Raw genomic sequence first — 57,171 nt, 5'->3', positions numbered from 1 at the left:
ACGAGGGCGGTTGCCTCATCCTGCGTGGTGCGCCCGATGGCGCCGAAGTTCATCGCGCCGAGCGCGAGCGAGCTCACCTGCACGCCGGTGCGGCCCATGGTGCGGTACTGCATGACTGTGTCCCTCCGTCGCAGGTGTCCTGCGGGCGGCGCACGGCGACGGCCACAGGGCTCGCTCCGATGTCGGCGACAGGACGTCGACGACAAACGGAACGTTGCTCCGCCAACGATACGGAGCAACGTTCCGCTTATCAAGCCCAGAGGGAGGAGGAGCACGCGAGCTGTGGCGGCCTGCGCAAAAAGCCGTCGCGACGGGAGCGGGCCGTCCGTAGGCTCAGGCCATGACTCTCGTCGCGATCCTCAGCGGCGCCGGCATCTCCACGGACTCCGGCATCCCCGACTACCGTGGGCCGCAAGGACTTTGGCGGAAGGACCCGGAGGCGGAGAAACTCGTCACGTACGACTCCTACATGTCCGATCCGGAGATCCGGCGCCGCTCCTGGCAGATGCGCCGCACCAGCACGGCGTGGGGCGCGGAGCCCAACACCGCTCATCGCGCGGTGGCCGCACTGGAGAAGTCCGGCACTCCGGTACGCGTGATCACCCAGAACGTCGACGGGCTGCACCAGCTCGCCGGCCTGTCCCCCCGCAAGGTCGTCGAACTCCACGGCACGGCACACGGGGTCGTCTGCACCCGGTGCCATGCCCGGTCGGGCATGGCGGAGGCGCTGGCCCGTGTCGAAGCCGGTGAGGCGGACCCGCCGTGCGCGGTCTGCGGCGGGATCCTGAAGGCGGCGACGGTGATGTTCGGTGAACGCCTGGATCCGCAGGTGCTGGCCGAGGCGATGGCGATCACCAAGGCGAGTCAGGTGTTCATCGCCGTGGGTACGACGCTGCAGGTGCAGCCCGCCGCCTCGCTGGCCGGTATCGCCGTGGAGCACGGGGCCCGGCTCGTCGTGGTCAACGCCGAGCCGACCCCGTACGACGCGCTGGCCGCGGAGACCGTCCGCGAACCCATCGGGACGGCGCTGCCCGCCCTGCTGGAGAGGCTGGCAGCAGACCCGGCCTGAGTGTTCCTCTCGCGGACCGTTACGCGCGGCCCTTGCCGTAGAAGCGCACGTAGTCGACCGTCATCGTCGCGGGGGACGGCGTCGAGCTGTCGGGAGGGCCGGGCCAGTCGCCGCCGACGGCAACGTTGAGCAGCAGGTGCATGTCCTGTTCGAAGACCCAGTCCCGTGGCGCGGGCAGCTTCGACGGGGTCAACGTGAAGTACGGCTCGCCGTCGACGGACCAGGTGATGCGGCGCGGTTGCTTGTCGACGGCGTAGGTGTGGAACGCCTGCGACGCGTCGGCCGCGAGGGTGGTGGAGCCGTCGATTCCGTCCTCGTTGAAGTAGGTCGGCCCGTGCGCGGTGCCGTACACCGTGCGGGGCTCTCCGCCGACCACCTCACAGATGTCGATCTCACCCTGTCCGGGCCATTCGACCCCGTTGTCGCCCAGCATCCAGATCGCCGGCAGCAGTCCCGTGCCGGTGGGCATCTTCGCGCGGATCTCCACGCGTCCATGGGTGAGCGCGACCTTTCCCGCAGTGGTCAGACGGGCCGACGTCCAGGTGCAGAACTCCTGCGTGTAGCAGGGCAGCTCGGACGCGGCGGGGGCCGGCCGCGCCGAGATCGCGAGATGACCCCCGCCGTCGAGAGCGGAGTTGGCCGCGTCGTCCGTGTAGTACTGCAGCTCGTCGTTGCCCCACCCCTCGGCGTCCCGGTTCCCGGTTTCGGTGGTCCAGAACCTCTCCGGCGGGCGACTGCCCGCCTTTCCGTCGAACTCGGCGTGCCAGAAGGGCCGCTCGTCGCTCCGGGGAGATTGCGCGGGTGCCGGGACGGGCCCGCATCCGCTCAGCAGCCCGCCCAGCGCCAGCACCAGGGCCAGGCGGGTGCACCGGTCCCCCACGCTGTTCCTGCCGTGCGTCCGGAGCCTCACGATCCCTCGCCGTCCAGTCCCGCGCGGATCCGGCGGGAAGGGCTGAACGCGTACAGGTCCAGGATCTCCGGCGGGTCCACGAGGCCGGGCCCGCCCTCCGCCGCCCAGGCGGCGATGTCGGCGACGGCGTGCGGATCGTTGACCAGCCCGAGCCAGACGGGACGGCCGCCCGCGCGCCGGCCCTCGGCCGAGGGCTGTACGACGATGACGTTGCCGTGCTCGCACGCGTCCAGGCACTGCACCGCGCGCACGGTCGCTGCCCCGTCGAGGGACTGCCGCAACTGCGCGAGCTGGCCGGCGTGGTCCACGCCGGGGATCTTGGGGGTGCCGCAGCAGCACCCCCGGCAGACGCTCACCGTGGGCCGGGAAGGACCGGTCCCGGCGGCCTTACGCGGTCGGCGGCTCATGCGGGGACGCTCCCGGCGGCGGCGTGGTTGATCACCGTAGGACTGTACCGAGCCGCTTCCCCGCAGGTCCGGTGGGGTATCGTGGACGGCTGCGAAGGGGAGTAGCCCCGCAAACCGGTCGTCGACACACTGGAGCCCTCGGGTTCCCGGTGGCCGGGCTCGTAGATGCTTACGGGTGGGCGAGACCTTCGGTCAGGTATGACACACCCGCGCCCAGCGGGTGCTGCGGTCATGCCGGGCCGAGTGGTCCTCCCGAAAGAGCCCGAGTGGTACTTCGCGGAAGGCCCGGGGCCCGGCTCTCACAGAAAGCCACCCGGAATGCATCTCGACCCCCTGGCGATCCTCACCGCCTTCGGGCTGATCTTCCTCGCGGAGCTCCCCGACAAGACGATGTTCGCCTCGCTGGCCATGGGCACACGCATGCGCCCGCTGTACGTCTGGTTCGGTACGTCGTCCGCGTTCATCGTGCACGTCGCCATCGCGGTCGGAGCGGGCGGGCTGATCGGTCTGCTTCCCGACTGGACCGTCAAGCTGGTCTCGGCCGCCCTCTTCGCCTTCGGCGCGTTCATGCTGCTGCGCAGCGGTGGTGACGACGACGACGAGGACGCGGAGATCAAGACCGTCACAGGATTCTGGCCGGTCTACTCGACCGCCTTCATGGCGGTGTTCATCAGCGAGTGGGGCGATCTGACCCAGATCACCACCGCGAACCTCGCCGCGAGCAACGGCGCCTGGTCCACCGCCATCGGGGCCGCCGCCGCCCTCATGTCGGTGTCCGCGCTGGCGCTGCTGGCGGGCAGGTTCATCGCCAAGCGGGTGCCGCTGAAGACGGTGCAGCGCATCGGCGGTCTGTGCATGCTCGCGCTCGCGATCTGGTCGGTCGTCGAGATCTTCACCGGCTGAGCGGGCGCGGCCGGGGGCCGGGGCCGGACGCCCCGGCACCTCCGCCCGGGCTCAGAACAGGGCCGGGACCTCACCCTCCGCTCCCCGCTCGAAGGCGAGCAGCCGCTGCTTGCGATCCAGCCCGCCGCCGTATCCCGTTAGGCTCCCCGAGGCTCCGATGACACGGTGGCAGGGCACGATGATCCCGACCGGATTCCTGCCGTTGGCTAGGCCCACCGCACGGGAGGCGCCAGGCTTGCCGAGGCGGCCGGCCAGCTCTCCGTAGGAGCGGGTCTCGCCGTACGGGATACGTACGAGCTCGGCCCAGACCTCGCGCTGGAAGGCCGTGCCGTGCAGACGGAGCGGGAGGTCGAATGCCGTCAGCGCGCCCGCGAAGTAGGCGTCCAGCTGGCGGACCGTCTCGCCGAAGGGCCGCGGGTCGGGTACGCCGAAGGTCTCCTCGGGCGGCCGGTGCCGCTGTCCGGTCATGTACAGACCGGACAGCACACCGTCGGTCGCGACCAGGGTGAGCGCCCCGTACGGGCTGTCGACGACCGTGTGCTGCCTGGTCGTCGTGGGCGTGGTGGTCATGGTCCGTCCTTTCACCTTCAGGCGGGCAGATGGTTGATGGGGTGGTTGTCGACCGTCCACAGATACTGCACGGCATAAGCCCGCCAGGGGCGCCACTCGGATGCGCGTGCGGTGAGGGCGGCGGGGGTCGCCGGGAGGCCGAGGTGTCCGGCCGCCCTGCGGATGCCGAGGTCGGTGGGGAGGAACGCGTCCGGGTCGCCGAGGGCCCGCATGGCGATGACCTCGATCGTCCAGGGGCCGAAGCCCGGCAGTGCGGCCAGTTCCGCGCGGGTCTTGTCCCAGTCGCTGCCCTCGCCCAGGTCCAGGGACCCGTCGGCGAGCGCGGCCACGAGAGTGGTGAGCGTGGTGCGGCGGCTGCGCGGCAGGGCGAGCGCCTCGGGGTCGAGGCCGGCCAGTGCGTCCGGGGCGGGGAAGAGGTGGGTCAGCCCGCCTTCCGGGTCCTCCACGGGAGTGCCGTGGGCGCCGACCAGCCGGGCCGCGTGGGTGCGGGCGGCGGCGGTGGAGACCTGCTGGCCGAGCACCGCGCGTACGGCGAACTCGGCGGCGTCGACCGTACGCGGAACCCGGCGCCCCGGAGCCACGTCGACCAGCGGGGCGAGCAGCGGATCCGCGCGCAGTCGGTCGTCCACGGCGACCGGGTCGGCGTCCAGGTCGAGGAGTCTGCGGCAGCGGCTGATGGCCTGGGTGAGGTCGCGGGGGTCGGTGAGAAGAAGCCGGCAGTCGATGTGGCCGGGCCGCGGGGACAGCGACACGATGCCGTGCCCGTGCGGGAGGGTGAGTGTGCGGCGGTAGGCGCCGTCGCGCCATTCCTCGACGCCGGGGACAGCGGTGACGGCGAGGTGCCCGAAGAGGTTGCTCGGGTCGAGCGGGGCGCGGTACGGGAGCCGGAGAGTTATGACCCCCGGGGCCACGGGCTCACGGGCTCCGCGTTCCGCCCGGGTGCGCAGTTCGCCCGGGGCGAGCGCGAAGACCTCCCGCACGGTGTCGTTGAACGTACGGATCGATGCGAACCCGGCCGCGAACGCCACCTCGGCCATGGGCAGTCCGGTCGTCTCGATCAGTACCCGGGCGGTCTGGGCCCGCTGCGACCTGGCCAGCGCGAGCGGGCCCGCGCCGAGCTCCGCGAGGAGCTGGCGCTCGACCTGCCGGGCGGAGTAGCCGAGCCGGGCGGCGAGCCCCTGTACGCCTTCCCGGTCGACGACGCCGTCCTGGATGAGCCGCATGGCCCGGGCGACGGAGTCGGCGCGGGCGTTCCACTCCGGGGAGCCGGGGCTGGTGTCGGGCCGGCATCTCTTGCAGGCGCGGAACCCGGCCTGCTGGCACGCGGCGGCGCTGGGATAGAAGGTCATGTTCCGGGCCTTCGGTGCCACCACCGGGCAGCTGGGCCGGCAGTAGATCCGGGTGGTCAGGACCGCCGTGAAGAACCAGCCGTCGAAGCGGGCGTCCTTCGACTGGACGGCCCTCACGCAGCGCTCGGTGTCGGTGTGCATGGTCCAAGCATCGGGCACGGAGTGGCCGGGCGGCTGGCGGAAATCCGACATGGACCTCGCGAGGAGACCCGACACGGACCACACGGCGGGACCATCCGTTGCGTTCATGTCGGTGAACCGCAATCACGTACAGATGTATTGACGCGCTCACGACACGGGCCTACGGTCCGTAGAAAGCGCTTGCCCCCCACCCGGTGTGGCCCGGTGGCCCGGCCGTTCGGAGGAACGAACCGGCAGGGCCGCCGCACCGACCCGACCTGGAGACGAACGATGCAGAAGAAGCCCCTCATCGCGTGTGTCGGCCTGCTGGCCGGCTCCGCCCTCGCGTTGTCCGGCACCGTGGCGCAGGCCACGGCCACCCCCGGTGGTTCCCCCCTCGGGTCCGGCGCGGTCGGTGCCCCGGCCGCCGTGGCCGCCGACGCCCTGTACGTGGCGCCCGACGGCAAGGACGACGCGGCCGGCACCGAGTCGGACCCGACGACGCTCCCCTCGGCCATCAGCCGCGTCACCTCCGGCGGGACGGTCTACCTGCGCGGCGGGACGTACGAGTACTCCGAGACGGTCACCATCCCGCCGGGCGAGGACGGCACCTCGAGTGCCCGCACCACGCTCGCCGCCTACCCGGACGAGAAGCCGGTCCTGAACTTCTCGGCCATGCCGGAGGACCCGGCCAACCGCGGACTCGCCGTGAACGGTGCGTACTGGCACATCGACGGCATCGTCGTCGAGCACGCCGGTGACAACGGCATCTTCGTCGGCGGCAGCAACAACGTCATCGAACACGTCGTGACGCGCTTCAACCACGACTCGGGCCTGCAGATCTCCCGGATCGCCTCCGACACCCCGGACGACGAGTGGCCCGCGAACAACCTCATCCTGAGCTCGGAGTCGCACGACAACGCCGACTCCGACGGGGAGGACGCCGACGGGTTCGCCTCCAAGCTCACCTCGGGCCCCGGAAACGTCTTCCGCCACACCGTGGCGCACCACAACATCGACGACGGCTGGGACCTCTACACCAAGTCGGAGACGGGCCCCATCGGCCCGGTGACCATCGAGGACTCCCTCGCCTACGACAACGGCACCCTGTCCGACGGGACCGTGAACTCCGACGGCGACCGCAACGGCTACAAGCTCGGCGGCGACGACATCGAGGTCGACCACATCGTCCGGCGCAACATCGCCTACGACAACGGCCACCACGGATTCACCTACAACAGCAACCCCGGCTCGATGACGGTGTCGGGCAACGTCAGCATCGACAACGCCGAACGCAACTTCTCCTTCGACAGGGGTACTTCGGTGTTCCGCGACAACGTCTCCTGCCGCAGCGACGACGGCTCCAACGACAAGACGGTGGGCGACGCGGACAGCTCCAACCAGTTCTGGACCGGCTCGAACGGCTCGTCCTGCTCGGCCTACGCCGGTGCGATGGACTGGTCGTTCGCCTCGGACGGCTCCCTGGCCGTGACCTTCGGAGGCGACAAGGTGACGCCGCAGCCGTAGCCACCGACTCCTCCGCGGCGAGCGTGCGTGCCAGACGTCGCCAGCCAGGCGGGACTTTCGAAACACGCCCTAGTACCGTCCCGGCCATGAACGACTGCCATGGCCGGGACGGTCGATGACGTGAACGCCGGAAGCCTGCTGCGGGGCTGGCGCAAGCTGCGAGGCATCACCCAGCTCGAACTGGCCCTCAGAGCCGACAGTTCCGCACGCCACATCAGCTTCATCGAGACCGGCCGGTCCACGCCGAGCCGGTCCATGGTGTTGCATCTCGCCGAGCACCTCGACGTGCCCGTACGGGACCGCAACGCGCTGCTCGTGGCGGCGGGTTACGCCCCCTCGTATCCGGAGACAGCGCTGACCGCACCGGCGATGACGACACTGCGGACCGGGCTGGACCAGCTGCTGACCGCCTACGAGCCCTTTCCCGCCCTGGTGATGGACGGGATGTACGACGTGGTGGCCGCGAACAAGGGCGTGCGACTGCTGCTCGACGGGGTGGCCGGTCACCTGCTGCGGCCGCCCATGAACGCCATGCGTCTGACGCTGCATCCGCAGGGCCTGGCCCCGCGGATCCGCAACCTGGGCGAATGGCGTGGCCACCTCCTGGAACGGATGGAGCGGCAGGCCGCACTGCGTTCCTCCGACGCCCTGCGCGGCCTTTACGAGGAGGTGGCCGCCTATCAGGCCCCCGCGGGCGACACGGCTACCGGTCCGGGCGAGCGTACGGACGGGCGGGCCCCGGCGGCCCACCCGTACGCACTGCCGCTCCGGATCGAGGCGGGCGGCCGGGTGCTGTCCTTCATCTCGACGGCGACGACGTTCAACACACCGATGGATGTGACCGTTGCCGAGTTGGCGGTCGAGACGTTCCTGCCCGCGGACACGGAGACCGCCGCTGCCCTTCAGCAGGCCGGCTGAGGGAGAGGTCACGCCCCCGGCAGGCGGTCCAGGAAGCCGGCGACGCTGCTGATGCGGCCGTCGTCGGCGAGCCTGATCACGTCGAAGCCGGCGGCGGGAGCGGACCCGTCGGCGGTGGAGACCAGGTCCCATGTGAAGCGCACCAGGTCGTGATGGGCGTCGGGCGTACCGGTGGGCTCGAACGCGAAGCCGGGGAACTGCTGGTGGGCGCCCGTGATCGCCGCAGCGATCCCCTCGTGCCCCTTCGCCTCACCCAACGGGTCGGTGTAGGTGCCGTCCTCGGTGAACGCGGCAGCGACTGCCTTCGCCAGATCCTCGGAGGTGGCAGCGTTCCAAGCGGTGAAGTAGCGCGCGACGGCGTCCTCGTGCATGGTCACAACGGTGTCCTTTCGTCTCTGCGGGTGCGCCGGACGGCGCGCCTGCGGCAAGCGCCGTGCTTCCCGCCTCACCGGCGGGCAGCCTGGCCGGGCGGCGGCTCACCGGCTGTGTGCCGCCCCTTGCCTTGCGCTCCGCAGCCTGCCGCAACCGTCGCAGAGGGTCGATTACCGCTGAGGTAATCTCCGGGACAGGGCCCGTCAGGCGTTCGCGTCGAGGTCCAGGGCGTACAGACGCGGCAGGTTGACCACGATCGCCTCCTGGGTGCTGCGGGCGATGACGACCACGGCCTCCTCGGTGGGGTCCGGGTTCTCCTCGCGGTGCGGCACGAACGGCGGGACGAAGATGTAGTCGCCCGGTGAGGTGCGCAGCCGCACCTCCTCCGGCTCGTCCCCCGAGTCGTCCAGGAAGACGAACTCCGGGTGTCCGCCGACCACGTGGATGGCGGTCTCGGACTCGCCGTGATGGTGGTCGGAGGACGCGGTCGCGGGGGCGACGTGGGTCTGGCCCATCCACAGCTTCTCGGAACCCACGGTCCTGCCGCTGACGGCACTGAATCTCCGCATGCCTCCGGTCTGTGCCGTGTCTCCGTCCAGCGCGTCCGCGCGGATGTGGTGCAGACGGGCGCGCAGGGGTGCCGCCGCGCGGCCCGGGGTCTCGTGGAGGTGAGGGTGGAACCCTTCTCCGGGGGTCGTCAACGGCTCGCTCATGGCAGGGACGTTAGGTCGGCGGCAAAAAGGATGTCAAGAGGTGTCCTTTCCCCTTCACCTGCGGCAATGTTCCCGCAATGTACGGCGCGACGCAGTCGGGGGACGGCCGGAAGTGCCCGGCCGCGGCGCACGGCCGGGGCATGATGTGCGCATGCATATCTCCGCGAAGGCGGACTACGCCACGCGCGCCCTCCTGGAGCTCGCGAGTGATCCCCGCCGTCCGCTCTCCTGCGAAGCCATCGCCTCCTCGCAGGAGATCCCGTTCAGGTTCTTGAAGTCCGTGGTGGGCGAGCTGCGCAGGGCAGGTCTGGTGCGCAGCCAGCGCGGCTGCGAGGGCGGTTACTGGCTCGGCAGACCTGCCGGGGAGATCACCCTCCTCGATGTCGTGCGCGCCGTCGACGGTGAGCTGATCACGCTCCGGGGCGAGTCGCTGAGGGGGCTCGACTACCCGGGCCCCGCAGTGGGTCTGCCCGGGGTGTGGAGGCGGGTCGAGGCGGATGCCGCAGCGGTCCTCGGAGGACTGACCCTGGCCTCGCTGCTGCCCGCCGAGGCGCGCGAACAGCCCTCCGCGATCGGTGCCGCGTGACCGGCGGACCGGACGCGCCGCCGGTGGAGGTGGTGGAATACACCGACCCCATGTGCCCCTGGGCCTGGGGGTCGGAGCCCGCCTTCCGCAGACTGCGGACCGCGCTGGCCGGCCGGGTCCACTGGCGGCGGGCGTACGCGATCCTTTTCGACGACGAGGACGACCCGGCGCCCGATCCGGCGGCCGAAACCGCGTACTACGCCGACTACGTCGAGAGGATCAGCGTGCACACCCGAGCCCCGCGGGCGGCCCGGCTGAGCCGCGTCGCGGCGAGCTCCTGGCCGTCGTCGCTCGTGGCCGGGGCCGCCGAGCTCCAGGGGGCCGATGTGGCCGACCGGGTCCTGCGACGGCTGCGGGAGACCGTCTTCGTCCTGGGCGAGCCGGCGGACACCATGGAGGGCGCGATGGCCGCCACGCTCAGCGTCCCGGGCCTGGACCCGGACCGGCTGAGGACCGACGCGGCCTCGTCCGGCGTGCTGGAGCGGGTGCACGCCGACCGTGCGGAGGCGCGGCGCCCGGTCCCCGAAGTCCTGTCCGTACAGAGCGGGTCACCGCACCCCGGCACCGCCAAGGAGACCCCCGACGGCGGGTACCGCTACGCGCTGCCGACGCTCCTGCTGCGCGCCCCGGCGGGGTATCGCGCGGTCCCCGGCTGGCGGTCGTACGGGGCGTACGCGGCTGCCGTCGGCGAGCTCTGCCCGGGGCTTCTCGACCTCTCCGCGCCGCTCTCCCCCGCCGAGGCACTGGAGCGGCACCGGAGCCTCACCGGACCGGACCGAGGCCTGCTGGCGGAGGGCGCGTGGCCTCCGCCGGGAGCGGTCCCCCTGGAGACGGCGAACGGCCTCCTCTGGCTGCACCCCGACGAGGCGTCAGCCCACCCTGCTTTCGGTTGAGTTGGTCGCCGCACCTCCCTGAGCTGCGGTTGAGTCCCGTCCCGCTGAATGAGACACCAATGGGTGTCCATTGACAGCGCAGGAAGGCTGCCGCCAGGATGAGCCCATGCTCACGACGCACCCCGGTGTGGTGTGCCGCTACGTGGACCTGCGGCGCACCTCCAGCGCACTCTGTCGCTGACCGCCCACCGCCCACGCTCCACAGGCACTGCCTGAGCTCTGTCGGCAGCACCGGCTGTCCGCCGACCCGCGCCTGTGCCCCGCGTCGGCTCCCCGCCTTCCGTCGTACCCTTCCGTCGCATCCCCGATCGGGGCCTTGAGTTCCTCGACGCCCTTGCCCGGGCCCGCACCTGCCCAGCCGTGCGCGACGCCCTCGACGACGCGTGCCCGCATACGCGACGACGGTTTTGTGCGAGTGCCGCGCCTCCCTCCGCGCCCCCCGCCTCCTCCTGCCCTGCTCCGGGCCGGGACTCATCAGAGAGAACGAGATGCCCGCACGAGTCACGATCCGACACCGACCGGACGCCCGGTCGGCCCGAAGGGCGGGCGGCCTGAGGGTCGCCGCCCTCGGAACCGCCTTCATCGCCCTGTTCGTGCCGGCTCTGAGCGCCTGCGGCGGCAGCGCCTCGTCGTCGGCCAGTGGCGCCACCCTCAAATGGGCCTCCTCCTACTTCCCGGGCCACTGGGACCCGGTGGTGGGGGGAAGCGGCGCACAGTTCCGCCAACTCGCGCTCATCTACGCCTCGTTGACGCGCACCGACGAGGAGGGCAAGGCGGTCCCGGACCTTGCCGAGAGCTGGGAGTACAACGAGAAGGGCGACCGGATCACCTTCCACGTGCGCCCCGGGCTGAAGTTCAGCGACGGTCAGCCGGTCGACGGCGCGGCCGTGAAGGCCGCGATCGAGCGGGCGCAGAAGCAGAAGAACTCCGCGTTGTTCGGCGACCTGACGTCCATCGGTTCCGTGAAGGCCGACGGGCTGGACGCCACGCTCGACCTCACCCAGGTCGACTACCAGATACCGCAGTTGCTCGGGGAGCGCGTCCTGCAGATTGCCAGCCCGAAGGCGGCCGAGAACCCCGCGAAGCTGGACCAGGCCCCTGTCGGAGCCGGGCCGTTCGTCATCGACCAGCTGATCCCGGGCACCAAGGCAATCCTGCGGAAGAACCCCGACTACTGGGACGCGAAGAACATCCACATCGACCACGTCGAGCTGGTATCCGCACCCGATGCCTCCACCGTGGTCTCGGGTCTCCAGACCGGTGTCTACAACTTCGCCGACCTCGACCCGAGCCAGGCCGCCGCCGCCGAGAAGGCGGGCCTGGACGTGTTCTCCCAGCCCGGCTTCAATGCCTCCAACATCAGCCTGAACGTCAACAAGGCGCCGTTCAACGACGACAGGGTCGTCGACGCGCTCCGCTACGCGGTCAACCGCGAGGAGTTCGTCGACAAGCTGACGTTCGGTCATGGCGAGACCACCGACCAGCCCTTCCCCAAGGGGTACGAGGCCTACGACTCCGAGTCGGAGAACGCCTACCCGTACGACCCGGCGAAGTCGAAGAAGCTCCTGGCCGAGGCGGGCCACGAGCCCGGTGACATCAAGCTGAACCTGGTCATCCCGGCGGAGGATCCGCAGGCCGAGATCGTCCAGTCGCAGCTGGCGGCCGTGGGCATCAAGGTCACCATCAAGATCGACAAGAACTGGGCCACCCCGTTCTTCGCCAAGGACCTGGCCTTCTCCCTGTACTCGACGACGGGCCGCGACTCCGCGGTGCAGACCCTCACCGCCCACTTCGGTCCGAACGGCCCGCTGAATCTGAGCACTCCGTACGAGCCGGAGGGCTTCGAGGAGGCCGTCGCCAAGGTCCGTCAGACACCTCTGGACGCACCCGACTACCGGCGGGTGCTCCAGGCGGCGACGCGTGCGGGCCTGGAGAGCAGGGCCCTGATCTTCACCTTCTCGTCGCCCAACCTCTTCGCCAAGAGCAAGGCGCTCTCCGATCTGCCGAAGAACCCCGCCCACATCGACTGGACCGGCGTGAAGATCGCCGGCGGCTCCTGACCGTCCCGTCCACCACTGCAGAAAGGGGGAGGAAGCCCCATGACGACGACCACACCGGAGCTCACGCCGGAGCGCGTCACTCCTGAGCGCGGCCGGGTCCCCACGACCAGGGCGCGGCATGCGGCGGGGCGGATGGCTGCGGCCCTCGGCCGGTCGGTCGCGATCTTCGTGCCGGTGTTCCTGGTGGCGACCTTCGTGACGTTCGCGCTGCGGTCCATGAGCGGGCTCAGTCCGGCGCGCATCCAGCTGGGCGAGGAGGCGACCCCCGAGGCGATCCGGCGCGTCGAGGCCGAGTGGGGGCTCGACAAGTCCTTTCTTACCCAGTACTGGGACTGGTTCAGTGGGGTCCTGCACGGACAGCTCGGCACCAGCTGGGTCAACGGGGCCGACATCTCGACACTGATCGGCCTCGGCCTGGGGGTGAGCCTCTCGGTCGCGACCTTCGCGCTGGTGATCGGTGTGGCCGTGGGCTTCCTCCTCGGCACGGTGGCGGCGCTCCGGCGCACCACCGTCGTGGACCGGGCCATCACCGGATTCGTCACCGTGATCTCGGTGATGCCTGCCTTCGTCGTGGGCATCGTGCTCGTTGCGGCCCTCGCGGTGGGACTCGGTCTGTTCCCCTCGGCCGGTTACATCCCGGCCGAACAGGGTGTCGGTCCCTGGCTCGCCCACATCACGCTCCCGGCGCTCGCGCTGAGCTTCGATGTCATCGCCGACGTGGCCCGCCAGTTGCGGTCCAGCCTCATCGCGGCCTACGGCGAGAACTACGTGACGGGCGCGGTGGTCCGAGGCCTGAGCCCACGGCGGATCTTCTTCGCCCACGTCCTGCGCAACGGCCTCGGGCCGGCCCTCGCGACGGTCGGACAGAAGTTCCCGGCGCTGGTGGGTGCCTCCGTGGTCACGGAGTGGATCTTCGGCCTCCAGGGCTTCGGCCGGTTCGCCAACGACTCGGCCCAGGCCGGTGACGTGCCGGCGGTGCAGGGCGTGCTCGTGGTGTCGATCGTGCTGGTCGTCTCCTTCAACCTGATCATCAACCTGGTGCTGGCGCGTGTGATGCCGGCATCCCAGCGGGGGGTTTGACGATGATGCGCCGCATCCTCTCACTCACATCCGGCCGGATCGCCGTGGTGATCCTCGTACTGGTCGCCCTGCTCGCCGTCTGCGGCCCGTGGCTCGCCCCGCAGGATCCCCTGGCCACCAGCGACAACACGCTCGCGTCGGCCTCGGGCGCGCATTGGCTGGGGACGGACTACCTGGGCCGCGACGTGTTCAGCCGCCTCCTGGACGGGTCGCGGATCAGCGTGCTCGGGTCCCTGGAGGTCGCGCTGACGGCCCTCGTCGTCGGCGCCGTCCCCGGCATCCTGTCGGTCTACTCGGGCCGGGTCTTCGAATGGCTGACCCTCCGTCTGGCCGACACCCTGGTCGCCCTGCCGTTCATGCTGTTCGCCATCGCCGTGATCGCGCTGCTCGGCAACGGAATCACGCAGGCCATGCTCGTCACGGGCGCACTGGTCTCACCGCTCTTCTACCGGGTGTCGCGCGCCGCGACGCTGGCCGTGGCCCGCTCGCCGTACGTGGAGGCCGCGATCGTCTCCGGCGCCTCGATCGGCTGGGTCGTACGCCGTCATGTATGGGTCAAGGTGCTCCCGCCGATCGCGGTGGCGCTCGCCCAGACCATCGGCGTGGGCTTCGTCATCGTCTCCAGCCTGACCTTCCTCGGCATCGGAGTGCAGCCCCCGGCTCCCACCTGGGGCGGTCTGCTCGCCTCCGACCTCGGCTACCTCAGCCACCAGCCCTGGGCGCCGGTGGCGCCCGCCCTGCTGATCATGGTCACCGTCTGGGCGTGCAACCTGCTCGCCGACGCCATCCGCGACGTCTCCGGTGAGGCGGGCCGGGCCCTGGCCGACCGGCGCAAGGCCCGGGCCCGCACCGGCACATCCGCCCCCGTCCCCGTGGGAGGCTCCCGATGAGGACCCTGTCCCAGAACACCGTCCCCGACCGCACCGAGGAGTCGGCGCCCGCCGGGACCGCTAATCCAGCCGCACCGACCGCTCCCCCGGTGGTCGCGGTCCGCGACGTGCACATCACCGACCGGGTCACCGACCGTGAGATCGTCCACGGCGTCGGTTTCGAACTCACCCCCGGCAAGGCGGTCGGCATCGTCGGCGAGTCCGGCAGCGGCAAGACCCTGACCTGCCGGGCCGTCCTCGGCATCCTGCCCCCGCACTTCGAGGTCTCCGGCGGTTCGGTCGAGATCGACGGCACCGACATCGCGACCCTGACGCCCCGGCAGTGGACCGCCCTGCGCGGCACCACGATCGGTGCCGTCTTCCAGGACCCGGCGTCGTATCTCAACCCGTCGATCCGCGTGGGTGCTCAGATAGCCGAGGTCATCCGGGTCAAGAAGGGCGTGAAGCGGCGCGAGGCGCGCCGGCAGGCCCTCGGTCTCCTCAGGGCGGTACGGCTGCGGGACCCGGAGCTGGTCTACGGCCAGTACACCTACGAGCTGTCGGGGGGCATGCTCCAGCGCGTCCTGATCGCGGCCGCCATCGCCGTCGAGCCGCGGGCCCTCATCGCCGACGAGGCCACGACGGCCCTCGACGTCACGGTCCAGGCCGAGATCCTCGACCTGCTGGCCGAACTGCGCGAGCGCACCGGCCTGGCGCTCGTCGTCGTCTCCCACGACCTGGCCGTGGTCGCCCAGTTGTGTGACGAGGTCCTGGTCATGCGGCAGGGCGAGGTGGTGGAGCAGGGTCCGACGCGGTCGGTGCTGCACGATCCGCAGCACGCGTACACCCGGTTCCTGATGGCCGAGCACGAGCAGTACGGCCTGGACACGTTCCTGAACCCGAAGGGCCGCGAAGACCCCGAGGAGGCGTCATGACCACCGCGTCGCCGGAAGCGAGGACCGCCGGTCCGGAGGAGGCACCCTCCCCCGTCCTGGCCGTCGAGGATCTCGAAGTCCGCTACGGCCGGGGACGCCGCGGCCGGAGCGCCCTGCGAGGGGTCACGCTGAGCGTCGCGCCCGGGGAGACCGTCGGCGTCATCGGCGAGACGGGCTCCGGAAAGTCCACTCTGGCCCGCGCCGTGCTCGGCCTCGTGCGCACCTCGGCCGGCTCGATCCGGGTCGGCGGCGAGGAGGTGACCGGCTACGGCAACCGCCGCTGGCGCGCCCTGCGCCGCAGGGGCATCGTCCAGTACGTCTTCCAGGACCCGCTGCGGAGCCTCGACCCGGACCTCACCGTCGAGGACTCCCTGACCGAACCGCTGCTCATCCAGGAGGTGCCGCGTAAGGAGGCGGCGGAACGGGCCCGCGCGTTCCTCGACCGGGTCCACCTGTCCGCGGATCTGCTCGGGCGGATGCCCGGCGAGCTCTCCGGCGGCCAGCGCCAGCGTGTCGCCGTGGCCCGCGCCCTGGTCACGGAGCCCTCCCTGGTCATCCTCGACGAGCCGGTCAGTGCCCTGGACTCCGCCAACCGCGTACAGGTCCTGGAGATACTCAAGGAGCTCCGCGCCGCCGGGACGTCCCTCGTCTTCATCTCCCACGACCTCGGTTCCATCGCCGGGACCGCAGACCGCGTCGCCGTGCTCTACAGGGGGGAGCTCGTCGAGGTGGGCTCCGCCCGTGACGTCATCAACCACCCGCGGCACGTGTACACGCGGCTGCTCGTCGGCTCCGCGCCGACGCTGCACTCGCGGACCGCCGACCGCTCCGAGCGAGAGGCCCTGCGCGCACAGCTGACCGGCTGACCGGCTGACCGCAGAGCGCCTCCGCACATCCAAGCACCACCGAGAGGAACACCCATGTCCCGCAGGATCCATCTCGCACTGCACCCGTACGGCGTCGGGGGGCCCGGCCAGCACGGCCTGTGGAAGGACCCGCTCGTCGCGAAGAACGCCAGCATCGACATCAACTACTACATCCAGCAGGCCCAGGCGGCCGAACACGCCCTCTTCGACGCGCTGTTCGTCGTCGACAGCCAGTTCATCAACTCCACCTACCCGTCGCACTACCTGAACCGGCTGGAACCGCTCACCCTGCTCTCCGCCGTCGCCACCCACACCAAGCACCTCGGCCTGGTCGGCACGGCGAGCTCGACGTACAACTCCCCGTTCAACCTGGCCCGCCGGTTCGCCTCCCTGGACCACATCAGCGGCGGACGCGCCGGCTGGAACGTGGTGACCAGCTTCGACACCGGGACGTCGAAGAACTACGGGCTCGACGAACACCTCGACTACGCCACCCGGTACGGCCGCGCCCTGGAGTTCGTCCAGGTCGCCCGCGGACTCTGGGACTCCTACGAGGACGACGCCTTCCCCGCCGACGTGGAGCGCGACGTCTTCCTGGACCCGTCCAGGCTGCACGCGCTGAATCACGTCGGGGAGCACTTCCAGGTCGCCGGTCCGCTCAACATCTCCCGCTCGGCGCAGGGACAGCCGGTCATCTTCCAGGCCGGGGTCTCCGCCGAGGGCCGCGACCTCGCCGCGCGCGTCGCCGAGGGCATCTACGCACCGGGCGGCACGCTTGAGTCGGCGCAGGAGTACTACGCCGACATCAAGAAGCGCACCGCGGCCTACGGACGCGACCCCGACCACATCAAGGTCTTCATCCACGGCGGCCCGATCGTCGGCGCGACCGACGAGGAGGCCCGGCGCCGGGAACGGGAGATCTTCGAGGAGGACAACGACTTCGCGAGCAACCTCGCACTCCTGGGCCGGTCCTTCGGCGCGTACGACTTCAGCGTGCACGACCTGGACGCACCGTTCCCCGACGTCGCCCACCTCGCGGAGAAGGGTGGCCGGACGGGCGCCGGGAGGATCATCGAGCGCGCGGAGGCAGAGAACCTGACGTTGCGTCAAGTGGCCGAGTCCGTGAGCGCGTTCCGCCGCTCGCCGTTCGTCGGGGCTCCGGAGACGGTCGCCGACACCATCGAGAAGTGGTCGGACGCCGGAACGCTGGACGGCATCAACCTGGCCTTCCGGAACAACGACGACCTCCACCGCTTCGTCGACGGCGTGGTGCCGCTCCTGCAGAAGCGCGGCCTGTTCCGGACCGAGTACGAGGCGGACACCCTGCGCGGCAACCTCGGGCTGCCCGTCCCCGCGAACCGCCACACCTCCGAGCGCGGGCTCGTGAACGACTGACGCGGTCCACGTAACCCCTGAACAGGCACGCACACGGAGGATCCAGATGACCGAGTACACCGACCACCACGCCGTCGAGGGACTTCGCACACGCGGCACCCTCGTCGTCGTGCCCGGCCGGGGCGAGACCCGGGCGACCTACACCCGGCTCGGCAGGCGGCTGGCCGCCGACGCCTACCGCGTCCGCGTGGTCGACGCCCCCGAGCTCGACGAGGGCGACCCGGCCGGTTCGCTGACCCGCTTCGGCGCCCGACTCGCCGCCACGGCCGAGGACTCGGGCGAGGACGGCGTCGTACGCCCCCTCGTTCTGGTGGGAGCGGACAGCGGAGCCGTCGCCGTCGCGGCGCTCCTCGGCCGGGAGGACGTACCGTCCGCCGCCCGGCCGGACGCCGTCGTCCTGGCGGCAATCCCCTCCGGCGGGGCCGCCTCCGTCGGCGGGTGGGAGGACGAACTCGACGTGCGTACCGCCTGCCCCGCCCACAGAGGGGCGCTCACCGAGGACACCGGGCTCCGGCGCGGGGCGCTCGACGAAGCGATACCGGAGGCTCTGCTCGCGGCGGCGTACGCCGGTGACATCGGCGTACCCACACTGCTCCTGACCGGCGACGCCGATCCGCTCGCGGACCGCGAGGCACTCGTACGTATGGCGAAGTCCCTTCCGCGGGCCCGTCTTTCGGTGGTGCGGGACGCACACCACGACGTCCTCAACGACGTGCAGCACCGCTCGGTGGCCGCGGAGATCGTCACCTTCCTGGAGACCCTGCGCAACGAACTGGTACCGGTCGTCACCGTCGTTTCGAGCGGGTGGTGAGCGCCGCCGCCCTCCGCCGTGTGCAACCGCACCGGCACCCCTGACCCGTAGAGAAAGGCTTCCCATGGCAACCATCTTGTCCGTCTCCGGCAGTCCCTCCGCCACCTCACGCACGGCACGACTCCTGCGCCACCTGGACGACCGGCTCCGGGACCAGGGTCACGACGTGACGCCGCTGGACGTGCGCACGCTGCCCGCCGAGGCGCTGCTGGGCGCCGACTTCCGGCACCCGGCTGTCGTCGAGGCCACGACGCTCTTCGAGGAGGCGGACGGGGTGGTCATAGGCACCCCCGTCTACAAGGCCGCCTACTCGGGCCTGCTGAAGACACTGCTGGACCTGCTCCCGCAGTACGCGCTGACCGGCAAGACCGTGCTGCCGCTGGCCACCGGGGGCAGCCCGGCCCATGTGCTGGCGATCGACTACGCGCTGCGCCCGGTGCTCAGCTCCATGGGCGCGGCGCACGTCGTCCCGGGCTGGTTCACCCTCGACAAGGACCTCACCGCCGGCGAGAACGGCACGCTGAGCGTGGCACCCGGCGCGGCGGAGGCTCTCGCCCAGGTCACCGACACCTTCTCCCGGCTGCTCGGCGGGCGTACGGCGGTGCTGGCGCCCACGGGCTGAGGACCGTCCGCGGCCGGGCCGGCCCGGTGCTGTCAGCCGTTGCCGGGCAGGGTTTCCGCCAGGGCGTCGGCCGCCCGCCGCGCCGTCTGCACGGGCGGGGCGTGGGGGGTGAGGATCCTGCGGGCCCCGATGTCGTACACGGGAGCGCCGTTGCTGCACACGGTCGTTCCGGTCAGGCCGTACGCAACCGGAGCCTCATCGCGGCATCGTAGCCCGGCGGCCACGGCTGCTTCCGCGACTCACGCCGCCCGCAGCCGCCGCCACACCGCCTTCGCCGCGTGGTGCCCCGACATGCCGTGCACACCGGGGCCCGGCGGGGTGGCCGAAGAGCAGAGGAAGACCGCGGGGTGCGCGGTGGCGTACGGCACCCGGGCGAGCTTGGGGCGGAGCACCGTCTGCAGCCCGGCGAACGCCCCGGTGGCGATGTCGCCGCCCACGTAGTTGGCGTTGCGTACGGCGAGCCGGGGCGGTCCGGCGACCGCGCGGGCCAGGACCAGGTCGCGGAAGCCCGGGGCGAACCGCTCCAGCTGCCGCTCGACGACCTCGGTGGCGTCCCCCTCCCAGCCGGAGGGGACATGCCCGTACACCCAGAAGACATGGCGGCCTTCGGGCGCGCGGGTCGGGTCGACGATGCTGGGCTGCGCGGTGATCAGGAAGGGCACATCGGGGTCAAGGCCGTCCACCGCTGCGCGCAGGGCCGCGTCGATCTCGCCGGCGGAGGGGCCGAGGTGGACCGTGCCGGCGCGACGGGCCTCCTCGGCCGTCCAGGGCACGGGCCCCGACAGCGCGTAGTCGATCTTGAAGCAGGAGGGGCCGTAACGGTAGCGGTCGTAGGCGCCGCCGAGCCTGGCGATCCGGGCGAGAGCGGTCGGTGAGGTGTCGAAGACGTACGCGCGGGCGGGTGGGAGCTCGTCGAGGCGTTTGACCTCGATCCCCGTGCGGATGGTGCCGCCCTGTTCCCGCAGGAAGGAGGCGAGGGCGTCGGAGATGGCCTGCGAGCCACCACGGGGCACCGGCCAGCCGTTCTCGTGCGCCGCGAGGGCGAAGAGCAGGGCGATACCACCGGTCGCGACGCCGCTCGCGGGCGCGATGGCGTGCCCGGCGAGGCCCGCGAGCAGCCCACGCGCCTTCTCCCCCCGGAAACGCCGGGAGAGCAGGGTGGCGGGCTGGATCGCTGCCAGTCCGAAGCGCGCGTAGCGGTGCGGGTCCTTGGGCAGGCCGTCCCACGGGGTGCGCAGGAAGTCCTCGGCGAGGGTGTCCCAGTGGCCCGTGAAGGGGGCCACGAGCCTGCGGTAGGCGCCCGCGTCCTCCGGGCCCAGCGACATGGCGGTCTCCCCGACGGACCGGGTGAGCACCGCGGCGGAGCCGTCGGGGAAGGGGTGGGCGAGCGACAGCGGCGCGTGGAGCCACTCGAGGCCGAGCCGGGCGAGCGGCATCGCTCGGAAGGCAGGCGATCCGATGCCCAGCGGGTGCACGGCGGAACACGGGTCGTGGAGGAAGCCGGGGAGCGTCAGCTCCTCCGTGCGGGCACCACCGCCGACGGTCTCCCCCGCTTCGAAGACCTCCACGGCGAGGCCGCGGCGGGCCAGCTCCACCGCGGCTGTCAGCCCGTTCGGGCCCGCCCCCACGACGACGGCATCCAGCATCGATGGCACCTTCGGACTCCTTCGTCAGCCGATGGCCAGGAAGCCCAGGATATTCGGGAGCGCCCGACACGGGACCCCGGGTAGCCTGCCGCCCGATGAACCACGCATGCGTGCCCTCTCCCGCCGTCGCCGCGATGGCCTCCCGGCTCGTCCGGCTGTCCGGTGTCGAGGCCGTCACCCTGGGTGGCAGTAGGGCCCGCGGCACCCACCGCCCCGATTCCGACTGGGACCTGGGCGTCTACTACCGGGGCGCCCCCGACCTGGCCGCCCTCACCGCACTGGCGTCCGAGGTCCAGGGCGCGCCGGCCGAGGTGGCGGGTCCCGGCGGCTGGGGTACCTGGGTGAACGGCGGGGCGTGGCTGACGGTGGACGGCGTCGCCGTCGACTGGATCCTGCGCGACCTCGACCGGGTGGAGTCGGTGTGGTCGGACTGCCGGGCGGGGCGCTTCGAGGTGGGGGCCCAGCCCGGCCACCCCTTGGGTTTCTGGTCCCCCTGCTACGTGGGGGAGGTCGCCCTCTGCCAGGTCATGGAGGACCCGCGCGGTGAGCTGACAGCGTTCCGGGAGATGACGCGCGCCTACCCCGAGCCGCTGCGCCGCGCGCTGACCGGCGCGGCGTGGGAGGCGGACTTCTCCGTGGCCGCCGCCCGCAAGTCGGCCCCGTCCGGGGACACGCTCCACGTCGCCCTCTGTCTGTCGAAGGCCTTCGGGGTCATCGCCCAGGCCCTGCACGCCCACCACCGTGTCTGGTGTCTCAACGAGAAGGGGGCGCTCGCTTCCGCCGCAGCTCTGGCGGACACCCCCGCGGACTTCGCGGACCGGGTGTCCGAGGCGCTGCGCGGTCTGGACACGGCCGCGGTGGCGACGGCGGCCGGTGTCGTCCGCGACGTACGGGCGGTGCTGGACGGCTCGTCAGGTCCCGGCGGGGCCCGGCTCCTGGCCGGTCCGTAGCGCCTGGAGGACCCGCTCCGCCGTCGCCCGGTCCCTGGCCGCGGTGAACGGCAGGTCGTTGCCGCCGGTGATGCGGTACGGGACGCCTGAGAGCGTCGACTGGGAGCCGCCCGCCTCGGTGACCAGGAGCAGGCCCGCCGCGTGGTCCCAGGCGAACTCCCAGTTGAAGGCGACCGCGTCCTGCGCGCCGCAGGCGATGGCGAGGTACTCCAGGCCCGCCGATCCGCAGGCGCGGGCGTCGATGCCGTCGGTCCGCAGGCCGAGCAGGGCGCGCTTCTGGGCGTCGGAGGTGTAGTCGGGGTGGGACATGGCCACCTTGAGCACCGCGCCGGGCGCGGGTGATCCGCTGTGCAGCGGCGCGCCGTTGAGTGTGGCGCCCCGGCCCTTCACGGCGACGGCCATCTCGTCGAGGACGGGGGCGTACGTCCATGAGGCGTACACCTCCCCGTGCAGGGCGAGGGCCACCAGGGTGCAGAAGCCGGGTTCGCCGTGGACGAACTGGCGGGTGCCGTCGACCGGGTCGACGATCCACACGGGTGCGTCGCCGCCGAGCGCGTCGTTGACCGAGGGGTCGGCGTGCACGGCTTCCTCTCCGACCACGGCCGAGCCGGGCAGCAGCCGGGTGAGGGAGGCGGTGAGGTGTTCCTCGGCCAGTCGGTCCGCGGCGGTGACCAGGTCGTGCGGGCCGCTCTTCTCGACGATCTCGTGGGCGGCCAGCTGCCGGTAGCGCGGCAGGATCTCGGCGGCGGCCGCCGCGCGGACCGCCGCTTCCACCTCGGCCGTCCGGCCGGCGTGCCCGGCGGTCCCGTACAGGAAGTCATCGATCATGACTCCAGCTAAGCACGGTCCACCGGGAACGCTCCGGGCAGGTGGTCAGCGGCCGACCGCGTAGCCCTGCATCCCCCGGGGATTGGCGGCGGCGGACAGGACACCGGTCTCAGGGTCCCTGGCGACGGCGCACATCCGGCCCTCGGACCACGGGTCCCCGACCGTGACGTCGTGGCCGCGGCGGCGGAGCTCGCCGACGACCTCCGGGTCCATGCCCCCCTCGACCGTGACGCTGCCCGGGCGCATCCCGCGTGGGAAGAAGGAGCCGGGGAAGCTGTCGTTGTGCCAGTTCGGGGCGTCGATGGCGCCCTGGAGGTCTAGCCCGCCGCGTACCGGGCCGCGGAGCGCCACAGCGAGGAAGAAGTGCAACTGCCACTGGTCCTGCTGGTCGCCGCCGGGCGTGCCGAAGGCCATGACGGGGACTCCGTCGCGCAGGGCGAGGGACGGGGTGAGTGTGGTGCGCGGGCGGCGGCCGGGCGTCAGCGTGTTCGGCAGGCCCTCGTCGAGCCAGGCCATCTGGAGCCGGGTGCCGAGCGGGAAGCCGAGCTCGGGCACGACCGGGTTGGACTGGAGCCAGCCGCCGCTGGGCGTGGCCGCGACCATGTTGCCCCAGCGGTCGACGATGTCGATGTGGCAGGTGTCGCCTCGGGTCGCGCCGTCCTCGGACACCGTCGGCTCGCCCGCCCCGGCCACCGGAATGCCCATGGCGTCGAAGCCGGAGGCGACGGCGTGGGCGTGCGCGCTGAGGACCGGGGTGCGGCCGTCGGGACTGCCGGGGCGCAGTTCCAGGGAGGCGGTGTCCTTGATCAGGGCGCGGCGCTCGTCGTTGTACGTGCCGGAGAGCAGGGTGTCGAGCGGTACGCCGGTGGCGTCGCCGTACCAGGCCTCGCGGTCGGCCATCGCGAGTTTGCAGCCCTCGATGAGCAGGTGGACGTAGTCGGCGGAGCCGTACGCCGGGAGCTCGGCGGGGAGGAGGGCCAGCTGCTGCAGGAAGGCGGGGCCCTGGCTCCAGCCGGCCGCCTTGGCCAGCGTCCAGCCGTTCCAGTCGTAGGTGACGGGCGCCTCGTACCTCGCGGACCAGTCCGCCAGGTCGGCGGCGGTGAGGGTGCCGGTGCGGCGGGTGCCGCTGGTGTCCATGGTGGGGACGGCGGCCTGGCGGACCAGCGCGTCGGCGATGAAGCCCGTGCGCCAGACGGCGCGGGCGGCGTCGATCTGCACGGCGCGGTCCTCGCCGCCCTCCTCCTCGGCCTCTGCCACCAGGCGGCGCCAGGTGGCGGCGAGGGCCGGGTTGCGGAAGAGGGTGCCGGGCTCGGGCGCCTTCCCGCCGGGGAGGTAGACCTCGGCGGACGTGGGCCACTCGCTCTCGAAGAGCGCGCGGACGGTCTCCACGGTCCGGCCGACGCGCTCGACGGGGGCGTGGCCGTCCTCGGCGTATCCGATCGCGTAGCGCAGGACCTCGGCGAGTGTCCTGGTCCCGTGGTCGCGCAGCAGCAGCATCCAGGCGTCGAAGGCGCCCGGTACCGCGGCGGCGAGCGGTCCGGTGCCGGGCACCAGCTCCAGACCGAGTGAGCGGTAGTGCGCGGCGGAGGCACCCGCGGGCGCCGGGCCCTGGCCGCACAGCACCTGTACGTCACCGTCCTTCGGCGCGAGGATCACCGGGACCTCGCCGGCCGGGCCGTTGAGGTGCGGCTCGACGACGTGCAGGACGAATCCGGCGGCGACGGCCGCGTCGTAGGCGTTGCCGCCGCCCTCCAGGACGGCCATCGCGGACTGCGAGGCGAGCCAGTGGGTGGAGGACACCATGCCGAAGGTGCCCTGGAGGGTCGGTCGGGTCGTGAACATCGCGCGTCACCTTGCTCTCTGTACGTGCCGAGCGGACCGATCACGGCTCACGATCGAGCCCGGGGAGAATCCGAGGAGTTCCGCCCTGCAAGGTCGTTCACCCGATCGTGATCAGGTGAACTCCGTGTTCCTCCATGCCGTGCCCACGTACGACATCACCCACATCGACACTGCGGACACCTACGGCCACGCACACCGTCGAACACCCGATCCATACGCCCTCTACCCGTATCCCGAGGGCTCATCGATCGCGACGGAGGTGGGGTGGGCGCGACCGCCTCCCCCAGGAGCGGCCGTAGACGCTGAACGTGCGCGAGGTGCTGACGTGTTCGACAGGGATGCCGGTCATGGGAACAGCACCACCGAGCGCAGGACGTCGCCCTTGTGCATGCGGGCGAAGGCGTCCTCGACCTCGTCGAGGGTGACGGTCTCACTGACGAAGGCGTCGAGGTCCAGGCGGGCGCCGCGCCGGCCAGCCGGGCACCGGCAACAGCCGCGTCGCCGACGCCGCCGCAGCCGATGACGGCCACGGTGTCGCCTCGCCCGACACCGCCGGTGTTGATCGCGGCACCGATCCCGGCCATCACCCCGCAGCCGAGCAGGCCGGCTGCGGCCGGGGAGGCGGCAGGGTGGACCTTGGTGCACTGCCCGGCGGCGACCAGCGTCTTCTCGGCGAAGGCGCCGATACCAAGGGCGGGGGACAGTTCGGTGCCGTGGATCAGAGTCATCTTCTGCTTCGCGTTGTGCGTGTCGAAGCAGTACTGCGGCCGGCCGCCTCGTGGCCGAGGAGGAACGGGAAGTCGTCTTCGATGCCACCGTCGCGGTAGTGGAGATCGGTGTGGCAGACGCCGCATGCCTGCACCTTCACCACCGCTTCTCCTGGGCCGGGGTCGGGTACGACGATCGTTTCGACGCGAACCGGCGCACCCTTGGCATGGGCGACGACACCGCGTACCTGCTGGGGCATGGAAGAAGGTCCCTTCGATGGGGTGTCCTGCGTGGGGAGGACCGCGGGATCGGTGGCTGTGGTCACTGAGCCGTTCGGATGCGCACGGGGATCGACGCCCAGGAGCGCAGGGTGTTGTTGAGGTGGCGCCGGGGCTCACCGCTGAGTTCGATGTGCCCGACGCGTCGGACCAGGGCGGTGAGCAGGGCTTCGGCTTCCAGCCGGGCGACGTGCTGGCCGACACACTGGTGGATGCCCATGCCGAAGCCGACGTGGCCGGAGGGATCGCGAGTGAGGTCGAAGCGGTCGGGGTCGCTCCAGCGGGCCGGGTCGCGGTTGGCGGCGCCGAGGAACATCAGGATCTTGCTGTCCTTGCGCACGCGGGTTCCCGCGATGTCGACGTCGGTGGTGGCGGTCCGGAAAAAGGTCTGCACCGGCGACTGCCAGCGCACCGCCTCGTCGAACGCCACGCGCGCGAGACCCGGGCGCGCACGGAGCCGCTGCCACTCCTCCGGGTGGGTGGCAAAGGCGTAGAGGGTCGCGGCCAGGCCGTGGACGGTCGTGTCGACACCGGCGGTGAGCAGCGAGCGCACGACCAGGGGCGCCTGGGCGTGAGTGAGGTCGCCTCGGTCGGCCGCGGCCCAGATGCGGGCGCCGAACCCGTCCCCGGCCAGTGCGCCGCGTGTGCACCGGGCGTTCACCCAGCCGGACAGTTCGGTCACCCGGTCGGCGTCGGCTGCGACCAGGTCGTTGCGGGGGCCGAACGCGTTGAAGGCCATGTTGCCGTAGGGGAGGAGGTTCTCCCGGCCGTCGGGTCCCAGGCCCACGGCGTCGGGGAAGACGCGCAGGGGAAATCGTTTGGCCAGCGTCTCGAAGGCGTCGAACTCCGTTCCGTAAGTCGCCAGTACGGCGTCGACGAGCTCGTCGGCCCGCATCTGCCACGTGTCGCGCAGCCTTCGCAGCGCGAGCGGGGAGAGAATCTCGCGCAGGACCCGGCGCGGGGCGTCGTGGTGGGGCGGATCGGCCTCCAGCAGCAGACTCGGAGGGCGCCATGGCTCCTCGTGTGTGAAGTCGGCCAGGCCGACACCGGCACCGGACCGAAAGGTCTGCCAGTCGACGAGGGCGGTCTGGACTTCCTGGTACCGGGCCAGGGCGTGGACGTCGTAGCGGGCGAGGCGGACGACCGGCCCTGCTCGGCGAAGCTGCTGGTGCAGGGCATCGGGCTGCCGCAGGTGCTCCGCGGCGAACGGGTCGGCATCGCTGGTGGGCGGTGATACGCGGGCGGCTGTACCGGTCATGGAGTCTCCAGCTGAGGCGGCGCGGTGGGGGTTCGGAGGTGCGGCTCAGAGATCGAGTACCAGGCGGGCCGAGCGGGACCGGGACACGCACGGCAGCATGCAGTCGCCGGCTGCCCGTTCGTCTTCGCTCAGAACGGCGTCCCGGTGGTCCGGCGTCCCTTCCGACACCGGGACGAGACAGGTTCCGCAGGTGCCCTGCTCGCAGGAGGACAGCACCTCGGCTCCGGCCCGGCGCACAGCGTGCAGCACAGAGACATCAGGCGTCACCGTCACCGTCCGGCCGGACCGGCCCAGTTCCACGTCGAAGGGCGTCCGGCGCACGGGCTCCGCCTGGCCGGCGGCGACGAAACGTTCCGTGCGCAGGCTGTGGGCCGGCCTGCCGGCGCATGCCTCCCGCAGCGCGTTCAGGAGCGGCGCCGGCCCACAGGCGTACACCTTGGTCCCGGTCGTCGGTGCACCGGCCAGGCATCCGGGCAGGTCCAGAAGGCCGCACTCGTCCTGAGGGCTGATGTGTACGCGACCGCCGTAGGCGTTCCGCAGGTCCTGCCAGAACGCCATCGAAGCGCGGGTGCGACCGCCGTACAGCAATTCCCATTCGATGTTCATGAGTTCCGCCTGGTGCATCATCGGTATCAGCGGTGTGATCCCGATGCCCCCCGCGATGAAGACGTACCTGTCGGCCGGTACGAGCGGGAAGTAGTTGTGCGTGCCCCCGATGCCGACCAGTTCGCCCGGCGCGAGGGAGTCGTGCACGTACGTCGATCCTCCGCGTCCGGCGGGTTCACGAAGGACGGCGACGCGGTAGGTGTAGGGATCCCAGCGGTCCCCGCACAGCGAGTACTGCCGGGTCGCCCCGTTGGGCAGGACCAGGTTGATGTGCGCACCGGGCGTCCAGTCCGGCAGCCGCGATCCGGCCGGGTGGGACAGGATCAGCCGTACGACGCCCTCGGCGACGAGTTCCTTGGCCTGCACCCTCAACGTCAGGGTGGAATGGGGTGTGCGCGCCCCGGCGAGCAGATTCCGTGCGACCACGTTGTCGCCTCCCTCTGTGAAGTGAAGGAAGGATGCTCGTGATCGGCGTCACGTCGCTGCCGCTTTCTCATTCAGTGAGAGACGGATGTGGAGCGGATGTCACACCTCTGACGCGGCACAACCCTCGTGCCCGCCGCCGCGCGCGCCCAGGGCGCGGGACAGGCCCCGGGCCGCCATCCGCACGACGGGAATGAGCGTCGTGGCGTCCCTGTCGTTGGGGACGATGACCGACAGTGCCGCCACCACGGCACCACCGGCGTCGCGCACCGGGGCGGCTATCCCGAGGGCCTCGGTGTGCACGTAACCGGGGCAGAAGGCATACCCCTGGCGGCGTACCTCGGCCATGATCGCCCGCAGCCGGGCCGGGGTGGCCGGGGTCGCGGGGGTGCAGGCGGTGAGCCGACCGGACAGGACGCGCTCCTTGAGGTCGGCGCGACCGTGTCCCAGGAGCACGAGGCCGCTGGACGAGACGTTCAGGGGCAGCCGACCGGCGATACGGGAGTAGTTGACCACCGCGCTCGGCGCTGAGAGGCGTTCGAGGAAGAGCACGTCGTCACTGTCGAGAACGCCGAGCTGCACATGGTGGCCCACCATGTCGTGCACGCCCTCCATGAACGGCATGGCGGCATCGCGCAGGGACGACGTCGGTGCGGCCCTGGTCACGAGTTCCCAGAGCCGGACCCCGATCCGCACCTTGCGATCGTCGTCGCGGCTCAGGAAGCCGTGCGCCACCAGTTCTCCGACGAGCCGGGACGTGGTCGCCACGTGCAGCCGTGCACGCCGCGCGATCTCCGACACGGACAGCGCCGGCTCCTCCTGGCTGAAGGCTTCGAAGATGCGTGCCGTCCGGGACAGGACCGACTCCTGGTGAGGGCTGTTCACGCTGCCCCTCGGGGTCTCTCGTTCGGATCAGGGAGCGGGGTCTGGTGGTGGGGGCACCTCCCATGCCGTCCAGGCTGTGGGAGAGTTCACGGGCGACCTGCCAACGGTCCGGCGGTTCGTGTCGACTCTGGCTGCGGGAAGCGTACTTGGCCTGGTCCCGTAGCAGAGGACGACGGCCGCTCCCTGCCCGGCTCGGCAGGGAGCGACCCTGGATGAGGCACCGCCCACGGTCAGCGGAGGGTCAGGCTTCGCTGTGCTGTCAGGTCGCGGGACGAATGTGCGGTGGCGATGGTGTACGAGCCCGGCGCGAGGACCCAACCACCCGACTTCCACACGGTCAGGTCCTGTGTCGGGATCGCGATGGTCAGCCGCTGTGAACCCGCCGCGTTCAGTGTGACCTTGCGGAAGGCGACCAGGCGACGTGGCTCCGCCGCTGCCGCACCGGGCAGAGTGACGTAGATCTGGACCACTTCGGTGCCTGTGCGTCGGCCCGTGTTGGTGACGTCGACGGAGAGGGTGACGCTCTTGGCTGCCTGGTCGTAGGTCGCTTCGAGGGAGCCGTGGGCGAAGGAGGTGTAGGACAGGCCGTGGCCGAAGGGGAAGCGGGGCTGCTGTCCCTTGGTGTCGTAGTAGCGGTAGCCGACGGCGATGCCCTCGTCGTAGGACACGGCGCCGTTCGTACCGGGGTAGGTCGCGAGGGTGGCGCCCGGTCCCTGGTTCGCGCCGGTGGGGAAGGTGACGGGGAGACGGCCGGAGGGATCGCTGTCGCCGAACAGGACTGCGGCGAGGGCGGTGCCCATGCCGCGGCCTCCGTACCATGTCTGGATCACCGCTCCCACGTCGTTGAGCCAGGGGGTGGCGACGGGGCCGTCGGTGTTGAGGACGACGATCGTGCGCGGGTTCGCGGCGGCCACAGCGGTGATGAGCTGGTTCTGATCCCCGGGCAGGTCGAGTCGCTCGTGGTCCATGGCCTCGCCGGCGACCCGGTTGACGAAGACGACGGCGGCGTCGGCCGCGCCTGCCGCCGTGACGGCGGCGGGGATGAGGGATTCGGGCTGCCAGCCCAGGGTCAGTCCGCAGGTCCCGGCCTCGGCCGTGGCGTTGGTGTAGGTCAGTTCGAGGCTGACCGCGCGGCCCGCGGTCAGCTGGGCGGTGCCCTGGAGCGGGTAGTCGAACGGTCCGAGGAAGAAGCGGCGCATCTGCCGGGTTCCGGAGACGACCGTGACGCCGTTGATCTTCAGTGTGGTCGTACCGGCGGACAGCAGGGAGAAGCGGTGCAGGCCGGTGGTGGTCGGCACGAGGGTGCCGGTCCACTTCGCCGACCAGACGGCGGGCAGATCCGCCGCGGGCGCGGTGGTGAAGTCCACGGTGGCGTCGTTCCTGGTCACGACTGGGGTGCCGGTGGCGTCGGCGCCCGCGAAGTACACGGCGGTCAGGCCGGGCTTGCCCGAGCTGTCGCGCAGGACGGTCGACGGCACCGCGGCCAGAGGCAGGTCTCCCTTCGTGCCCTGTGAGTGGGTGACCCTGACGGAGCTTCCGGCCCGGGTGCGGATGGCCTGCAGAGGGGTGGTCCAGGTGCCGGGATCGACGTAGGTGGATCCAGCGACACCGGTGAACACGTCGGTGTCGGCCGGGCCGATGACGGCCAGCGACTTCACCGAGGCGGGCAGCGGCAGGGCCGAGGAGCGGTTGGCGAGCAGGACCGTGGAGGCGATCGCGGCCTCGTGGGCGAGGTCCTGGTGTTCCTGTGTGCTGACGTTGCCGGCGGGAGCCGGGACGGGGCTGTCGAAGAGGCCGTTCGCGAACATCGTGACGAGGATGCGGCGCGCGGCGTCGTCCAGCCGCGCGCCCGGTATCGCGCCTGCCGTGAGTCCGCCCGCGGGGATCCTCACCGCGCCGGGGCCGAGTCCGGCGAGGTCCATTCCTGCCCGGGCGGCTGCGACCTGGTCGTCGCCGGCCCAGAAGTCCGGCACGGTGTAGCCCTGGAGTCCGAGGCCCTTCTTCAGGTGGTCGAACAGAGCAGGGTTCTGGGTCGCGAAGGTACCGTTGATCTTCGGGTAGGCCATCATCACCGACGTGGCCGGCGCGGCAGTCACCACACGGCGGAAGGGCGCCTCGTAGATCTCGTGCAGCGCTCGGTCGGCGACCTCGGTGTCGGTGAAGAAGCGGTTGGTCTCCTGGGTGTACGCGGCGAAGTGCTTGACGGTGGCCGCCACCTTCTGGCTCTGCATGCCGACCGTGACGGCCGCTCCGAGGTACCCGGCGAGCAGCGGGTCCTCCCCCATTGCCTCGGACTGACGTCCGAAGTGCCACGTCCGCGTCAGGTCGACGGTGGGGCCGAGCACGTTGTTGTACCCCTTGCCCCTGCCTTCCGCTCCGATGGCCTGGCCTATGCGGCCCACCAGATGCACGTCGAAGGTGGCCGCCTGAGCGACAGGGACAGGGAAGGCCGTCACCCCCTTCTCGCCCCGGAGGCCGGCGGACGCGTCGACCATCGTCAGGGCGGGGATACCCAGGTGGGCTACGGCCGCGAAGTCGCAGCGTACGAGGGCTTCTTTCTCCGTCGCCGACATCGTGGCCAGCAGGGCGTCGGCCCGGTCCTGTGGGACGGCGCCGGACGCGGCCACTGCCTGGTCGCTGACGACCGGGGCCGTACTCAGGGCCAACGCGGTGAAAGTGGCGGCAGAGACAAATCTTCTTCTGTTCACAGCGGCTCTCCGGATATATCGGCGACTGTCCAACACGCCGCCACGGGGGAATGGGGCCGGCCAAGAGGTCAGGTTCCTGGCCGGCCCCAGCTGACGGGGGACACCTTTATCGGCGCGTGATGCACATGTGAAATGCACCTTATTAATCGATGGATCGAGATAACTCTGCCGCATCCCACGACAGCGATCCGCGGCTCACATCGACGCCGACACGCGCAACGTTTCCCCAACATGCGGAAAACTATTGCCTGTTCATGCGCAGGTCAACCCTCCGGCACCACCTCTTCGAAGAAGCCGCCGACCAGGGTGAACAATCAATTGGATTGAAATTTTCAATCGAATGCAAAAAAGTCACCTCATCATCATTCTGCTGGATCCCGCCCATCCACGAGGGAAATGCAAAACGCACGCGGAGAACGGCCCTCCAACCCCGGACGGCCGGGCGCAGGAAGTACCTGCGCCCGGCCGTCCGGGGTGAGACTCACTTCTTTCAAACAGCGGCGCCGACGATCTGTGCAGTGTCGATGACGTGTTCACCCGGGTGCAGAGTGATCGGCTCGCAGGCAGGCAGCTCGACAACGGCCCGGCAGCCTTCGGGAACTGTGCAGCGGGCCGTCATACCGGTGGCGGTCACTTCCCATGACAAGGATGCGCTCCCGTAAGGCGTTTCGTGGCGGGTGCGGGCCCAGGTGATTCCACCGCCGGGCCGTGGACGGAAGGTGATGTCCCGGTAGCCGGGGGCCGTGGCGGTGATGCCGCCGACGACGCGGTGCAGCCAGTCGGCGACGGCCCCCAGGGCGTAGTGGTTGAAAGAGGTCATCCCGCCGGGATTGAGGCTGCCGTCGGGCCGCAGGCTGTCCCAGCGTTCCCATATGGTCGTGGCGCCCTGGGTCACGGTGTAGAGCCATGAGGGGCACTCGGTCTGCAGGAGGAGTCGGTAGGCGACGTCCAGGTGGCCGGTGTCGGTGAGTGCGTCACAGATGAGTGGCGTCCCGACGAAGCCGGTGGCGATCCGGGCCTCGTCCGCGAGGACGAGCTCGGCGAGCCGGTCCCCCGCGCTCTGCTTCTGCTGGGGGGCGAGCAGGCCGAAGGCGATGCCCAGGGCGTAGGCGGTGGGGCTGTCGCTGGTCATGCGGCCGGACGGCAGCACGTACCGGCGGCGGAAGGCTTCCCTCACCTCGTCGGCCAGGGCGGTGTACCGCTCGGCCTCCGCGGCGTCTCCCAACTCGGCTGCGGAGAGCGCGAGGTGGCGGGCGGAGTGGGCGAAGTAGGCAGTGGCGACGAGATACCGGTCGGTGCGGCCGGCCGCGGGGTCCTGGGGTGGAGCGGCGGGGTCGAGCCAGTCACCCAGCTGGAAGCCGGTGTCCCACACGCGGCTCGGTCCTGCGAGGCGTTCCATGAGGTCGACCCACTTCTTGGCCATGGGGTGGTGGCGGCGGAGGACGCCGATGTCGCCGAAGCGCTGGTACAGGGTCCAGGGGGTGAGCGTGGCGACGTCTCCCCACGCGGCACCGGGCTGGATCGGCGTCCACATCGGCTCACCCGGGATGACGGGCACGTACCAGGGGACGGTGCCGTCGGGGAGCTGTTCGAGGCCGACGTCGGTGAGCCAGGAGTCGAGCATGCCCGCGCAGTCGTAGAGGTAGCTGGCGGTGGGGGCGAAGACTTGGATGTCGCCGGTCCAGCCGAGGCGTTCGTCGCGCTGCGGGCAGTCGGTGGGGATGTCGACGAAGTTGCCGCGCATGCTCCAGACGACGTTCTCGTGCAGGCGGTTGACCAGTTCGTCGCTGCACTCGAACCAGCCGGTGCGGCGCATGTCCGTGTGGTGGACGCGGGCGGTCACCCGGTCCGGCTTCAGTTCGCCGGGCCAGCCCGTGACTTCCGCGTACCGGAAGCCGTGCAGCGTGAAGCGGGGTTCCCAGGTGAGCGGGCCCCGCCCGGACAGGACCAGGGTGTCGGTGGCGTACGCCTCGCGCAGGGGGCGGGTGGCCAGATCGCCGTCCTGGAGGACCTCGGCGTGGCGGAGGGTGATGACGGTGCCGGCCGGTCCGTCGGCCGTGACGCTGAGGCGGCCCACCAGGTTCTGCCCGAAGTCGAGGATGTGCCGCCCGTCCTCGGTGCGGGTGACGGAGACCGCAGCGATCTCCTCGGTGCAGCGCACCGGTGGCCCCATCGGTGCGACGAGGGTTCCGGGGTCGCGACGGCCGGTGCGTACGGGTGTCCATTCTTCGGATGCGGTGCGCGACGGTGTGCACCAGTCCGGGTCGTGCAGCCGGGCGTCGAACGTCTCACCTTCGTAGAGACCGCTGGTCAGGATGGGGCCCGGGGCCGCGCTCCAGGTGGCGTCCGTGGCGACGACGAGTGTGGTGCCGTCGCGGTATGTCACCTCCAGTTGCGCGATGAGGGCCTGGTCGGTGCCGTAGATGTTGCGGGTGCCACCGTCGAAGCCGTACTTGCCGCGGTACCAGCCGTCACCGAGCCACGCCCCGATGGTGTTGGCGCCCTCGATGAGGTGTGCGGTGACGTCGTGGGTGCGGTAGCGCAGGCGCTCGGGGTACACCGTCCAGCCCGGGGCAAGCGTCTCGTCGCCGACTCGGCGGCCGTTGATCTCCGCCTCGTACAAACCGTGCGCCGAGACGTACAGACGGGCGTGGGCCAGGGGCCGGTCGAGCTCGAAGTCCTGACGGACCCGGGCCGGGCGGCGCTCGGCCTCCGGGTCCTCGTCCCATCCGGCGCCCACGGGGACCGCCTGCCAGTCGGCGGGGTCCAGGAGGCCGGCTTCGACGGCCCGGGGTTCGCTCCACGCCGACGGGTCCTCGGCATCCGGGGTCCAGACACGGACCCGGACGGTCGCGCGTTCACGGGAGGCGAGCGGCTCGCCCGGCCAGGGCGCCAGTACGTGGCCCTGGTCCTCGACACGTCCTGTGCGACGGACGGTACCTGAGCGGTCGACTTCCAGTTCGTATGCCCGCTGTCGACCGGTGCCTGCTGGGAGTGTCCAGGTGAGGCGGGGGGCGGCGGCTCCGACGCCGAGACCGTCCGGAAGGTGCTCGACGGATACCGGGGAGGGCTGAGGGGAAAGCACAGGGGACCTTTCTTGCACGTGCGGGAGTGAACGCGGTGGTGGGCGGGGGTCAGCCCTTGACCGCTCCCGAAGTGAGGCCCTTCATGACCTTCTGGTTCAGGAAGAGATAGATCAGGAGAGTGCCGAAGACGTTGATGCAGATGGCCGCGAACAGAGGGCCGTACTGGGTGGCACCGAAGTCACCGGTGAAGTTGAGCAGACCGACCTGGATGGTGCGCAGGTCCTGGTTGTTCGTGAAGGTCAGCGCGATGAGCAGGTCGTTCCAGATGAAGAAGAACTGGACCAGACCGACGGTGAGCAGGGCGTTGCGGACCATGGGAACGCTGATGGTCCAGAAGGCGCGCAGGATTCCGGCCCCGTCGATGGTGGCGGCTTCGAACAGCTCGCGGGGGACGGCTCGGTAGTAGGTGGCCATCATGAAGACGGTCAGCGGAAGACCCGTGCCCGTGTAGGTGAGGATCAGCGGCCACAGCGTGCCCGACAGGCCGGTCTGGAAGTAGACGGTGAACAGGGGCAGAAGGATCATCTGCGGGGGCACCATCATGCCCGCGAGGAAGATCAGCAAGGTGAGGCTGCGGCCCTTCCACACCATGACCTGCAGGGCGAAGCCGGCAGCTGTGCCGAGGAGCAGGATCAGGGCCAGTGCCGGGATGACGGCGAGCAGACTGTTCTGGATGTACAGCCCGATGTTGCCCGTGGTCCACGCCTCGGAGTAGTTGCCCCACTCCCACGTCGTGGGCAGGCTCCAGGTGGAGTTGTTCAGGTAGTCGTCGTTCGACTTGAGTGAGGTCAGGAACATCCAGATCAACGGGTACAGCTCGGCGACCAGCAGGAGCGCGACGACGACCTTCACCCACAGCCGGCTGCCCGTGCGACTCCCTCGGCGAGCGGCGCCGCCGGTTGCTCCCCGGCCCGGGCGGCTCACAGAGGTCTTCGCAGGTGTGTCGATGGCCATGGCTCAGCCCTCCGTGAGGTCGCGCCGCGAGACGCGGTAGACGACCAGGCTCACCATCAGGCACACCACGGTCAGCAGCAGCGCGATGGTGCTGCCGTAGCCGTAGTCGCTGTAGGTGAACGACGTCTGGAACATGTACAGGGTCAGCGGGGTCGTACCGTTGCCGGGCCCACCGTTGGTCAGCGCGATGATGGAGTCGAAGGCCTTCAGCGTTCCGTTGACGCTGAAGATCAACGACGACAGCAGCACGGGAAGGGACAGGGGCAGCACGATGTGGCGGACCAGTCTGAGTCCTGTCGCTCCGTCCAGGCGGGCCGATTCGAGGACCTCGTCGGGGATGTCGACCAGCCCGGCGAAGAGCAGGACGGCGTAGAAGCCCATGGAACGCCAGATGTCCATGACGATCAGCACCCAGAAAGCGCTGCCGGCGCTGCCGAAGAAGTCGATCGAGTCGACGCCGACCGCGTTGAGCAGGGAGTTGACCGGGCCGGTCTGCGGAGCGACTTGGAAGAACTTCTGGAAGAGCAGGCCGACGGCGACGGTGGGGAGCACCACGGGGAAGAAGACGAGCGTCCGTATGAGGGCCGACGCGCGCTTGAGGAAGAAGACGTACAGCAGGGCGAGCAGGTAACCCGCGATGACCTGACCGGCGGTCACGACCAGGGCGTACTCGAGGGTGAACCAGAGGGCGTCCCGGACGGCTTCGTCGGTGAACAGGCGCTGGAAGTTGTCCAGCCCGTTACCGGTGAAGCCGTCGATGGTGTTGCCCGTGGTGAAGGAGTAGCCCAGTGACCACACCATCGGGACCAGCATGATCAGGGAGTAGACGAGGAGAGCGGGACCGAGCAGGATCAGGATGGCCCTGCGGTCACCTAGGACGCGGTGCATGAATGGTGTCCACTTCGTTTCCGTGAAAGAGACCTGCCGTACGGGACCGGGGGCGGCGCACACGGGGGCGTGCGGGGCGTGCGAGAAGGCCGGTGGGCCGCCCCCGGCCGGTCACTGGGCGGTCAGGGCGTCCTGCACGGTCTGCATGAACTTCTGCGGGGCCATGCTGCCGCTGACCAGGGAGGCGGCGTTGGTCTGGCTGATCGTGGTGGCCTTGGTGCCGAACAGGGCCTCGAACCACAGCACGTTCTGCTCGGACGCGCCGATGGTGTCCCTGACCTGCGTGGTGACCTCGTTGGCGTCCTGGACGTCGTCGTTGACCTTGAATCCGGAAATGGCGCCCTGGTCCTTCAGCACGGTCGCGCCGTAGTTCTTCGCGATGCAGGCGGTCCAGTCACCCGTCTTGTCGTCGAAGGACTTCCGCGCGAGAGTGATGCCCAGACCGACGTTGGAGGGGTACTGGCCGATCGCGCCCTTGCCTCCGGCCACCGCGGGGAAGGGCATGAACCCGATGTTCTCGGCGCCGACCTTGTTCTGCTCGGCGTCGGAGATGTTGGTCAGCGCCCAGCTGCCCATGTAGAACATGGCGGCCTTGCCGCTGAGGAACTGGTTGATCGCCGTGTCGTAGTCGATGGAACCGAGTCCCTTGCCGAAGTAGCCCTTCTTGCCGAGTGCGGCGACTTCCTCGGCGGCCTTGACGTACTCGGGGTCGGTCAGCGCGGCCTTGCCGTCGGCGACCTTCTCGAGCGCGTCGGGACCGAGGCTGCGGTAGAGGTACCCGCTGATGAGGCGGGTGAGGGGCCAGCCCTGCTGCCCGGACGCGGAGAACGGCTGCACGCCCTTGCTCTCGAGCTCGGCGGAGGCGTCGACCAGGGCGTCCCATGTTGCGGGCTCGGAGAGGCCGTTCTCACTGAACAGCTTCTTGTTGTAGAAGATGCCCTCGATGTTGTACTCGTACGGGAGTACCGCGAGCTTGCCGTCGTACAGCGCCTTGACCGTCGAGACGGCGGCGGGCTCGATCTGGTCCAGGACGCCGAGTCGCTTCAGCTCCTTCTCCAGGTCGGCGATCTTTCCGGACCCTTCGAGCTGGTTCGTGAGCGCCGGGGCGTTGCCCGCGGCGAACTGCACCGGCAGCGCGTCCTGCCCGGCCAGGAGCTGGAGCTTCTGGTCGAGGCTCGCCTGCGGAACCGTCTCGGTCTTCAGCGGCAGCGCCTTGTTCTCCGCCTTGCACGCACCTTCGGACAAGGTGGTCAGTGCCGTCTTGACCGCAGTGTTCTCCGTGACGCTGAGGTAGCTGAAGTCCTTCGGCGCGGACGAGGAACCGGAGCCTGTGCCGCCGCAGGCAGTGGCCAGGAGCGCCAGGGAGGCGGTCGCGGCGGTGAACAGGCTCAGGCGTGCACGGTGGGCACGGGACATACGAGGGGACACGGAAGACTCCCGAGAAGTATGGAGAGGAAGCGAGGGCCGGGAGCGGCACGAAGGGCAACGGACGGACCCTGCCGCGAGGAGACGTGTAAAACGTTCTCTACTAAGATTGGGCAACACCCTGCACCTCCCCCACGGTCCCGTCAAGACACAGAGAAGTAACTCTGACGCCTTCAGGCGGAACACTTGACGACACACGGGGTCCTCGGTGTAGACCGTTACACTCACGACTACAGATCCGGAGCGCTGACGATGGACCGGGCTGCGACACCCAGGCAGAACAAACGTGTAACCATCACCGACGTCGCCCGCCATGCCGGCGTATCCACCGCCGCGGTCTCCAAGGTGATGCGCAACGCCTACGGCGTGAGCCCTGCCATGCGGGAGAAGGTCAGGGCGGCCATCGCCGAACTCGGCTACCGGCCGCACGCGGCGGCACGCGGCATGCGCGGCCGGACCTACACGATCGGTGTGCTGCTGGACAACGTGCGCAACGCCTTCTTCGCCGACATCCTCGACGGCATCCAGGACGAACTCCGCGACAGCGAGTACACCGTACTGATCGGCGCGGCTGGATTCTCGCCGGAGGAACAGGCCAGGACCATTCGCTCCATGGTCGACCGTCAGATGGACGGCCTGATCCTCATCGCCCCGGGGACCTCCCGCGACGAGGTGCTGGCCACGGCCGCGGTGACGCCGACCGTGGTCCTCGGTCATCACGACAGCTCCGACACCCACGACTCGGTGGTCGACGCGGACGATGTCGGGGCCGGACTGGTCGTGGACCGCCTGGTCTCGCTCGGCCACCGCGACATCACCCTGGTCTCGGCCCCCGGCACCAGGGCCAACCGGTGGAAGCGCACCCCAGAGATCGTGCTGACCGCCGGCTATCTCGAAGCCATGGAACGGCACGGACTCTCCGAGCACGCACGCGTGCTGCACGCCGCTTACTCCGACGACGGCGGATTCAAGGCGGGAATGACCCTGCTGACGGCGGAACACCGGCCGACCGCTGTCATGACCGGTGCAGACGTCGCGGCTCTGGGCATCTACCGCGCGGCGTACGAACTCGGCCTGCGTATCCCCGAGGACCTCTCGCTCGTGGGCTACAACAACACAGCCCTCGCCGCCTTGGCCCCCGTGCAGCTCACCAGCGTCGACCAGGCCGGACACACCATGGGCTCCACCGCCGCCCGCATGCTCATCGAGCGGGTCGAAGGCCGGCGGGACCGGGCCATGCAGACGACGATGACCCCACGCCTCGTGCAACGCGGCAGCACCGCAGCACCAGGGAGCCGTTGAACGATGGCCGGAGGGACGCCCTTGATCATCCCGGCACGGGAACGCGGGCTGGATGCACACACGGTTCGGGGCGCCGCAGCGCGCCTCAGAGTGGGCATCAAGGACGTCGCACGCGAGGCCGGCGTGTCGCTCGGCACCGTCTCGAACGTGCTCAACCGCCCTGGGATCGTCGCCGAGTCGACGCGTCGGCGTGTCCTCGACGTGATCGACTCGATCGGCTACGTACGAACCGAAGGGGCCCGCCAGTTGCACGGTCTGGCCTCCCGCGTCATCGCCCTCCTGGGCCTCGACCCGGCCGGCCCCTCGTTCACGGCGCTGACTACCGGTATCGGGCAGGCCGCCCGCGAGGCAGACCTCGGCGTCATGGTGTGCACCGGCGCAAGCGACCCCGCGGAGGAGGACCGGCACCTCGCGCTGCTCACCTCCCACCGAGTCCGCGGGGCCGTGCTGACCTCCGGCGACGGAGTGGAGCGAACCGTGGCCGCGCTCCGACGACACGCACTGCCCTTCGTCGTGGCCGACCAGTACACGCCCGAACCCGCCGCGTGCTCCGTGGGGATCGACGACGTCGCGGGGGGATATGCGGCGGTCCGCCACCTGCTCGAGCGAGGGCACCGCGATGTCGTCTACGTCGGCGGCCCCGACCGGCTCGCCCCGATCCGGGACAGGCGTACAGGCGCACGCAGAGCCGTCAACCGGTCCGGACTCCCCTCGGCCTCCCTGTACGAGCTGGCGTGCTCGGCCCCGACGGTGAGCGCGGGCAACGACGCCGGGCACCGCATCCTCGGCCTGCCGGTCCGGCCGACCGCCGTGTTCTGCGCCGACGACCTGCTCGCTCTGGGAGTGATGCAAGCCCTGTACGAGGCCGGGTTGAGGGTGCCGGACGACGTCGCGATGGTCGGCTACGACGACCTCGAGTTCGCCGCGTCCGCCGTCGTGCCGCTGACCACGGTGCGGCGGCCGGCCGTCGCCATGGGACGACAGGCCGGCCGCCTTCTCATCGGGGACACGGCGCATGACGCCGGTCACGAGCATGCCCACGTCGTGCTGCAGCCGGAACTGGTCGTACGCCGCTCCACCTTGACAGCGCCGGTGCGGTGACCTCGAGGGGCAGGACCGCTCTGGAGCATGGTGCGGGAGGGGGCCGGCGTCCGGCGAGCGAGGAGACAGTGATGTGACACGACCATGCGGTGCCCTTGATGGCCTGCCCAGTCCCGCCGTGATCCGAAGGTCGGATGCCGCGGATCCATTCCGTGGATGCCGTCGCTTCGGTCCAGTGCCGCGGTGACCCGTCAGGACGGCCCCGGCTTCTCGTTCGCGTCGGCCATCCGCCTGCCGACCCGGGCGGCCGTCTCACGCAACCAGATGTGTGCGGCGTCGTGGGTGTGCACGGGGTGCCACCACATCGCCTCCTGCAGCGGCACCGCTTCGTAGGGCGGATCCAGTACCCGCACGGCGGCGAGCGGGGCCAGCAGGCGGGCGAGTCGGGCCTGGACCAGGGCGATGCGCCGGGTGCCGGCCACCAGCAGCGGCAGCAGCTGGAAGCTGTCGACGGAGACCTCCACGCGGGGTTCGATGCCGAGCATGCCGAGCTGGCGCACGGCGGGGGCGTCGTAGGTGCGCTGGTAGGTGACCCACGGCAGCCGGGCCAGGTCCTGGCGGGTGAGCCGGCCCTCCACACTCGGATGGTCGTCCGCGACGAGGAAGACCCAGCTGTCCTGGTAGAGGTCGGTGGCGGGGAAGTCGCTGACGACGCCGTGCGGCATGAGCAGGCCGTCGGTGGTGCTCAGCAGCGTGGCCGTGTCGTCGATCACGGTGGTCGGGGGCTGGGTGAAGCGCAGCCGGATGCCGGGGGCCTCCTCGTGCATGACCCGGGCGAGTTCGGTGCCGAACACGGCGACCGCGTAGTCGGATGCGAGCAGCTTGAACTCGCGACTCTCACTGGCCGGGTCGAAGTCGGCCTGGCTGGCGAACAGGCGCTCCAGTACGTCGTACGCGGTCGAGGTGCGGTCGAGGAGGACCTGCCCGAGGGCGGTGAGTTCGTAGTGGCCGCCCACCCGGGCGAGCAGGTCGTCGTCGAAGTGCCGCCGCAGCCGGGCCAGGGCCGCGCTCATGGCGGGCTGACTGAGCCCGACACGCTGCCCGGCACGCGTGACGTTGCGCTCCTCCAACAGAGAACGCAGCGCCACGACGAGGTTGAGGTCCAGACGGGACAGATTCACGGGCTTTCCCCTTGCGATACGGCGCCGACCAGGGCAAATAAACACCATGGATGACACGCATCCACACAATCTATTTCCATGATCTCGGGTTGCGGGTCCAGATTAGTCACATCGCAATCAGGAGGACATGTTCGTGAAACCTGAAGACGCCGCGTCCGCACTCTTCGCCGGACCGTTCGCACTCACCACGCTCTCGGCCCCGGACAGGCCCGCGTTCCCCGCTCTCGTCACCCCGGACGCCCAGGTGACCGACCTCCGAGCCGCTCTCGGTGACGACCGGCTGACCATCCGCGGTCTCCTGGGAACCTGGGAGGCGGCCCTCCCCCGGCTGCGGGCGCTGGCCGAGGACGGCGGGCCGGGGCGGAAGCCGCTGGCGGACTTCCGGGTGCACGCTCCCGTCGAACCGCGCCAGGTCTTTCAGTCGGGGGCCAACTACCGGCAGCACGTGATCGACCTGCACGTCGCGCACCGGGCTCCCGGCGACGACCGGCCCGAGGAGGAGCGGCGTGCGGAGGCGGCGGAGATCATGGACCGCCGGGCTGCCGAGGACCTGCCGTACGTGTTCATCGGCCTTCCGAGCGCGATCACCGGGCCGTACGACGATGTGGTCCTCCCGGCGTGGGCCGAGAAGCCCGACTGGGAACTGGAGTTGGCAGCGGTCATCGGCCGTCCCGCCTACCAGGTCTCCGTCGAGGAGGCGCTCGACCACGTCGCCGGATACACGATCGCCAACGATCTCACCGATCGCACCACGGTCTTCCGCCGGGACATGCCGCAGATCGGAACGGACTGGCTGCGCAGCAAGAACGCGCCCGGCTTCACCCCGCTCGGCCCCTGGATCGTGCCGGCCGCGTCGATCGCCGACCCGGACGACCTGCAGGTGACGCTGAAGCTGAACGGCGAGACCATGCAGGACGAGTCCACCAAGGACATGATCTTCGGCGTCGCGCGCGTGGTGTCGTACGTCTCCCGGACCGCACACCTCCTCCCCGGCGACCTCGTGCTGACCGGCAGCCCGGCCGGCAACGGGATGCACTGGGGCCGGCTGCTGCGCGATGGTGACGTCATGGAGGGTTCGGTCACCGGCCTCGGCGTCCAGCGCACCCGCTGTGTCGCGGAGGGGGCCTTGTGACCCTCGACCGCACCGACCCCGAGAAGTCGATCGCCGAGGCCGCCAAGGCATATTCCAACTGGGGGCGTTGGGGCGAGGACGACGTGCTCGGCACCCTCAACTTCCTCGACGCGGCCAAGCGCCGCGAGGCCGCCGCGCTCGTCCGCCGGGGCGTCAGCTTCTCCCTCTCCCAGAGCTTCGACATGAACGGCCCGCAGAAGGGCTGGCGCCGGCGCACCAACCCCGTGCACACCATGCTGGACACCGGCACCGACGCGGTCGTCACCGGGCAGGGCTTCCCGCACGGACTCGGCGGCGCCGACGACGTCATAGCGATGCCCCTTCAGTGCTCCACGCAATGGGACGGGCTCGGGCACATCTTCGACCACGGCAAGGCCTGGAACGGGCGCCCGGCGGAGAAGGTCGTCACCTCCGAAGGCGACCTCGTCACCGGTATCGAGCACATGGCACCGCACGTCGCGGGACGCGGCGTTCTCCTGGACGTCGGCCGCACGATCGGTGAGAACGGCGAGCTGCCCGACGGCTTCGCGATCACCGGTGAGCACCTGTCCGCCACGGCCGAGGCCCAGGGCGTGAGCGTCGGCCGCGGTGACATCGTGCTGGTGCGCACCGGGCAGCTCGCCCGGGTGCGCCGCGACGGCTGGGGCGAGTACGCCGGCGGCCCGGCCCCCGGCCTCTCCTTCACCGCGGCGGGCTGGCTGCACGGCACGGAGATCGCCGCCATCGCCACCGACACCTGGGGCTTCGAGGTGCGGCCCAACGAGTTCGAGCACGCCTTCCAGCCGCTGCACCAGGTCGCCATCCCCAACATGGGCCTGCTCATAGGCGAGATGTGGGACCTCGACGTACTCGCCGAGGACTGTGCGGCGGACGGCGTGTACGAGTTCTCCCTCACCGCCGCCCCCCTCCCCATCACCGGCGCGGTCGGCAGCCCGGTCAACCCGATCGCCGTCAAGTAACACACGGAACAAGGGAGTTCCCATGAGTAATGCCCGTACGGTCCTGGTGATCGGCGGCGGCGCGGCCGGCAACGCCGCCACGGTCCTGCTGCGCCGGTCCGGCCTCGACGTCGAGCTGGTCGAGGCCAAGGACGACTGGAACGCCACCGCGGGGTCCGGCATCACCCTCCAGGGCAATGCCCTGCGCGTCCTGCGCGAACTGGGCGTGTGGGAGCGGGTGGAGGCGTCCGGCTACGGCTTCGGGTCGGTCGGCATCACCGCCCCCGACGGCACCGTCCTGCACGCCCAGGACGACATCCGCAGCGGAGGCGAGGACCTGCCGGCCACCGTCGGCATGCAACGCCCCCAGCTCCAGCGGATCCTCATCGACGCCGTCCGCGCGAGCGGAGCCCGGGTGCGCCTGGGCGTCAGGGCCACCGACTTCGACCAGGACGACGTCGGCGTCACCGTCCGCTTCACCGATGGCGCCGAGGGCCGCTACGACCTGGTGATCGCGGCCGACGGCCTCGGCTCCGCCACCCGCGCCGCCATCGGCATCACCGCGAAGCCGGAGCCGACCGGCATGGCCATCTGGCGCATCGCGGCCCCGCGCCCGGAAGGTCTCACCCGCACCGACCTCGCCTACGGCGGCCCGGCCCACATCGCCGGCTACTGCCCCACCAGTGACACCACGCTCTACGCGTACGTGGTCGAGGCGAACCGGGACCGTGCCTCGATCCCGCCGGAGTCGTACGCCGACGAGATGCGCCGTCTGGCCTCCGCGTACGGCGGCTTCTGGCCGGAGATCACCGAGACGATCACCGACCCGGCGAAGGTCAACTACACCTGGTTCGACCGTATGCTGGTCGAGGGCTCGTGGCACCGCGGCCGGGTCGTCCTCATCGGCGACGCCGCCCACTGCTGCCCGCCCACTCTCGCCCAGGGCGCCGCCCTGTCCCTGGAGGACGCCTGGGTGCTCGCCCAGATGCTGACCGGGTCGGACACCTGGGACGACACGCTGTTCCAGGCGTACTACGAGCGCCGGATCGCCCGTGTGCGCCCCGTCGTCGAAGCCTCCGTACAGATCGGGCAGTGGCAGCTCGACGGGGTGCGCGACGCCGACGTGCCCGGCCTGATGGGCCGCACCATGACGATGCTCCGGGAGCTGCCGTGACCACCCCCACCGTGGACGTGCACGCCCACGTCCTGCTCCCCGAGGTCGAGGCGCTCGTCGCCGGCCTGCCAGGCCACGCCGAGGCCAAGGAGCTCGACGTCCGGCGCAACGGCCCCGCCGCCCTCGCCGTCAGCGGCCCCATGGTCCGCGCACGCGTTCCGAAGATGACCGACGTCGTTGCACGCCTCACGGCGATGGACGTCCAGGGTGTCGACGTCCAGCTGGTCAGCCCCTCCCCCTCGCACTACCACTACTGGACCGACCAGGACACGGCCGAGAAGGTCTACCGGCTCGCCGACGAGGCCACCGCCGCACACTGCGCCCAGGCGCCGGACCGGCTGCGCGGGCTGGGACTCGTACCACTCCACCACCCGGATCTCATGGTGCGCGCCCTCGACCACGCCCTCGACCAGGGGCTGGCCGGCGTGGAGCTCTCCAGCCACGCGCCGGGGCGGGAGCTGTCCGACCCGGCGTACGAGCCCTTCTGGTCCCGGGCCGACGAGACGGGCGCGATCGTCTTCCTGCACCCCTTCGGGTGCACCCTCGACGAACGCCTGGACCAGTGGTACCTGTCCAACACGGTCGGCCAGCCCACCGAGAACGCCGTCGCGCTCTCCCACCTCATCTTCTCGGGGGTGCTCGACCGGCACCCCGGCCTGAAGCTGATCGCCGCTCACGGCGGCGGCTACCTGCCCACCCACATCGGCCGTTCCGACCACGCCTGGTCGGCGCGCGCCGACGCCGGTGCCGGCTGCGCCCACCTGCCCAGCAGTTATCTCAAGCGGATCCACTTCGACTCCCTGGTACACGACCCGCGCGTGCTGGGCTCACTGATCGAGGTCGCGGGAGCGGACCGGGTCCTGCTCGGCTCGGACTTCCCCTTCGACATGGGGTCCGGGGATCCGGTCGGCGCGCTGCGCGCCGCGCGGCTGTCCGAGACCGACTTCGACGCGGTACGCGGCGGCAACGCCGCCGCCCTGCTGCGACTCGCCTGACCTCAACGAGGAGGACCACCATGAACGCACGCCTGCTCACCCACCTGCGTCACGTCGACCTCGCGGTGCCCGACTACGACAAGCAGCTCGACTTCTACGCCGGCGTCTGGGGCCTCACCAAGGTCACCGAGGACTCCGGGATCTCCTTCCTGGCCGCCGAGGGCTCCCCCGAGCAGTACGTCGTACGGCTGCGCAAGGCCGAGGAGAAGCGCCTCGACCTCGTCTCCTACGGCGCCGCGAACCCCGCCGACGTCGACACCCTCGCCGAGCGGCTCCTCGCCGACGGCGTCCAGCTGATCACCCGGCCCGGGACCGTGGCCACCCCGGGCGGCGGATACGGCTTCCGCTTCTTCGACGTCGACGGGCGCACCATCGAGGTCTCGGCCGACGTCGAGGTCCGGCAGCACAGGAAGATCGAGGAGAAGGAGGCCATCCCGGTCAAGCTCTCCCACGTCGTCCTCAACTCCCCCGACCTGAACCGCACCCGGGAGTGGTACGAGCGCCACCTCGGTTTCGCCCTCTCCGACACGCTCTCCTCACCGCACATGGGCGAGGTCATGCACTTCATGCGGATCAGCAACCAGCACCACTCCATGGCCATCGCCCAGGGCCCGCACACCGCCCTGCACCACGTCTCCTTCGAGATGCGCGGCATCGACGAGTACATGCGCGGCTCCGGCCGCGTCATGCGGGCCGGCTTCAAAAAGGTCTGGGGGCCCGGACGGCACATGGCGGGCGACAACACCTTCACGTACTTCCTCGACCCGCACGGCAACACCGTCGAATACACCACCGAGCTGGAGAACCTCGACGAGGACACCTGGCACCCCCACGTCTACGACTTCTCCAAGCCCGAAGTCACCGACCAGTGGGGAACGGCCAACGCCATGAACGAAATCGTCGCCAAGGAGTCCTTCAACGACCCCGACCGAGGCGTGTTCGTCGCCCCGCCGGTCTGAGGGCTGTCCCGAAATCCGTGGTGGATCAGCGCGTGGCGTCAGATGCGGTGCGTCGCAAGCCGGAGGGACGTCCGCATGCTGGATGTATGCGGGCGTTCCGACAACGCGGCGATGTGCCGTAGCTGTCGTCGTGCGCCTGCCAGGGACTACGGGACAGCCTTGGGGAACCGGCTCCGGTCCGCGGGGACGCGGCACCCGTGTCCACGCCCTGGCTCACTCAGCCGCGTCCCCGGCCCTCCCCATGGGACCTCGCCCCGTCCCGCCCGGGCTCACGGCGGGAGGCCCGCCGCCGTACGGCAACCGGATGGGTATCGCCTCCGCCGTGGCCATCGGCGACGACACACCTGCCTGGTGGGCTGCGCCACCTGCACGCCGAGGCCACAGCCGTCCGAGCCTCCGCCCTCGGCGGGCTACCGCGGCCGCATCACCGTGGGCCACGAACCTGAAGCGCAGTCCCCTCTACCGACCCTCCCCGTTTCCAGGAGCCGCACATGCGTTTCGCCAGCTACGAGCATCAGCACCGCCACCGTGTAGCCCTCGTGGAGGAGGACGGCACCCTGTACCCCCTCCCCGGTGTCACCTCACTCACCGCTCTCCTGAAGGAGGTCGACGGGCTCCCGGGGCTGCTCGCCGCCGGTGCGACGGCCCTGGACGTACCGCCCGGACCCCACGTCTCCCAGGTACGGCTGCTCCCTCCCCTGCAGCCCGCATCCGTACGGGACTTCGTGACCTTCGAGGAGCACGTGGAGGGCGTCCGCCGCGCCGTCGACGGCGTCGACGGCGTACCCGAGCAGTGGTACGCGGCGCCGACCTTCTACTTCACCAACCCGCACGCCGTCTACGGCCCGCACGACGAGGTCCCGATGCCCCCCGGGTCGTCGGTGCTCGACTTCGAACTGGAGGTGGGCGCGGTGATCGGGCGTGAGGGACGCGACCTCACCCCCGAGCAGGCCCGCGACCACATCGTCGGCTACACCGTCTTCAACGACTGGTCCGCACGCGACCTTCAGTCCGCGGAGATGAAGGTCGGCCTCGGCCCCTGCAAGGGCAAGGACACCGCCACCACCCTCGGCCCCTACCTCGTCACCGCCGACGAACTGGAACCGTACCGGGACGCCGAAGGACTGCTGCGCCTCGCTCTGGCCGCCGAGGTGAACGGGGAGGTGATCGGCAAGGACCTGCTGTCCAACATGAGCTGGACCTTCGAGGAGATGACCGCCTACGCCTCACGCGGCACCCGGGTCGTACCGGGGGACGTCCTGGGCTCCGGTACGTGCGGCAACGGCGGCTGCCTCGCCGAGCTGTGGGGTCTGCGCGGCGAACAGACACCGCCCCCGCTGAAGCCGGGCGACACGGTGAGCCTCACCGTCGAGGGGATCGGCACCCTGACCAGTACCGTCGTGTCCGGTGTGGCGCCCGTGCCCCTGCCCGCCGGCCGACGTCGCGACCGGGAGCGGCCGTGAACGAGGGGAACCCCAAGAGGCTCCTGGGCAAAGTCGTCGTCGTCACGGGCGCGGCCCGGGGCCAGGGCGCCGCCGAGGCCGCGGCCCTCACCCGCGAGGGCGCCCGCGTCATCGCCACCGACGTGACGGACGCACCCGGCTGCCGCCGCCTCGACGTCAGCGACGAACAGGACTGGGCCGAGCTGGCCGCTGAGCTGCGCGAGACGTACGGCCAGGTGCACGGCCTGGTGAACAACGCCGGCATCACCTGGCGGGCCCGTGTCGGCGAGGTACGGCCCGAGGACATGGCGCGCGTCCACGCGGTCAACGTCACCGGTCCGCTGCTCGGTATCCAGCACCTGACCCCGCTGATGCCTGCCGGCTCCTCCATCGTGAACGTCGGCTCCTCAGCTGCTCTCACCGCCCACTACCCGGTCGCCTACACGACCAGCAAGTGGGCGCTGCGCGGCCTGTCGAAGACGGCTGCCCTGGAGCTCGGCCCGCGCGGCATCCGTGTCAACACCGTCCACCCCGGCTACATCGAGACCGAGATGACCGCATCGGCCGCCCCCGCCTTCCGGGAGGCCAACATCCGCGAGACTCCACTCGGCCGCACCGGAACCGTCGACGAAGTCGCCCCGCTGGTCGTCTTCCTGCTGTCGGACGAGTCGTCGTTCATCAGCGGCGCCGAGATCCCCGTGGACGGAGGCATGACCGCGCACGGCGGCGTCAAGTCCGTCTCCGACGCCCTGCGGCCGGAGACCGGCGTATGAAGCGACGCGAAGGCAGGGTCCCTGGTCTCAGGAACCGCCCGCGGACAGGGCCGGGCCGCCACGACGCGGTGCGCTGCCGGACCGCCTGCTGACGTCGGTGCGCGGGAATCGCGTGATCCTGCGGGTGGGCTCAGCCACCGCCTTCGAGCCAGGCGACCGGGTCCATGTACTGGCCGTTGTACAGGACCTCGAAGTGGAGGTGCGGGCCGGTGGACAGGCCTGTCGAGCCGACGAGTCCGACGGGGTAGCCGGTGGTCACACTCTGACCGGTGGTCACCTGGAAGGCGGACAGGTGGCTGTAGGTGGTCTCCAGTCGCTTGCCGTCGATCGTGCCGTGGTCGATCACCACGCGGTTGCCGTAGGCCGGGGTCATGCCCGCGAATGTGACCCGGCCCTCCCGTGCCGCGGAGACCTGCGCCGCCTGCGGCGCGCTGAAGTCGATGCCCGTGTGGAGTTTGGTGACCCCGGTCAGCGGGTGCGTGCGGGAACCGAACTGCGAGGAGACGGTGAGCGTGGTGACGGGCGCCGCCAGCAGCGCGCCGGAGGCCTGGCCGCTCTCCTGCCCGGGGTTCCCCCGGACAAGGGCGTCGTACTGCGGCAGCCGCTTCTTGACGTCGGTGACGAACGCGCGGGCCGGGGCGGGGACCTTGCCGGCCTCTTCCACCTGCTCCGTCCCGACCGTGTACGCGGCGAGCGTGAGGTCGGCGACGTCACCGTTGACGGAGCCCTTGGTACGGAGTGCGATCACCTTCTTCGCCAGGGAGCAGTCCTGCCGCCCCAGCGCCATGATCGCGTCCTCCGTGTCGAGCGGCGAGGAACTGCCGTTGCCGTCGTCGTCCCGGCCCCAGGTCTTCCAGCCGGCGTCCGTGAAACGGGCGATACCGTGCTCGGAGAGGCTCGCGGTGTCCTCCTGCCACCCGGAGAGCTGGTCGATGTGCGCGGCGAGGAGTGCGGGAGTGACTCCCGCACAGTCCGCGGTCGCCCTGCGCAGCCAGGGGACGTAGGAGCCGTCCACATTGCTGACAGCCGACTGGCCGGTGTCCGGCTCCTGCGACGGGGCCATGTCGAGGCCGCCGGTCAGGGCGAGGAAGGCGAAGACCCCGGGGACCACCACCAGGCTGGGCAGCACGATCAGGGTGAACGGGCCGGGGCCGCGGCGACGGCGTCGGGGGGTGCGGATGTCCGGCGTGTCGGCGGCGGTCGACGAGTCCTTGGCCGGAGAGGGGCCGGTCGCCCCAGTGGCGGGCGGCTGTTCCGCGGGGTGCCCCACAGATGCGTTCCGCACGGCTTCGCTTTCTGCCACCGCGTGCTCAGTGGATGCGTACCCGACGGCCTCGCGCCCTGTGAACCGGGGTTGTCCCGAGCGGCTCGACGCCGGATCGGGGTGCGGTGCTGTGGGGTGTGCCCGGAAGTCGTCGTCATGCCCGGTCGTCCCCTCCACGTGGGGGGACGCCGCGCCTTCCCAGTCCTTGGTCACGTGCCGGGCCGGCTCCACTTGGGCGCCACGGCGGGGCGTGATGTCGGCGGGGTGCATCGGTTCACACTCCGACGCTAGCCGCCTCCTGACGGGGCGTCACCGGCCTCACGGGCAGGTCCAACTGCCCGCTGGGGCACTGTCGATGCCCGGTGGGCTCCGCCCCCTCCTCAGTTCGCGCCCACGAGGCGGTCCAGTGACGGCGCCAGAACCGGGGCGAGCGCCTCGGCGTACGCCTCCGAGAGGTGACTGCCGTCGCGGTAGACGGCGGTGTCGGCGACGACTACGGGGCAGTTGCCGGTGCGAGGGGCGCAGAGCCAGGGGGTGGGGTCGATGACCGTGGTGGCCGTCGTGGAGGCGGCGGCGCGGATGGCGGAGCCGCGGGTCGCGTCGCGGGTCGCGCCGGGCACGTGGTCCGCGCAGGCGTGCAGTTGCAGGGAGTTCCTGGCGGCACAGTCGATCGGGTCGCCCTTGGGCCACGGGGTGTCGAGCAGGGCGGCGACCCTGGCTCCGGATCTGCCCAGGTCACGAAAGGTGCGGGCGAAGCCGGTGGTCCACTGCTGGAGGGGGTCGGTGGTGGGGCGGGCCGGGTCACCGGCGTCCGAGGAGGAAGCGACGACCAGGACGGGGCGCAGGGACCTGATCCTCGCCAGTGCGTCGGAGTGCCAGGCGTCACAGGCGGTGTAAGGCTTGTGTTCCTTGACGAGGGTCACGTCGGCGACCTTGCAGGATGCCTTGGTCAACGAGACCAGCTTCCAGCCGCGTGCGGTCGCCAGTTGCTGCAGGGCGGGGAACCACTGGGCCGCGTGGGAGTCGCCGAAGAGGACGACCGTACGGGAGGAAGCACGGTCGCCGTAGACGCAGGGCCGGGTGCGGGTGGCGGCGTGGTCGACGTGGCAGCCGTCCCGGTACACGGCGGAACGGGAGGACTTCACCTGCGTCAGGGGCAGGGCGAGGTTGCTCGGCAGGGCGGTGGGGGGCGACGTCAGGAGTTCGGTGAGACGTGCCTGCGGGGCCGGTGCGTCGGAGAGTGCCTGCGCCAGCGCGGGCGCGGGGCCGCCCACCTCGATCGTCGGCGGCACCGCCGTCGCCGTCAGGGTCAGCGCCGCGACCCCGGCGGAGAGCGCGGCACCGAAGGCCAGGGCACGGCGGGGGCGTCTGCGGAAGGCCCGGTGGAAACGGGCCGGGTTCTCGACGAGGCGCAGGGTCAGCCACGCCAGGCCCAGCGCCGCCGCGGACAGTCCGAGTGCGAGCGGCACTTCGGCGGTGCCGTCGGGGCGGCCCAGCGCCGCCGGGGCTATGACCAGCAGCGGCCAGTGCCACAGGTACCAGCCGTACGAGAGCCCGCCGACCCACACCAGCGGCCGTCGCCCCAGCAGCCACCCCGCGCCGAACGGGGTGGACGTACAGCCGCCGGCCAGGACGAGTACGGTGCCGACGACCGGCAGGAGGGCGTGGTAGCCGGGGAAGGCCGTCTCGTCGTCGTACCGGACCGCTGCCAGCGTGACGCAGGCCAGGCCGAGCCAGGTCAGCGGGGCCGCGACAGCGGCCGGCAGCCTTTCCAGCCGGCCGGTGGCCAGCGACAGGAGCGCACCGGCGCCCAGTTCCCAGACCCGGGTGAGGGAGCCGAAGTACGCCCAGGGCGCCGAGGAGTCCGTCATGAGGACGCCTGCCGCGAACGAGCCCAGGCACAGTATCCCGAGCGGCACCGCGACCACCCGGCGCCGACCGCGGGCGACCCGCCAGGTGAGCAGCAGGAGCAGCGGCCACACCAGGTAGAACTGCTCCTCCACTGCGAGTGACCAGAAGTGCTGGAACGGGGACGGTGGGCTGTTCTGGGCGAGGTAGTCCGTACCGGCGGCGGCCAGACGGAAGTTGACGGCGTACAGCACGCCGGCGAAGGCGTCACCCGCGTACTCGGCGAGCCTCGCCTTCGACAGGAACAGCCACGCGCCGCCGAGGGTGACGGCGATGACCAGGGACGAGGCGGGCAGCAGCCGCAGTGCCCGGCGGGCGTAGAAGGAACTGACCGAGACCCGGCCGGTGGTGGCGAGTTCCCGCAGCAGCAGCGACGTGATGAGGAAGCCGGAGATCACGAAGAAGACGTCGACACCGATGTAACCGCCACTGACCTGGGCGACGCCGGCGTGGGAAAGCACCACCAGCCCGACAGCCACCGCGCGCAGCCCTTGGATGTCGAGCCGCAGGGTGTGACCCCGGGGCGGTGCGGGTCTGCCGCTCACCGGGACCTCGCGCATCGTCGCGGACGTGCTGTTCGGCATCTGGGGTCACTCCTCGGGTCGGCTGACACGCTGCGGCCAGGAAGGCGCTTCAGCCAAGGAGATCTCTCCGCCGCCGCACGGGGTTCCGCCGTCTTCGTTTCGACCCGCCGCAGTCACGAAGGTTCAGCCACGGGAAATCGAGGGTTCACCTCTCGGCCCGCGGTTGCACCATGCACGAGGAAAAGGGGGCGACACGACTCGCTTCCATCGGCATCCTGGGGCAGTTGTTCCGCCACGTCAGACTTCGGAGGTACACCACGTCCATCCGCCAACAGCTTCGCGCCGGGTCGTTGCCGTGGTCCGAGATCGACCCCCGGCGGAACGACTTCGCGTGGAACGACGACGAGGAGCGCCTGATCGGAGCGCTGGTCGCCCGGATGACACCTTCCGCCGATGCCGAACGCTCGGAGAATTTCCGCTTCCTGCGCGAGGTGCGCGCACTCCTGGTGTCGCGTTACGGCCACTGGGCGTGCGGCTGGGACTGGTCGATCCACAACGGTGGACCGGTTGCCGCCTGGTGCTGTGACGCGCATTCGGTCGGGGAGGCGGAGGAGACCGCCGCGCGGGTCGTGGCCTCGCTGCTGGAATGGCGTGACTGGCTGGAGGACCTGGCCGAGCGGTTCGAGCAGCTCGCCCCGCATCCCGGCGCGGATGCAGAGGTCCGAAGCTGGCATCTGGAGCGTGCGGTGACCCGCCTGGTCACCGTGGTCGTGGACCGCACCCACGCCGAGTCGTCCTGGTACGGGCTCTGCGGCGCCACGCTGACCTGGTTCCTGTCCTCCACCGGGTTGGGCCCGGAGGCGGCGGCGGAGGCGGTGGAAGCCGCGATCGGCGGCCGGTTCGAGAGCTGGGCGGAACCCGTCCCGACCCTGGTCGACGCGGTCGGCGAAGACGTGGCGGTGCACCTCACCGGTCGTACGTTCTACCGTGAGCGATGAGCAATGACGCACTGGCCCTGTGGTGCCGGGTCAGGGAGCAGGTCGGCTGGGCCTCGGCCGCGACATCGCTCTCCGCGCCCGTGCGGCCCGCCGTCGACGGGCTTGCCGCCTGGCTCGACGGCCCGGTCCGCCACCGGGACCCGGCCCGCGCCGACCGACTGCTCACCGCGATGGCTCTCTCCCGCGCCGCGGCCTCGCGAGGAGAGCCGCTCGCCCCGGCCCTGCTCGACGACTGGCAGAAGCTGGTTCTCGGCGTACCCGATGTGCGTCTGCGCCAGGGTGACGCCTTCGCCAAGGGCGGCCGAGAACGTTACGGACTGACGCCGCACACCTGGCAGGACTTCGCCGCCTGCCTGCGCCAGAGTGCGGACCCCTCGATGCCTTTGCCCGCCCGGGCGGCCAGGGCGTATCTCGACATCGCCTTCTTCCACCCCTACCCGGACGGCAACGCCCGTCTGGCGTTGCTGGCCCTCGCCCATGTCCTGGAGGTGGAGGGGGTACGCCTGGACGAAGTGGGGCCACTGCGGACCACCCGCTACGCGGACGACGCAGCCGGCGCCCTCGACCTCGCGGCTCTGGTCTCCGCACTGATCCGTGCCGCCCACTGCCGGGCCACCACCGGCCCGCATTGAGAGGAGCCGTCCCTGCCGCGTACAGCCGAGCACATTAAGCTGTACACGACCGAGCATCACTCCGTGTGGGCCGCTCGCGCGCCTCCGCCCGGCCGAGCCGGCGCACTCCGGGTACGGGCGCGACGGCGACGGCTTCCGTCCGGAGAGCGATGCGACGTAGGGGCGCGCCCGTCCGGATGTCGGAGCAACAGGCTCGGATCCACGCCGCGCGCCGGAAGGGAACGAAGCCGTGCATGGCGAGTACAAGGTGCCCGGCGGCAAGCTCGTCGTCGTGGATCTGGGCGTCGAGGAAGGCGCGCTGCGCGACGTGCGCGTCGCCGGGGACTTCTTCCTGGAGCCCGACGAGGCGATCCTCGCGATCAACGGGGCCCTGGAGGGCGCCCCCTCTTCGACGGACGCCGCGGGCATGGCGGCCCGGATCACGGCGGCGCTGCCGGAGTCGACCGTCATGCTCGGCCTGACCGCGGAGGGCGTCGGCATCGCCGTTCGGCGGGCTCTGGGCCACGCGACCGAGTGGGGCGACCACGACTGGCAGCTGGTGCACACGGGGCCGCAGGCCCCCGCTCTGCACATGGCGCTGGACGAGGTCCTCACCGCCGAGGTGGCCGCCGGGCGACGTGCGCCCACGTTGCGGGTCTGGGAGTGGGCCTCGCCCGCTGTGGTCATCGGCAGTTTCCAGTCGCTGCGTAACGAGGTGGACCCCGTAGGGGCGGCCAAACACGGGATGACCGTGGTACGCCGTGTCTCCGGTGGCGGGGCCATGTTCGTCGCAACGCAAAGGCACTACAGCCTCGCCGCCTAGCCATCACACCGCCCTAAAGCGCCACAAAGTGCGACAACCGCGACAAAGGTCGGCCGGAAATGCGACCTACTCTGCGCGATTGTGAGCATCACCGTGACAACCGCACCACTCCGGCTGCGTCCCCTGGAGGAACAGCCGACCACCGCCGGGCGCCGTAAGCGCGGCCTGATCTACGTCCGGGTCTCGAAGGCCCGCGACGACATGATCAGCCCTGAACTCCAGGTCGGCCACGCCATGACCCTCGCCAGGTCCGAGAACATCGACGTCATCGCCGACCCCATCATGGACCTCGGGGAGTCGGGCCGCCAGTTCGAAGAGCGCCGGGTCGAAGAGATCAAACAGATGGCGCGCGACAAGCAGTTCGACGTGCTCATCCTCTGGATCTGGTCCCGCTTCGGACGCAACCTCCGCGAGTCCCTCCAGCACCTCGACACACTGATGGATTACGGCGTCGAAGTCCGGGCCGCCAAAGAGGACTTCGACGGCAAGACCACCATCGGCCGCTTCGCCATCGCCCAGATGCTCAACATCGCCGAGCTGGAGTCGAACCAGAAGGCCGACTCCTGGCGCGACACCTTCGAGCGCCGGAAGAACAAAGGCTTGCCGCACGCCAACCGCGGACGGTTCGGGTACTACCGCTGCGAGACCTGCCCCAAGTGGGAGTACGGCAAGAAGCTGGAGACCTGCCCCAAGTGCCGCAACGGGATATTGAAGATCGACCCGGTGACAGGACCTGTGCTGGCCCAGCTGTACCGCGACTACGCGGCCGGCATCTCGGTCCGCAAATTGTTGGTCGACCTCAACCGGCGAGGCATCAAGACCTTTACGGGCAAGCCCTTCACCACCGGAGACCTCTGCTCCATCCTCGACAGCGGATTCGGCCTCGGCTACGTCCGCTACCTCATACCCGAGCTGTCCCACCAGGTCGTCACGAACGACGACGGCAGCACGAAGAGGAAGCGAATGAACCGGCAGCGGGACGTCACCGCCTTCCTGTACTACGGCGGTGCCCACGATGCGGTCATCGACGATCCGGCCGAGTGCGAGCGCATCTGGGACGCGTACACCAAGCGCCGCATGGCCCAGAGCGGCCGGAGCTTCTCGAACCGTCCGCGCTACTCGCTCTCCCGGCACCTACGCTGCTCAGGCTGCGGCGGCCGAATGCAGACCGCTCTGCGCAACAAGAGGCACCGTCGCCCCCTGGTGGACGGCCTCCCCAACCCGCTCGACGTGACCTTTCGCTGCGCCAACCACGTCAAGTCGAAGTCCTGCCCGGTCAACGGGACTTACGTGTCTCTGGCCGTCGCGGAGAAGTGGTTCCTCAACTGGCTGGACCATGAGACGCAGATGAGCGAGAGCGAAGCTGAGGCGATCACCGCAAAGATGACCGCACTTCGGGCACAGAACGACGGTGACCATACGCTCTTGACCCGTCTCGAGAGCCTCCAGGGCCAGTTGGAAGGCCTCCGCATCAAAGAGGACAAGCTCACCGACGCCGTTCTCGCGGAGCTGGTGTCCGAGGACTCGGCCCGCCGCAAGCGGGCCGAGCTGGACACCCAGAGGCAGGCACTGATCCGAGAACAGACAGAACTGCGCTCCAAACTGAAGGAGGTACCGGTGCAGCAACCCCGGCCGTCCCAGGACGACCTCCTGACCGCCCGCAAGATCTACCAGGCAGCAGGCCAAGCTGACCGGCGTGAGCTCGCGTCGAAGCTCGTCCGCGAGATACGCGTGAACAAGGGCAGGAGCGGCCCCGGCAAAATCGATGTCTACGCCCTCTGGGAAGCGCCGCCGCCGTGGATCCCTCGCGAGTCGTCGTCATCCGACTCCTGACCGCCAGCACCGAATCCGTACCGGACGGCTAGCACGACCGCCAGGTCCCAGAAGTCCTTGAGGCACTCTTCCTTGGTCAGAATATCGGCCCTCATCGCCATCTCGCTCTCCGTGAGACGTTAGCTGGCCCTCCTGCTTGGAGGGGCGGCCCTGAGAAGCCGCCCCGCCAAGATTCAACATTCCCCCGTTTTGTTCGGACCGGATTTTGGTGCTACGCAAGAGGCCTCAGCGACGAGGGCTCCATGTACGTCAAGTACAAGGAGACGGCCCGGGGAGGGCTCGCGGTGAACATCATCGAGTGCTAGTCGGATAGGCCCTGACCAGCGTGTTCGTATATTTCAGCGCTGTCAGGGCCTTCCCTGCTTACGCGGCGGAAAGTCCCTGGAACCTCCCTGGGACAGACGTGAAAGTCCCTGAAAAGTCCCTGGGATGTCCCTGCTTTGCCGCGTTCTTGAGGGGTGCACGGCTGCCTTCCAGGACGACCATGCGCCCTAACCGTTGCCGAGTACGGAGTGCAATCGGTACACGCGTCGGGTAGCGAGACCTACGCATTACGAGACCGTCAGCGTTCGTGTTGTGTGGTGCTTGACCGTACTACCGAGTGACGTTTTGCCTGATCAGAGCACGTGTGACTGGTTGGTCTGTACCCGCTGGTATTTTGATGTCCAAAGGCGTCCGGCCACCAGCTGGCCACCGGGGGGCGCACTGATGGCTACAACTAGTAGGGCTTGGTCATGTGCGGTCTGTGATGGCGTGTCTTCTTGATCAGTCGTGTCGTTGACCGGGTGTGCTGAGTGAGGAGTTGGCTGCGGT

Annotated in this window: 49 protein-coding genes and 2 pseudogenes (1 of these 51 only partly in view); 28 read left to right on the top strand and 23 right to left on the bottom strand. The window is 70.5% G+C overall.

The annotated features are described in order from the left end of the window. A protein-coding gene (locus ACFYSH_RS30460; RefSeq protein WP_388756616.1) for an aldo/keto reductase crosses the window boundary here: on the bottom strand, nt 1–113 show its start. 907 nt of this gene lie to the left of the window's left edge; only the first 113 of its 1,020 coding nucleotides appear in the window; it begins with the start codon at nt 111–113; its stop codon lies beyond the left edge, outside the window. Between the two features lie 227 nt (nt 114–340). On the opposite strand from ACFYSH_RS30460, the gene ACFYSH_RS30455 reads away from it, so the two are divergent. Then, complete coding sequence (locus tag ACFYSH_RS30455) at nt 341–1,069, top strand: Sir2 family NAD-dependent protein deacetylase (protein ID WP_359475967.1); 729 nt, start codon at nt 341–343, stop codon at nt 1,067–1,069. Between the two features lie 19 nt (nt 1,070–1,088). On the opposite strand, the gene ACFYSH_RS30450 is transcribed toward ACFYSH_RS30455, so the two are convergent. Both ACFYSH_RS30450 and ACFYSH_RS30445 read right to left on the bottom strand, forming a co-directional pair. After that, nucleotides 1,089–1,979, bottom strand: coding sequence for a family 16 glycosylhydrolase (locus ACFYSH_RS30450; protein WP_388756612.1), 891 nt, complete (start codon nt 1,977–1,979; stop codon nt 1,089–1,091). Continuing rightward, entirely contained in the window at nt 1,976–2,386 is a 411-nt protein-coding gene (locus ACFYSH_RS30445; protein WP_359475961.1) for a (2Fe-2S) ferredoxin domain-containing protein, read from the bottom strand. Before ACFYSH_RS30445 ends, ACFYSH_RS30450 begins: the two co-directional genes overlap by 4 nt. A 318-nt stretch (nt 2,387–2,704) precedes the next feature. On the opposite strand from ACFYSH_RS30445, the gene ACFYSH_RS30440 reads away from it, so the two are divergent. Beyond that, a complete protein-coding gene (locus ACFYSH_RS30440) occupies nt 2,705–3,289 on the top strand; it encodes a TMEM165/GDT1 family protein (RefSeq protein ID WP_359475957.1) in 585 nt (194 codons plus the stop codon). Nucleotides 3,290–3,340: 51 nt separating this feature from the next. On the opposite strand, the gene ACFYSH_RS30435 is transcribed toward ACFYSH_RS30440, so the two are convergent. Together ACFYSH_RS30435 and ACFYSH_RS30430 are read right to left on the bottom strand one after the other, a co-directional pair. Continuing rightward, complete coding sequence (locus tag ACFYSH_RS30435) at nt 3,341–3,859, bottom strand: methylated-DNA--[protein]-cysteine S-methyltransferase (protein WP_359475954.1); 519 nt, start codon at nt 3,857–3,859, stop codon at nt 3,341–3,343. A gap of 17 nt (nt 3,860–3,876) precedes the next feature. Next, nucleotides 3,877–5,349, bottom strand: coding sequence for an AlkA N-terminal domain-containing protein (locus ACFYSH_RS30430; protein ID WP_359475952.1), 1,473 nt, complete (start codon nt 5,347–5,349; stop codon nt 3,877–3,879). A 270-nt stretch (nt 5,350–5,619) separates the two neighbouring features. Between ACFYSH_RS30430 and ACFYSH_RS30425 the strand changes: the two genes are divergently transcribed. Then, entirely contained in the window at nt 5,620–6,855 is a 1,236-nt protein-coding gene (locus ACFYSH_RS30425; protein WP_359475949.1) for a right-handed parallel beta-helix repeat-containing protein, read from the top strand. Nucleotides 6,856–6,954: 99 nt separating this feature from the next. Continuing rightward, a complete protein-coding gene (locus ACFYSH_RS30420; protein ID WP_359476039.1) occupies nt 6,955–7,773 on the top strand; it encodes a helix-turn-helix transcriptional regulator in 819 nt (272 codons plus the stop codon). An 8-nt stretch (nt 7,774–7,781) separates the two neighbouring features. On the opposite strand, the gene ACFYSH_RS30415 is transcribed toward ACFYSH_RS30420, so the two are convergent. Both ACFYSH_RS30415 and ACFYSH_RS30410 read right to left on the bottom strand, forming a co-directional pair. Beyond that, on the bottom strand, nt 7,782–8,150 hold the full coding sequence (locus tag ACFYSH_RS30415; RefSeq protein ID WP_359475946.1) for a nuclear transport factor 2 family protein: 369 nt from the start codon (nt 8,148–8,150) through the stop codon (nt 7,782–7,784). A gap of 198 nt (nt 8,151–8,348) precedes the next feature. Next, nucleotides 8,349–8,858 (bottom strand): cupin domain-containing protein, encoded by a 510-nt coding sequence (locus ACFYSH_RS30410; protein WP_359475943.1) that lies wholly within the window; start codon nt 8,856–8,858, stop codon nt 8,349–8,351. A gap of 151 nt (nt 8,859–9,009) precedes the next feature. Here ACFYSH_RS30410 and ACFYSH_RS30405 point away from each other — a divergent pair, with 151 nt between their 5' ends. The 10 genes from ACFYSH_RS30405 to ssuE all read left to right on the top strand — a co-directional run bounded on the left by ACFYSH_RS30405 (nt 9,010) and on the right by ssuE (nt 18,975). After that, the gene (locus ACFYSH_RS30405) at nt 9,010–9,444 is read left to right on the top strand and encodes an RrF2 family transcriptional regulator (RefSeq protein WP_388756606.1); all 435 of its coding nucleotides are present in this window, start codon (nt 9,010–9,012) and stop codon (nt 9,442–9,444) included. A gap of 50 nt (nt 9,445–9,494) precedes the next feature. Continuing rightward, nucleotides 9,495–10,337 carry a DsbA family protein gene (locus ACFYSH_RS30400; RefSeq protein WP_388756645.1) on the top strand — a complete coding sequence of 281 codons (843 nt, stop codon included), beginning with the start codon at nt 9,495–9,497 and terminating at the stop codon, nt 10,335–10,337. Between the two features lie 488 nt (nt 10,338–10,825). Beyond that, nucleotides 10,826–12,397 carry an ABC transporter substrate-binding protein gene (locus tag ACFYSH_RS30395; RefSeq protein ID WP_359475937.1) on the top strand — a complete coding sequence of 524 codons (1,572 nt, stop codon included), beginning with the start codon at nt 10,826–10,828 and terminating at the stop codon, nt 12,395–12,397. A 39-nt stretch (nt 12,398–12,436) separates the two neighbouring features. Beyond that, nucleotides 12,437–13,477 (top strand): ABC transporter permease, encoded by a 1,041-nt coding sequence (locus tag ACFYSH_RS30390; RefSeq protein WP_388756603.1) that lies wholly within the window; start codon nt 12,437–12,439, stop codon nt 13,475–13,477. A gap of 2 nt (nt 13,478–13,479) precedes the next feature. Continuing rightward, a complete protein-coding gene (locus ACFYSH_RS30385) occupies nt 13,480–14,367 on the top strand; it encodes an ABC transporter permease (RefSeq protein ID WP_359475931.1) in 888 nt (295 codons plus the stop codon). Beyond that, nucleotides 14,364–15,281: an ABC transporter ATP-binding protein gene (locus tag ACFYSH_RS30380; protein WP_359475928.1), complete on the top strand. Its 918-nt coding sequence runs from the start codon at nt 14,364–14,366 to the stop codon at nt 15,279–15,281. Before ACFYSH_RS30385 ends, ACFYSH_RS30380 begins: the two co-directional genes overlap by 4 nt. Continuing rightward, complete coding sequence (locus tag ACFYSH_RS30375; protein ID WP_359475925.1) at nt 15,278–16,147, top strand: ABC transporter ATP-binding protein; 870 nt, start codon at nt 15,278–15,280, stop codon at nt 16,145–16,147. Before ACFYSH_RS30380 ends, ACFYSH_RS30375 begins: the two co-directional genes overlap by 4 nt. A gap of 54 nt (nt 16,148–16,201) precedes the next feature. After that, nucleotides 16,202–17,542 (top strand): NtaA/DmoA family FMN-dependent monooxygenase, encoded by a 1,341-nt coding sequence (locus ACFYSH_RS30370; protein ID WP_359475922.1) that lies wholly within the window; start codon nt 16,202–16,204, stop codon nt 17,540–17,542. A gap of 46 nt (nt 17,543–17,588) precedes the next feature. Continuing rightward, nucleotides 17,589–18,353, top strand: a complete 765-nt coding sequence (locus tag ACFYSH_RS30365) for an alpha/beta hydrolase (protein ID WP_388756598.1) — start codon at nt 17,589–17,591, stop codon at nt 18,351–18,353. A gap of 64 nt (nt 18,354–18,417) precedes the next feature. Continuing rightward, nucleotides 18,418–18,975, top strand: coding sequence for an NADPH-dependent FMN reductase (gene ssuE, locus ACFYSH_RS30360; protein ID WP_359475916.1), 558 nt, complete (start codon nt 18,418–18,420; stop codon nt 18,973–18,975). A 32-nt stretch (nt 18,976–19,007) separates the two neighbouring features. On the opposite strand, the gene ACFYSH_RS30355 is transcribed toward ssuE, so the two are convergent. Continuing rightward, nucleotides 19,008–19,136 (bottom strand): hypothetical protein, encoded by a 129-nt coding sequence (locus tag ACFYSH_RS30355; protein ID WP_388756595.1) that lies wholly within the window; start codon nt 19,134–19,136, stop codon nt 19,008–19,010. Between the two features lie 78 nt (nt 19,137–19,214). Further along, nucleotides 19,215–20,630: a phytoene desaturase family protein gene (locus ACFYSH_RS30350; RefSeq protein WP_388756592.1), complete on the bottom strand. Its 1,416-nt coding sequence runs from the start codon at nt 20,628–20,630 to the stop codon at nt 19,215–19,217. 86 nt (nt 20,631–20,716) lie between these two features. On the opposite strand from ACFYSH_RS30350, the gene ACFYSH_RS30345 reads away from it, so the two are divergent. Next, nucleotides 20,717–21,571: a nucleotidyltransferase domain-containing protein gene (locus ACFYSH_RS30345; protein ID WP_388756589.1), complete on the top strand. Its 855-nt coding sequence runs from the start codon at nt 20,717–20,719 to the stop codon at nt 21,569–21,571. Here the strand turns inward: ACFYSH_RS30345 and ACFYSH_RS30340 are convergent. The 11 genes and pseudogenes from ACFYSH_RS30340 to ACFYSH_RS30290 all read right to left on the bottom strand — a co-directional run bounded on the left by ACFYSH_RS30340 (nt 21,533) and on the right by ACFYSH_RS30290 (nt 37,463). Further along, nucleotides 21,533–22,399: an inositol monophosphatase family protein gene (locus ACFYSH_RS30340; protein WP_359475905.1), complete on the bottom strand. Its 867-nt coding sequence runs from the start codon at nt 22,397–22,399 to the stop codon at nt 21,533–21,535. The two genes, ACFYSH_RS30345 and ACFYSH_RS30340, sit on opposite strands and share 39 nt — an antisense overlap. 45 nt (nt 22,400–22,444) lie before the next feature. Continuing rightward, nucleotides 22,445–24,241: a gamma-glutamyltransferase family protein gene (locus ACFYSH_RS30335; protein WP_388756586.1), complete on the bottom strand. Its 1,797-nt coding sequence runs from the start codon at nt 24,239–24,241 to the stop codon at nt 22,445–22,447. 461 nt (nt 24,242–24,702) lie between these two features. Next, nucleotides 24,703–25,208: pseudogene (locus ACFYSH_RS30330) on the bottom strand (alcohol dehydrogenase catalytic domain-containing protein); the annotation flags it as partial. Nucleotides 25,209–25,270: 62 nt separating this feature from the next. Continuing rightward, nucleotides 25,271–26,485 carry a cytochrome P450 gene (locus ACFYSH_RS30325; RefSeq protein WP_359475899.1) on the bottom strand — a complete coding sequence of 405 codons (1,215 nt, stop codon included), beginning with the start codon at nt 26,483–26,485 and terminating at the stop codon, nt 25,271–25,273. A gap of 45 nt (nt 26,486–26,530) precedes the next feature. Continuing rightward, a complete protein-coding gene (locus ACFYSH_RS30320) occupies nt 26,531–27,517 on the bottom strand; it encodes a PDR/VanB family oxidoreductase (protein WP_359475896.1) in 987 nt (328 codons plus the stop codon). Nucleotides 27,518–27,616: 99 nt separating this feature from the next. Further along, a complete protein-coding gene (locus ACFYSH_RS30315) occupies nt 27,617–28,399 on the bottom strand; it encodes an IclR family transcriptional regulator (protein ID WP_388756583.1) in 783 nt (260 codons plus the stop codon). Between the two features lie 230 nt (nt 28,400–28,629). After that, on the bottom strand, nt 28,630–31,065 hold the full coding sequence (locus ACFYSH_RS30310; protein ID WP_388756580.1) for a glycoside hydrolase family 3 C-terminal domain-containing protein: 2,436 nt from the start codon (nt 31,063–31,065) through the stop codon (nt 28,630–28,632). A gap of 532 nt (nt 31,066–31,597) precedes the next feature. Next, complete coding sequence (locus ACFYSH_RS30305; RefSeq protein ID WP_359478490.1) at nt 31,598–34,192, bottom strand: family 78 glycoside hydrolase catalytic domain; 2,595 nt, start codon at nt 34,190–34,192, stop codon at nt 31,598–31,600. Nucleotides 34,193–34,241: 49 nt separating this feature from the next. After that, nucleotides 34,242–35,147 (bottom strand): carbohydrate ABC transporter permease, encoded by a 906-nt coding sequence (locus ACFYSH_RS30300; RefSeq protein ID WP_388756578.1) that lies wholly within the window; start codon nt 35,145–35,147, stop codon nt 34,242–34,244. 3 nt (nt 35,148–35,150) lie between these two features. Continuing rightward, complete coding sequence (locus ACFYSH_RS30295) at nt 35,151–36,035, bottom strand: sugar ABC transporter permease (RefSeq protein WP_359478496.1); 885 nt, start codon at nt 36,033–36,035, stop codon at nt 35,151–35,153. A 111-nt stretch (nt 36,036–36,146) separates the two neighbouring features. Then, nucleotides 36,147–37,463 (bottom strand): extracellular solute-binding protein, encoded by a 1,317-nt coding sequence (locus ACFYSH_RS30290; RefSeq protein ID WP_359478499.1) that lies wholly within the window; start codon nt 37,461–37,463, stop codon nt 36,147–36,149. 249 nt (nt 37,464–37,712) lie between these two features. On the opposite strand from ACFYSH_RS30290, the gene ACFYSH_RS30285 reads away from it, so the two are divergent. Next, nucleotides 37,713–38,762: a LacI family DNA-binding transcriptional regulator gene (locus tag ACFYSH_RS30285; protein WP_359478502.1), complete on the top strand. Its 1,050-nt coding sequence runs from the start codon at nt 37,713–37,715 to the stop codon at nt 38,760–38,762. 3 nt (nt 38,763–38,765) lie between these two features. Next, entirely contained in the window at nt 38,766–39,863 is a 1,098-nt protein-coding gene (locus tag ACFYSH_RS30280) for a LacI family DNA-binding transcriptional regulator (RefSeq protein ID WP_388756574.1), read from the top strand. A gap of 191 nt (nt 39,864–40,054) precedes the next feature. On the opposite strand, the gene ACFYSH_RS30275 is transcribed toward ACFYSH_RS30280, so the two are convergent. Continuing rightward, entirely contained in the window at nt 40,055–40,984 is a 930-nt protein-coding gene (locus ACFYSH_RS30275; RefSeq protein ID WP_388756572.1) for a LysR family transcriptional regulator, read from the bottom strand. Nucleotides 40,985–41,111: 127 nt separating this feature from the next. On the opposite strand from ACFYSH_RS30275, the gene ACFYSH_RS30270 reads away from it, so the two are divergent. The 7 genes from ACFYSH_RS30270 (at nt 41,112) to ACFYSH_RS30240 (ending at nt 48,397) form a co-directional block, all read left to right on the top strand. Further along, entirely contained in the window at nt 41,112–42,116 is a 1,005-nt protein-coding gene (locus tag ACFYSH_RS30270) for a fumarylacetoacetate hydrolase family protein (RefSeq protein WP_388756570.1), read from the top strand. Beyond that, complete coding sequence (locus ACFYSH_RS30265; protein ID WP_359478514.1) at nt 42,113–43,075, top strand: cyclase family protein; 963 nt, start codon at nt 42,113–42,115, stop codon at nt 43,073–43,075. The genes ACFYSH_RS30270 and ACFYSH_RS30265 overlap by 4 nt, the downstream gene beginning before the upstream one ends. A gap of 22 nt (nt 43,076–43,097) precedes the next feature. After that, a complete protein-coding gene (locus ACFYSH_RS30260; RefSeq protein ID WP_359478516.1) occupies nt 43,098–44,228 on the top strand; it encodes an FAD-dependent oxidoreductase in 1,131 nt (376 codons plus the stop codon). Beyond that, entirely contained in the window at nt 44,225–45,223 is a 999-nt protein-coding gene (locus tag ACFYSH_RS30255; protein WP_359478519.1) for an amidohydrolase family protein, read from the top strand. The genes ACFYSH_RS30260 and ACFYSH_RS30255 overlap by 4 nt, the downstream gene beginning before the upstream one ends. 20 nt (nt 45,224–45,243) lie before the next feature. After that, entirely contained in the window at nt 45,244–46,182 is a 939-nt protein-coding gene (locus ACFYSH_RS30250) for a VOC family protein (protein ID WP_359478522.1), read from the top strand. A 491-nt stretch (nt 46,183–46,673) separates the two neighbouring features. Continuing rightward, nucleotides 46,674–47,645, top strand: coding sequence for a fumarylacetoacetate hydrolase family protein (locus ACFYSH_RS30245; protein WP_359478525.1), 972 nt, complete (start codon nt 46,674–46,676; stop codon nt 47,643–47,645). Continuing rightward, a complete protein-coding gene (locus tag ACFYSH_RS30240) occupies nt 47,642–48,397 on the top strand; it encodes an SDR family oxidoreductase (protein ID WP_359478528.1) in 756 nt (251 codons plus the stop codon). Before ACFYSH_RS30245 ends, ACFYSH_RS30240 begins: the two co-directional genes overlap by 4 nt. A gap of 130 nt (nt 48,398–48,527) precedes the next feature. On the opposite strand, the gene ACFYSH_RS30235 is transcribed toward ACFYSH_RS30240, so the two are convergent. Next, nucleotides 48,528–49,682: a M23 family metallopeptidase gene (locus ACFYSH_RS30235; protein WP_359478531.1), complete on the bottom strand. Its 1,155-nt coding sequence runs from the start codon at nt 49,680–49,682 to the stop codon at nt 48,528–48,530. A gap of 359 nt (nt 49,683–50,041) precedes the next feature. Further along, nucleotides 50,042–52,153: an acyltransferase family protein gene (locus ACFYSH_RS30230; RefSeq protein ID WP_388756565.1), complete on the bottom strand. Its 2,112-nt coding sequence runs from the start codon at nt 52,151–52,153 to the stop codon at nt 50,042–50,044. Between the two features lie 170 nt (nt 52,154–52,323). On the opposite strand from ACFYSH_RS30230, the gene ACFYSH_RS30225 reads away from it, so the two are divergent. From ACFYSH_RS30225 to ACFYSH_RS30210, 4 genes and pseudogenes are all read left to right on the top strand, one after another. After that, complete coding sequence (locus tag ACFYSH_RS30225; RefSeq protein WP_388756562.1) at nt 52,324–53,091, top strand: hypothetical protein; 768 nt, start codon at nt 52,324–52,326, stop codon at nt 53,089–53,091. Next, nucleotides 53,088–53,723, top strand: a complete 636-nt coding sequence (locus ACFYSH_RS30220) for a Fic family protein (RefSeq protein ID WP_359478543.1) — start codon at nt 53,088–53,090, stop codon at nt 53,721–53,723. The genes ACFYSH_RS30225 and ACFYSH_RS30220 overlap by 4 nt, the downstream gene beginning before the upstream one ends. Nucleotides 53,724–53,952: 229 nt before the next feature. Further along, nucleotides 53,953–54,492, top strand: a pseudogene (locus ACFYSH_RS30215) (biotin/lipoate A/B protein ligase family protein); the annotation flags it as partial. 114 nt (nt 54,493–54,606) lie between these two features. Then, a complete protein-coding gene (locus ACFYSH_RS30210; protein ID WP_388756559.1) occupies nt 54,607–56,358 on the top strand; it encodes a recombinase family protein in 1,752 nt (583 codons plus the stop codon). Nucleotides 56,359–57,171: the final 813 nt, after the last annotated feature.

This window comes from Streptomyces sp. NPDC005791 (genome assembly GCF_042871485.1).
In the GTDB taxonomy this organism is placed as follows: domain Bacteria; phylum Actinomycetota; class Actinomycetes; order Streptomycetales; family Streptomycetaceae; genus Streptomyces.
This window is presented reverse-complemented; position numbering and strand designations above follow the sequence as displayed.

Coding starts and splice junctions, on each gene's coding strand:
- ACFYSH_RS30455 (WP_359475967.1), top strand. CDS start 341: ATGACTCTCGTCGCGATCCTCAGCGGCGCCGGCATCTCCACGGACTCC.
- ACFYSH_RS30445 (WP_359475961.1), bottom strand. CDS start 2,386: ATGAGCCGCCGACCGCGTAAGGCCGCCGGGACCGGTCCTTCCCGGCCC.
- ACFYSH_RS30440 (WP_359475957.1), top strand. CDS start 2,705: ATGCATCTCGACCCCCTGGCGATCCTCACCGCCTTCGGGCTGATCTTC.
- ACFYSH_RS30435 (WP_359475954.1), bottom strand. CDS start 3,859: ATGACCACCACGCCCACGACGACCAGGCAGCACACGGTCGTCGACAGC.
- ACFYSH_RS30430 (WP_359475952.1), bottom strand. CDS start 5,349: ATGCACACCGACACCGAGCGCTGCGTGAGGGCCGTCCAGTCGAAGGAC.
- ACFYSH_RS30425 (WP_359475949.1), top strand. CDS start 5,620: ATGCAGAAGAAGCCCCTCATCGCGTGTGTCGGCCTGCTGGCCGGCTCC.
- ACFYSH_RS30420 (WP_359476039.1), top strand. CDS start 6,955: ATGGCCGGGACGGTCGATGACGTGAACGCCGGAAGCCTGCTGCGGGGC.
- ACFYSH_RS30410 (WP_359475943.1), bottom strand. CDS start 8,858: ATGAGCGAGCCGTTGACGACCCCCGGAGAAGGGTTCCACCCTCACCTC.
- ACFYSH_RS30405 (WP_388756606.1), top strand. CDS start 9,010: ATGCATATCTCCGCGAAGGCGGACTACGCCACGCGCGCCCTCCTGGAG.
- ACFYSH_RS30400 (WP_388756645.1), top strand. CDS start 9,495: ATGTGCCCCTGGGCCTGGGGGTCGGAGCCCGCCTTCCGCAGACTGCGG.
- ACFYSH_RS30395 (WP_359475937.1), top strand. CDS start 10,826: ATGCCCGCACGAGTCACGATCCGACACCGACCGGACGCCCGGTCGGCC.
- ACFYSH_RS30390 (WP_388756603.1), top strand. CDS start 12,437: ATGACGACGACCACACCGGAGCTCACGCCGGAGCGCGTCACTCCTGAG.
- ACFYSH_RS30385 (WP_359475931.1), top strand. CDS start 13,480: ATGATGCGCCGCATCCTCTCACTCACATCCGGCCGGATCGCCGTGGTG.
- ACFYSH_RS30380 (WP_359475928.1), top strand. CDS start 14,364: ATGAGGACCCTGTCCCAGAACACCGTCCCCGACCGCACCGAGGAGTCG.
- ACFYSH_RS30375 (WP_359475925.1), top strand. CDS start 15,278: ATGACCACCGCGTCGCCGGAAGCGAGGACCGCCGGTCCGGAGGAGGCA.
- ACFYSH_RS30370 (WP_359475922.1), top strand. CDS start 16,202: ATGTCCCGCAGGATCCATCTCGCACTGCACCCGTACGGCGTCGGGGGG.
- ACFYSH_RS30365 (WP_388756598.1), top strand. CDS start 17,589: ATGACCGAGTACACCGACCACCACGCCGTCGAGGGACTTCGCACACGC.
- ssuE (WP_359475916.1), top strand. CDS start 18,418: ATGGCAACCATCTTGTCCGTCTCCGGCAGTCCCTCCGCCACCTCACGC.
- ACFYSH_RS30345 (WP_388756589.1), top strand. CDS start 20,717: ATGAACCACGCATGCGTGCCCTCTCCCGCCGTCGCCGCGATGGCCTCC.
- ACFYSH_RS30340 (WP_359475905.1), bottom strand. CDS start 22,399: ATGATCGATGACTTCCTGTACGGGACCGCCGGGCACGCCGGCCGGACG.
- ACFYSH_RS30335 (WP_388756586.1), bottom strand. CDS start 24,241: ATGTTCACGACCCGACCGACCCTCCAGGGCACCTTCGGCATGGTGTCC.
- ACFYSH_RS30325 (WP_359475899.1), bottom strand. CDS start 26,485: ATGACCGGTACAGCCGCCCGCGTATCACCGCCCACCAGCGATGCCGAC.
- ACFYSH_RS30300 (WP_388756578.1), bottom strand. CDS start 35,147: ATGGCCATCGACACACCTGCGAAGACCTCTGTGAGCCGCCCGGGCCGG.
- ACFYSH_RS30295 (WP_359478496.1), bottom strand. CDS start 36,035: ATGCACCGCGTCCTAGGTGACCGCAGGGCCATCCTGATCCTGCTCGGT.
- ACFYSH_RS30285 (WP_359478502.1), top strand. CDS start 37,713: ATGGACCGGGCTGCGACACCCAGGCAGAACAAACGTGTAACCATCACC.
- ACFYSH_RS30280 (WP_388756574.1), top strand. CDS start 38,766: ATGGCCGGAGGGACGCCCTTGATCATCCCGGCACGGGAACGCGGGCTG.
- ACFYSH_RS30270 (WP_388756570.1), top strand. CDS start 41,112: ATGTTCGTGAAACCTGAAGACGCCGCGTCCGCACTCTTCGCCGGACCG.
- ACFYSH_RS30260 (WP_359478516.1), top strand. CDS start 43,098: ATGAGTAATGCCCGTACGGTCCTGGTGATCGGCGGCGGCGCGGCCGGC.
- ACFYSH_RS30250 (WP_359478522.1), top strand. CDS start 45,244: ATGAACGCACGCCTGCTCACCCACCTGCGTCACGTCGACCTCGCGGTG.
- ACFYSH_RS30245 (WP_359478525.1), top strand. CDS start 46,674: ATGCGTTTCGCCAGCTACGAGCATCAGCACCGCCACCGTGTAGCCCTC.
- ACFYSH_RS30230 (WP_388756565.1), bottom strand. CDS start 52,153: ATGCCGAACAGCACGTCCGCGACGATGCGCGAGGTCCCGGTGAGCGGC.
- ACFYSH_RS30225 (WP_388756562.1), top strand. CDS start 52,324: ATGCACGAGGAAAAGGGGGCGACACGACTCGCTTCCATCGGCATCCTG.
- ACFYSH_RS30220 (WP_359478543.1), top strand. CDS start 53,088: ATGAGCAATGACGCACTGGCCCTGTGGTGCCGGGTCAGGGAGCAGGTC.